The organism is Amycolatopsis sp. NPDC048633 (assembly GCF_040650695.1).
Taxonomy (GTDB): domain Bacteria; phylum Actinomycetota; class Actinomycetes; order Mycobacteriales; family Pseudonocardiaceae; genus Amycolatopsis.
In genome coordinates, this window is the sequence record NZ_JBEZHS010000011.1 from 1 (window position 1) to 57,671 (window position 57,671).

49 protein-coding genes, 4 tRNA genes and 1 pseudogene (1 of these 54 running past the window's edge) are annotated in these 57,671 nt (G+C 69.3%); 35 read left to right on the top strand and 19 right to left on the bottom strand.

Translation table 11 applies throughout. The features are described from left to right. Positions 1-96 precede the first annotated feature (96 nt). Entirely contained in the window at positions 97-978 is an 882-nt protein-coding gene (gene rfbA, locus AB0C38_RS20845; protein WP_360675651.1) for a glucose-1-phosphate thymidylyltransferase RfbA, read from the bottom strand. Between the two features lie 72 nt (positions 979-1,050). Beyond that, positions 1,051-2,187, bottom strand: coding sequence for a sialidase family protein (locus AB0C38_RS20850; RefSeq protein WP_360675654.1), 1,137 nt, complete (start codon positions 2,185-2,187; stop codon positions 1,051-1,053). 198 nt (positions 2,188-2,385) lie between these two features. On the opposite strand from AB0C38_RS20850, the gene AB0C38_RS20855 reads away from it, so the two are divergent. Next, entirely contained in the window at positions 2,386-3,048 is a 663-nt protein-coding gene (locus AB0C38_RS20855; protein WP_360675657.1) for a hypothetical protein, read from the top strand. A gap of 36 nt (positions 3,049-3,084) precedes the next feature. Here AB0C38_RS20855 and AB0C38_RS20860 read toward each other — a convergent pair whose 3' ends face one another. After that, positions 3,085-3,576 carry a YajQ family cyclic di-GMP-binding protein gene (locus AB0C38_RS20860; protein ID WP_284747809.1) on the bottom strand — a complete coding sequence of 164 codons (492 nt, stop codon included), beginning with the start codon at positions 3,574-3,576 and terminating at the stop codon, positions 3,085-3,087. Positions 3,577-3,694: 118 nt separating this feature from the next. Here AB0C38_RS20860 and AB0C38_RS20865 point away from each other — a divergent pair. Beyond that, positions 3,695-3,777: transfer RNA gene (locus tag AB0C38_RS20865), tRNA-Tyr, on the top strand. A 56-nt stretch (positions 3,778-3,833) separates the two neighbouring features. Here AB0C38_RS20865 and AB0C38_RS20870 read toward each other — a convergent pair. From AB0C38_RS20870 to AB0C38_RS20890, 5 genes are read right to left on the bottom strand one after another with little or no spacing between them, the layout of a single operon-like run. After that, on the bottom strand, positions 3,834-6,689 hold the full coding sequence (locus tag AB0C38_RS20870) for a carbohydrate-binding protein (RefSeq protein WP_360675660.1): 2,856 nt from the start codon (positions 6,687-6,689) through the stop codon (positions 3,834-3,836). A 22-nt stretch (positions 6,690-6,711) separates the two neighbouring features. Next, on the bottom strand, positions 6,712-7,572 hold the full coding sequence (locus AB0C38_RS20875; protein WP_360675663.1) for a carbohydrate ABC transporter permease: 861 nt from the start codon (positions 7,570-7,572) through the stop codon (positions 6,712-6,714). Further along, complete coding sequence (locus AB0C38_RS20880) at positions 7,569-8,525, bottom strand: sugar ABC transporter permease (protein WP_360675666.1); 957 nt, start codon at positions 8,523-8,525, stop codon at positions 7,569-7,571. Before AB0C38_RS20880 ends, AB0C38_RS20875 begins: the two co-directional genes overlap by 4 nt. After that, a complete protein-coding gene (locus AB0C38_RS20885; protein ID WP_360675669.1) occupies positions 8,522-9,877 on the bottom strand; it encodes an extracellular solute-binding protein in 1,356 nt (451 codons plus the stop codon). The genes AB0C38_RS20880 and AB0C38_RS20885 overlap by 4 nt, the downstream gene beginning before the upstream one ends. Before the next feature lie 18 nt (positions 9,878-9,895). Then, positions 9,896-11,542, bottom strand: coding sequence for a glycoside hydrolase family 13 protein (locus tag AB0C38_RS20890; RefSeq protein ID WP_360675672.1), 1,647 nt, complete (start codon positions 11,540-11,542; stop codon positions 9,896-9,898). Between the two features lie 172 nt (positions 11,543-11,714). Here AB0C38_RS20890 and AB0C38_RS20895 point away from each other — a divergent pair, with 172 nt between their 5' ends. Continuing rightward, complete coding sequence (locus tag AB0C38_RS20895) at positions 11,715-12,734, top strand: LacI family DNA-binding transcriptional regulator (RefSeq protein ID WP_360675676.1); 1,020 nt, start codon at positions 11,715-11,717, stop codon at positions 12,732-12,734. Positions 12,735-12,794: 60 nt separating this feature from the next. Here AB0C38_RS20895 and lon read toward each other — a convergent pair whose 3' ends face one another. From lon to AB0C38_RS20915, 4 genes are all read right to left on the bottom strand, one after another. Further along, positions 12,795-15,200, bottom strand: a complete 2,406-nt coding sequence (gene lon / locus AB0C38_RS20900; RefSeq protein ID WP_360675679.1) for an endopeptidase La — start codon at positions 15,198-15,200, stop codon at positions 12,795-12,797. 100 nt (positions 15,201-15,300) lie between these two features. Next, positions 15,301-16,149 carry an SAM-dependent methyltransferase gene (locus AB0C38_RS20905; RefSeq protein WP_360675681.1) on the bottom strand — a complete coding sequence of 283 codons (849 nt, stop codon included), beginning with the start codon at positions 16,147-16,149 and terminating at the stop codon, positions 15,301-15,303. Next, positions 16,146-17,000, bottom strand: a complete 855-nt coding sequence (locus tag AB0C38_RS20910; protein ID WP_360675684.1) for an SAM-dependent methyltransferase — start codon at positions 16,998-17,000, stop codon at positions 16,146-16,148. Before AB0C38_RS20910 ends, AB0C38_RS20905 begins: the two co-directional genes overlap by 4 nt. Positions 17,001-17,070: 70 nt before the next feature. Further along, on the bottom strand, positions 17,071-18,009 hold the full coding sequence (locus AB0C38_RS20915) for a GNAT family N-acetyltransferase (protein WP_360675686.1): 939 nt from the start codon (positions 18,007-18,009) through the stop codon (positions 17,071-17,073). 237 nt (positions 18,010-18,246) lie between these two features. Here AB0C38_RS20915 and AB0C38_RS20920 point away from each other — a divergent pair. From AB0C38_RS20920 to AB0C38_RS20945, 6 genes and pseudogenes are all read left to right on the top strand, one after another. Next, positions 18,247-20,891, top strand: a pseudogene (locus AB0C38_RS20920) (EAL domain-containing protein). Positions 20,892-20,971: 80 nt separating this feature from the next. Continuing rightward, a tRNA-Thr gene (locus AB0C38_RS20925) sits at positions 20,972-21,044 on the top strand. Between the two features lie 49 nt (positions 21,045-21,093). Further along, positions 21,094-21,166 (top strand) — tRNA-Met (locus tag AB0C38_RS20930). A gap of 51 nt (positions 21,167-21,217) precedes the next feature. Continuing rightward, positions 21,218-21,382, top strand: coding sequence for a 50S ribosomal protein L33 (gene rpmG / locus AB0C38_RS20935; protein WP_005152047.1), 165 nt, complete (start codon positions 21,218-21,220; stop codon positions 21,380-21,382). An 89-nt stretch (positions 21,383-21,471) separates the two neighbouring features. Then, complete coding sequence (locus tag AB0C38_RS20940) at positions 21,472-21,921, top strand: MaoC family dehydratase N-terminal domain-containing protein (protein WP_360675688.1); 450 nt, start codon at positions 21,472-21,474, stop codon at positions 21,919-21,921. Beyond that, on the top strand, positions 21,918-22,316 hold the full coding sequence (locus AB0C38_RS20945) for a MaoC family dehydratase (RefSeq protein WP_360675690.1): 399 nt from the start codon (positions 21,918-21,920) through the stop codon (positions 22,314-22,316). Before AB0C38_RS20940 ends, AB0C38_RS20945 begins: the two co-directional genes overlap by 4 nt. Before the next feature lie 188 nt (positions 22,317-22,504). On the opposite strand, the gene AB0C38_RS20950 is transcribed toward AB0C38_RS20945, so the two are convergent. From AB0C38_RS20950 to AB0C38_RS20960, 3 genes are read right to left on the bottom strand one after another with little or no spacing between them, the layout of a single operon-like run. Then, on the bottom strand, positions 22,505-23,407 hold the full coding sequence (locus tag AB0C38_RS20950; RefSeq protein ID WP_360675692.1) for an SGNH/GDSL hydrolase family protein: 903 nt from the start codon (positions 23,405-23,407) through the stop codon (positions 22,505-22,507). Positions 23,408-23,441: 34 nt separating this feature from the next. Beyond that, positions 23,442-24,398, bottom strand: a complete 957-nt coding sequence (locus AB0C38_RS20955) for a hypothetical protein (protein ID WP_360675694.1) — start codon at positions 24,396-24,398, stop codon at positions 23,442-23,444. Further along, positions 24,395-24,745, bottom strand: coding sequence for a GntR family transcriptional regulator (locus AB0C38_RS20960; RefSeq protein ID WP_284747825.1), 351 nt, complete (start codon positions 24,743-24,745; stop codon positions 24,395-24,397). Before AB0C38_RS20960 ends, AB0C38_RS20955 begins: the two co-directional genes overlap by 4 nt. A 135-nt stretch (positions 24,746-24,880) precedes the next feature. Here AB0C38_RS20960 and AB0C38_RS20965 point away from each other — a divergent pair, with 135 nt between their 5' ends. Continuing rightward, a complete protein-coding gene (locus AB0C38_RS20965; protein WP_285482293.1) occupies positions 24,881-25,096 on the top strand; it encodes a hypothetical protein in 216 nt (71 codons plus the stop codon). Positions 25,097-25,100: 4 nt separating this feature from the next. Here the strand turns inward: AB0C38_RS20965 and AB0C38_RS20970 are convergent, their stop codons facing one another. Beyond that, entirely contained in the window at positions 25,101-25,982 is an 882-nt protein-coding gene (locus AB0C38_RS20970) for a TIGR03619 family F420-dependent LLM class oxidoreductase (RefSeq protein ID WP_360676181.1), read from the bottom strand. 334 nt (positions 25,983-26,316) lie between these two features. Between AB0C38_RS20970 and AB0C38_RS20975 the strand changes: the two genes are divergently transcribed. The 6 genes from AB0C38_RS20975 to AB0C38_RS21000 all read left to right on the top strand — a co-directional run bounded on the left by AB0C38_RS20975 (position 26,317) and on the right by AB0C38_RS21000 (position 29,916). After that, positions 26,317-26,389, top strand: a tRNA-Trp gene (locus AB0C38_RS20975). Between the two features lie 26 nt (positions 26,390-26,415). After that, positions 26,416-26,856, top strand: a complete 441-nt coding sequence (gene secE, locus AB0C38_RS20980; RefSeq protein WP_360675697.1) for a preprotein translocase subunit SecE — start codon at positions 26,416-26,418, stop codon at positions 26,854-26,856. A 73-nt stretch (positions 26,857-26,929) separates the two neighbouring features. Next, on the top strand, positions 26,930-27,757 hold the full coding sequence (gene nusG / locus AB0C38_RS20985; RefSeq protein ID WP_360675700.1) for a transcription termination/antitermination protein NusG: 828 nt from the start codon (positions 26,930-26,932) through the stop codon (positions 27,755-27,757). A gap of 73 nt (positions 27,758-27,830) precedes the next feature. After that, entirely contained in the window at positions 27,831-28,268 is a 438-nt protein-coding gene (rplK, locus tag AB0C38_RS20990) for a 50S ribosomal protein L11 (RefSeq protein ID WP_003079266.1), read from the top strand. Between the two features lie 84 nt (positions 28,269-28,352). Beyond that, on the top strand, positions 28,353-29,072 hold the full coding sequence (rplA, locus tag AB0C38_RS20995; protein WP_284747830.1) for a 50S ribosomal protein L1: 720 nt from the start codon (positions 28,353-28,355) through the stop codon (positions 29,070-29,072). A 70-nt stretch (positions 29,073-29,142) separates the two neighbouring features. Next, positions 29,143-29,916, top strand: a complete 774-nt coding sequence (locus AB0C38_RS21000) for an alpha/beta fold hydrolase (RefSeq protein ID WP_360675703.1) — start codon at positions 29,143-29,145, stop codon at positions 29,914-29,916. Between the two features lie 29 nt (positions 29,917-29,945). Here the strand turns inward: AB0C38_RS21000 and AB0C38_RS21005 are convergent, their stop codons facing one another. Then, positions 29,946-30,848 (bottom strand): hypothetical protein, encoded by a 903-nt coding sequence (locus tag AB0C38_RS21005; RefSeq protein ID WP_360675706.1) that lies wholly within the window; start codon positions 30,846-30,848, stop codon positions 29,946-29,948. A gap of 276 nt (positions 30,849-31,124) precedes the next feature. On the opposite strand from AB0C38_RS21005, the gene rplJ reads away from it, so the two are divergent. From rplJ to AB0C38_RS21095, 18 genes are all read left to right on the top strand, one after another. Continuing rightward, on the top strand, positions 31,125-31,679 hold the full coding sequence (gene rplJ, locus AB0C38_RS21010) for a 50S ribosomal protein L10 (protein ID WP_360675708.1): 555 nt from the start codon (positions 31,125-31,127) through the stop codon (positions 31,677-31,679). A 49-nt stretch (positions 31,680-31,728) separates the two neighbouring features. Then, entirely contained in the window at positions 31,729-32,112 is a 384-nt protein-coding gene (rplL, locus tag AB0C38_RS21015) for a 50S ribosomal protein L7/L12 (protein ID WP_284747833.1), read from the top strand. Between the two features lie 122 nt (positions 32,113-32,234). Further along, positions 32,235-32,372, top strand: coding sequence for a hypothetical protein (locus tag AB0C38_RS21020; protein ID WP_360675710.1), 138 nt, complete (start codon positions 32,235-32,237; stop codon positions 32,370-32,372). Positions 32,373-32,647: 275 nt separating this feature from the next. Then, positions 32,648-33,844: an ABC transporter ATP-binding protein gene (locus AB0C38_RS21025; protein ID WP_360675713.1), complete on the top strand. Its 1,197-nt coding sequence runs from the start codon at positions 32,648-32,650 to the stop codon at positions 33,842-33,844. Between the two features lie 38 nt (positions 33,845-33,882). Then, the gene (locus AB0C38_RS21030) at positions 33,883-34,635 is read left to right on the top strand and encodes an ABC transporter permease (protein WP_360676183.1); all 753 of its coding nucleotides are present in this window, start codon (positions 33,883-33,885) and stop codon (positions 34,633-34,635) included. Positions 34,636-34,639: 4 nt separating this feature from the next. Further along, positions 34,640-35,476 (top strand): ABC transporter permease, encoded by an 837-nt coding sequence (locus AB0C38_RS21035; RefSeq protein WP_284747835.1) that lies wholly within the window; start codon positions 34,640-34,642, stop codon positions 35,474-35,476. Then, positions 35,473-36,798, top strand: coding sequence for an MCE family protein (locus tag AB0C38_RS21040; protein WP_360675717.1), 1,326 nt, complete (start codon positions 35,473-35,475; stop codon positions 36,796-36,798). The genes AB0C38_RS21035 and AB0C38_RS21040 overlap by 4 nt, the downstream gene beginning before the upstream one ends. Continuing rightward, positions 36,795-37,823: an MCE family protein gene (locus AB0C38_RS21045; protein ID WP_360675719.1), complete on the top strand. Its 1,029-nt coding sequence runs from the start codon at positions 36,795-36,797 to the stop codon at positions 37,821-37,823. Before AB0C38_RS21040 ends, AB0C38_RS21045 begins: the two co-directional genes overlap by 4 nt. Further along, positions 37,820-38,806, top strand: coding sequence for an MlaD family protein (locus tag AB0C38_RS21050; RefSeq protein ID WP_360675722.1), 987 nt, complete (start codon positions 37,820-37,822; stop codon positions 38,804-38,806). Before AB0C38_RS21045 ends, AB0C38_RS21050 begins: the two co-directional genes overlap by 4 nt. Further along, a complete protein-coding gene (locus tag AB0C38_RS21055; protein ID WP_360675726.1) occupies positions 38,803-39,984 on the top strand; it encodes an MCE family protein in 1,182 nt (393 codons plus the stop codon). The genes AB0C38_RS21050 and AB0C38_RS21055 overlap by 4 nt, the downstream gene beginning before the upstream one ends. Beyond that, the gene (locus AB0C38_RS21060) at positions 39,981-41,159 is read left to right on the top strand and encodes an MCE family protein (protein WP_360675729.1); all 1,179 of its coding nucleotides are present in this window, start codon (positions 39,981-39,983) and stop codon (positions 41,157-41,159) included. Before AB0C38_RS21055 ends, AB0C38_RS21060 begins: the two co-directional genes overlap by 4 nt. Next, positions 41,159-42,424 carry an MlaD family protein gene (locus AB0C38_RS21065; RefSeq protein WP_360675732.1) on the top strand — a complete coding sequence of 422 codons (1,266 nt, stop codon included), beginning with the start codon at positions 41,159-41,161 and terminating at the stop codon, positions 42,422-42,424. Before AB0C38_RS21060 ends, AB0C38_RS21065 begins: the two co-directional genes overlap by 1 nt. A gap of 36 nt (positions 42,425-42,460) precedes the next feature. Continuing rightward, positions 42,461-43,054 (top strand): hypothetical protein, encoded by a 594-nt coding sequence (locus tag AB0C38_RS21070; protein WP_360675735.1) that lies wholly within the window; start codon positions 42,461-42,463, stop codon positions 43,052-43,054. Positions 43,055-43,139: 85 nt separating this feature from the next. Continuing rightward, positions 43,140-44,138 carry a hypothetical protein gene (locus tag AB0C38_RS21075; RefSeq protein ID WP_360676186.1) on the top strand — a complete coding sequence of 333 codons (999 nt, stop codon included), beginning with the start codon at positions 43,140-43,142 and terminating at the stop codon, positions 44,136-44,138. Positions 44,139-44,233: 95 nt separating this feature from the next. Beyond that, the gene (locus AB0C38_RS21080) at positions 44,234-45,091 is read left to right on the top strand and encodes an ADP-ribosylglycohydrolase family protein (RefSeq protein ID WP_360675738.1); all 858 of its coding nucleotides are present in this window, start codon (positions 44,234-44,236) and stop codon (positions 45,089-45,091) included. A 638-nt stretch (positions 45,092-45,729) separates the two neighbouring features. After that, complete coding sequence (locus tag AB0C38_RS21085) at positions 45,730-49,233, top strand: DNA-directed RNA polymerase subunit beta (protein ID WP_360675741.1); 3,504 nt, start codon at positions 45,730-45,732, stop codon at positions 49,231-49,233. A gap of 87 nt (positions 49,234-49,320) precedes the next feature. Next, on the top strand, positions 49,321-53,232 hold the full coding sequence (locus AB0C38_RS21090) for a DNA-directed RNA polymerase subunit beta' (RefSeq protein ID WP_360675744.1): 3,912 nt from the start codon (positions 49,321-49,323) through the stop codon (positions 53,230-53,232). Positions 53,233-53,413: 181 nt separating this feature from the next. Next, complete coding sequence (locus AB0C38_RS21095) at positions 53,414-55,141, top strand: hypothetical protein (protein WP_360675746.1); 1,728 nt, start codon at positions 53,414-53,416, stop codon at positions 55,139-55,141. 51 nt (positions 55,142-55,192) lie between these two features. Here AB0C38_RS21095 and AB0C38_RS21100 read toward each other — a convergent pair whose 3' ends face one another. Then, entirely contained in the window at positions 55,193-55,978 is a 786-nt protein-coding gene (locus AB0C38_RS21100; RefSeq protein ID WP_360675748.1) for a M15 family metallopeptidase, read from the bottom strand. Positions 55,979-56,020: 42 nt separating this feature from the next. Beyond that, complete coding sequence (locus tag AB0C38_RS21105) at positions 56,021-56,527, bottom strand: Lrp/AsnC family transcriptional regulator (protein WP_360675750.1); 507 nt, start codon at positions 56,525-56,527, stop codon at positions 56,021-56,023. A 95-nt stretch (positions 56,528-56,622) separates the two neighbouring features. Between AB0C38_RS21105 and AB0C38_RS21110 the strand changes: the two genes are divergently transcribed. Then, positions 56,623-57,671, top strand: partial view of an MFS transporter gene (locus AB0C38_RS21110; protein WP_360675753.1) — the 5' portion only. The gene runs 130 nt beyond the window's last position; 1,049 of the gene's 1,179 nt are visible here — the first part of the coding sequence; its start codon is at positions 56,623-56,625; the stop codon falls past the right edge of the window.

A 57,671-nucleotide genomic window follows, 5' to 3' on the forward strand; every position in this document is an offset into this window, starting at 1 on the left:
AGACAGCTCCACTTCACATCCGGAGGCCTTCACCTGTCTGTACGACAGGCCGCCGCTGGTCACCTCAACTCGGGACAACGTCCCTGGACATCACATCTAGGCCGAAGCCCCCGCGGCCGTGGCGACTGCCTTCACGTAGTCGCCGTAGCCGGACTTCGCCAGCTTCTCGCCCAGCGCGTAGCACTCGTCGGCGTCGATGAAGCCCATCCGCAGCGCGATCTCCTCGAGGCACGCGATGCGCACGCCGGTGCGGTGCTCCAGCACCTGCACGAACTGGCCGGCTTCGAGCAGCGAGTCGTGCGTGCCGGTGTCGAGCCAGGCGAAGCCGCGGCCGAGGTCGACCAGCGACGCCCGGTCCTGGCGCACGTACGTGAGGTTGACGTCCGTGATCTCGAGCTCGCCGCGCGCCGACGGCTTCAGCGCGCGGGCGATCTCGACGACCTGGTTGTCGTAGATGTACAGCCCGGTGATCGCCTTGTTCGAGCGGGGCTTCGCGGGCTTCTCCTCGATGGACACCAGCTTGCCGCCCGCGTCGACCTCGCCGACGCCGTAGCGCTCGGGGTCCTTCACCGGGTAGCCGAACAGGACGCAGCCGTCGAGCTCGCGCACGGCCGTCTCCAGGCGGCCGGAGAAGCCCTGGCCGTAGAAGATGTTGTCGCCGAGCACGAGCGCCACGTCGTCGTCTCCGATGAAGTCCGCGCCGATGACGAAGGCCTCCGCCAGGCCGTTCGGGCTGGGCTGCTCGGCGTAGGAGAACGAGACGCCGAACTTGTCGCCGTTGCCGAGCAGCTTGCGGAACATCGGCAGGTCGGCGGGGGTGGAGATGATGAGGATCTCGCGGATCCCGGCCAGCATCAGCACCGAGATCGGGTAGTAGACCATCGGTTTGTCGTAGACCGGCAGCAGCTGCTTCGACACCGCCTGGGTGATCGGGTGCAGGCGTGTCCCGCTGCCTCCGGCCAGCACGATGCCCTTCATGAACTGCCTCCCTCTCCGCGGTCGGAACTCGACCACCCTACGGGTAGGCTCCCCGGGCCCGGTGGGGAAGCGCTAGAAGGCCGGTCCTTTGCCGAAGTAGGCCTTGCAGCCGGAGTTGTACTCGGTGGCGATCTCGAGCACGTTCTTGCCGCCGTCGACCGGCAGCAGCGTCGAGGAGTAGTTCGGGCAGAAGTTGTTGTAGATGCCGGTGATGTGCACCGGGGCGGGCAGCTCGTACCAGTTGCCGCTGCCGAAGTTGTCGTTCGCCAGCAGCACCTGGCCGTTCTTCGGCTGCGGCTGGCCCTTCGCGTTGGTGTAGATCTGCCCGACCATGACGATCCGCACGCCGTTCGGGCCGCCGGGGAAGAGCGTGATCGTCTGCGCGTGCTGGAAGTAGTTGCCGTTCGCGGTGTCGACGCGCGTGCCGGGGTCGGTGGGGCTGCCCCAGTTGGCGCCGTCGGGGGAGATCTTGAAGTACGGGTCGCAGTAGCGGTCGCGGAAATTGCAGATCTCGTAGGCGAAGTAGTAGCGGCCGTCGGGCAGCCTGCGGATGATCGGCATGCCGGGCCGGACCCGGTCCGGCGGGATGGCCAGGGTGAGCTGCTTGGTGCCCCAGTTCACGCCGTCGGTGGAGGCGACGCGGTTGAGGACCTGCGCGTACTTCGGTGCCTGCGTCTCGTCGGCGAAGTGGAGCCAGAGCGTGCCGCCGGCGTCGACGGTGAACTCGGGCTCCCAGATGCCGTCGATGTTGTGCGAGCGGGCGGCCTCGGACAGGAAGCCCCACGAGCGGCCGCCGTCCTTGCTGGCCCACACCTTGATCCCGAGGCGCCGCTGCGCCCCGGCGTCCTGCCGGTAGGAGGCGGCCCAGAGCAGGGTGCCCGCGCGCAGGCGCCCGACCCGCTGCGGCAGCTCGTAGAGGGTGCCGCAGCACATGCCGTACCGGCCGTCGGGGTCGCGGATGGCGCCGATCTGGTGGAACGTGGCGCCCTCGTCGGTGCTCTCCATGACGGGCGTGAACTTGCCGCTGGCGTCTTCGCTGGTCAGTGCGGCGATGATGTGCCCGCGACCGAAGATCGAGTAGTCGAGCCGGACCAGGCGCGCATAGGAGCCGAGGCCGGGCAGGAGCTGCTTGCGCTCGGCGGCGCTCGCGGGGGTCAGTGTCGCGCCGATCACGGTTAGTGACAGCACGAAGGCGAGCAAGCGGCGCATCTTGACCCTCTCCACGCGGTGACCGCGCGATTACAGCACGCGGCGAGGGTCCTTCGTGGACAGTCACACGGGGCATTCGCGCGTTCGAGCGGTTTGCTGTGCGCTTTCGGGTGACCGGTGACGCACGGCGACGGTAACGCTCCGGCAAAGAACGCCGAAAGATCACCGGGGGCCGGTTGGTGGCCCCGAGGGGGAACGATGAAACTCCGGCTGGCTTGCCTGCTGGTCTTGGTCCTGGCTTCCGCGTGCGCGCCGGCGACGGGGTTCGGCACGATCGTCGGGGCACCGACGTCGTCCTCGGCTCCGGCGCCTACTACTTCGGCGGCCCCGGTGCCGCGTGACGTGCCGACGGAGACGCACACGGGCAAGGGCCAGGGCGAGTTCGCGACGACGTGGCCGCCGGACCAGCTGGGCTTCTTCACGTTCGACTGCCCGAAGTGCTCGGGCAACGTGATCATCAGCACCGACGGCGGCGAGTTCGGCCTGGTCAACGCGATCGGCGCGTACCAGGGCACGACGTGGCTGAACACGGACCCGGACCGCCCGACGACGAAGGTGACGGTCCTCGCGAACGCGCCCTGGACGGCGACGATCGCGGACTACCGAAGCGTGCCATCGGCCTCGCCGGGCGCGCCGACATCGGGCAAGGGTGACGCGGTGTTGCGCGTGCCGGCGGGGATCGCGCACGTCAAGTTCACGGCGAAGACCCGCGGCAACATCGGGCTGTGGGTGCTCTCCGAGGAGGACCACGACCTGCTGATCAACGAGATCGGCGACGTCGATGTCGATCGGGAGGTCCGCGGTCCGGCTTATCTGCGGGTGGACGGATATGAGGCGAGCTGGACGCTCACGCCGTCCTGAGCGGGCACCCAATGGGGCCGGGTGCCCGCGGCGGCGTCACCGGTAGTTGGTGAACTGCAGCGCGATCTCGAAGTCCTTGCCCTTCAGCAAGGCGATCACGTCCTGCAGCTGGTCCTTCTTCTTGCCCGAGACCCGCAGCTGGTCGCCCTGGATCTGGGCCTGCACACCCTTGGGGCCTTCGTCGCGGATGAACTTGGCGATCTGCTTCGCCTTGTCCGACGCGATGCCCTGGATGATCTTGCCGCTGAGCTTGTAGATCTTGCCCGAGAGGGCCGGCTCGTCCGCTTCGAAGGCCTTCAACGAGATGCTGCGCTTGATCAGCTTCTCCTTGAACACCTCGACCGCGGCCAGCGCGCGCTCCTCCGTCTCGGACTCGATCGCGATCGCCTCCTCGCCGGACCAGTTGATCGTCGTGCCGGTGCCGCGGAAGTCGAAGCGCGTGCCCAGCTCCTTGCTCGCCTGGTTGAGCGCGTTGTCCACCTCCTGGCGGTCGACCTTGCTCACGACGTCGAAAGAGGGATCCGCCACGTGTCCTCACACCTCGTACTCGCTTGTCAGGGGCCACCCACCCTAGTCCCGGGTATCCCGGTTGACCCCCGCCGGGAGTGCTTGGGTAAGCTTCTTCCCGGCCGGTACGACCGGCTTGGGCGGGTTACCCGAGTGGCCAAAGGGGACTGGCTGTAAACCAGTTGGCTTACGCCTACGGGGGTTCGAATCCCTCACCCGCCACCCACGAAGAAGCCCGGTGACCGACGAGGTCACCGGGCTTTTCCGCATCCAAAAGCCTAGAAGCCGGAGTTCCCGGCTCCCCGCACCAGCGTGTAGCCGCCGTCGTTGAGCAAGCCGCCTGATGTGGCGCCGGTCACCGACGTGTGGGCGATCGACGCGCTGCCCGTCGCGTTCGTCTCGAGGCCGTACGTGCCCGCTCCGGCGATCGTCATGCGGTCGAAGCTCAGCTGCGTGATCGACTTCTGGAAGCTCAGCAGCACACCCTGGTACGTGCTGTCGGTCAGTGTCAGGTCCTCGACGACGATCGGGGCCGCGATGGGCGCCGAATCCGCGTAGATCCAGAGGCCGCCGATCGCCGAGTTCCAGTTGTGCTCGAAGCTGCCCGTCCGCACGAGTGTGTTGCGCCGGATCGACGTCGTGCCGGACAGCGGCACCGGGTTGAACCGCGTGCCCACCGTGATGCCCGAGCCCGCCTCGACGTTGTCCGAGACGACGTTGTCCTCGATCCGGTTGCCGGCGCCGCCGAAGACGCCGATGCCGTTCGCCAGGGCGGGCGACTGGACCGTGTTGAACGTGTACGCGCTCCCGGCCACCGTGTTGCCTTCGGAGAACATCGCCAGCCCGTCGTCGCCCGTGTTGCGGACCATCGACTGGTCCACCCGCACGTTGCTCGTGCCGGCGTCCTTGGCGTGGATGTTGACGCCGTCCGCGAACGTGTCGCGGATCCGCGTGCCGACCACGTACAGCCCGTTCGTGCCCGAGTCGGCCCACAGCCCGACCTTGGTGTGCTCGATCCACAGGTTCTGGATCAGCGAGCCAGTGCCGAAGTTGCCGTCCAGCGCGCCGTCCGAGCCGTTGTCGTCGCGGACCCGGACGTCACCGAAGATCGCGAAGTCGGCCAGCGTCACGTTGCTGCCCGTCCCGAAGAAGCCGCCGCGCGGACCGGTGCCCTGGATCACCGAGGACCACGGGCCCGCGCCGAAAACGCGCACGTTCGCGACGTTGATCTTCGACGTGATCCGGAACGTCCCCGCCGGGATCCACACCGGCTTGTTCTGCGACGCGCCCGCGGCGATCGCGGCATTGATCGCCGACGTCGCGTCCGAGCCGTTGTCCGGGACCGCGCCGTACGACGTGATGGACAACGCACCCGCGGGGGCGGTCGCCGCGGCCGGGGCCTGCTCGGCGTCCAGCAGGTCGACGTCGTAGTACGCGGCCGTGCTCGACGCGTCCTTCTGCAGCTTCAGGACCGTGCCCGCGGGCCAGTCGCCGATCGAAGCGCGCGTCTCGTCGTAGTACCGGTGCGGGCTGCCCTGCGACGGCACGTTCGTGTACGGGTACGCGCCGTAGACCCAGCTGTAGTTCGACGTCAGCGACAGGTCGCGGACCTTCGTACCGTTCGCGTACAGCGCCAGCGGCGCGGTCTGGCCGGCGCCGTCCGCGGTGTCCGGGATCGAGAACCGCAGGGTGACGGCGTTCGCGGGCTTCGTCAGCGTGAAGCTCACCGACTGCCCGGTGGAGCCCAGCCGCACCGCGCGGCGGCCGCTCGACTCGGCCTGGACCGTGTGGAACGTCCGGTCCGCGGCGAGCACGGTCCCGGTGGTCGTCCCGGCTTCGGCCTCGTACTCGGTGTACGGCGTCGTCGCGCCCCGCGCGGCCAGCGCCGTCTCGTTCGCGACGACCACGCTGTCGACCTGCACGTCGCTGCCGGTGCCGGCCAGTTGCAGGGTGTTGACGCCGGCGCGGACCGGCACCGAGACCGTGGCCGTCCGCCAGCCGGTGCCCGACGGCAGAGTCGCGGTCCCGGCGTCACGGCCGTTCGCCGACACCGCGAGGGTGCCCGCGTTGGCGAAGCGGATCGTGGCGGTCGCGGTGCCCGCCGAGGCCATCGCGAACGTACGCACCAGACGCGCGCCCGCCGTCGCGAAGCCCGTCACGTAGCCCGGCCCGGTGTAGCCCGCGGTCGTGGCACCGATCGTCGCGCCGCCGGAGAGGAATGCGGCTTCAGCCTCGCCAGGACCGGCGGGCACCGAAGCAGTCACGGTCAGGCTGTCGAGGTTCACGTTGCCGGAATCGGTGCTGTCGAAAGCGTACGCCACGGTGTGGTCGCCCGCGGTCAGGGTCACGGACTCGGTCGCCGACGTCCAGGTGTCCCAGTTCGCCGACGCCGGCAGCGACACCTGCCGTTGCCGGACACTGTCGACATAGAGGGAAAGCGTCATGGCGGTACCGGTGCCGTTCGCGTACCGGAGGGCAAGGGACTGCGGCCCGGCGGTCGTCACCTTGACCGCGAACGACGTCCGGGCGTTGCCCTTGTTGCTGTCGGTGTACCCACCGACGAACCCGCTTCCGCTGTAGCCCGGGTGATCGGTCGCGACTACCGCGCCGCCCGAGAGCGTCGCGTTCTCGGCCTCGAACAACGGACCCGCCTGCCCGGTCGCGGAGGGCGTGACGTCAAGGCGGTCGAGGTTGACGTTCCCGCTGTCGCCTGATCCGAAGGTGTAGGACACGCTGTGCGCGCCCGCGCCGAGTGAGACGGCGACGCTCGCCGAGCCCCAGCTGTCCCAGGAAGCCGTAGCGGGCAACGAAACCTGCTGTGCCAGGGAATCCACGGTCAGGGTGAGGGTTCGGGAAGAGCCGGTGCCGTTGGCGTAGCCGAGCGCGAGGGTGTACGAACCGGCCGACGCGGCAGAGACGGCGAAGGTCGTCCGCGCGGTGCCGCGGTGGCCGTCGGTGAAACCGCCGACGAAGCCGGAACCGCTGTAGCCGGGATGGTCGGTTTCGACCACAGCGCCGCCCGAAAGGGCAGCGGATTCAGCCTCGAGACGGGTGGTCGCGGCATGAGCCGGGACAGTGCCCAAGAGAGCGGTGAAAGTGAGCACCGCGACGGCCAGAACAGGGGATCTGCGCATCTGTTTTCTCCCAACAAGAGAGTCAGCCCTTGACGGCTCCGCTCAAGGCGTTGCCGCGCAGGAACATCCGCTGGAACACGAGGAACAGCACGACGGGAATGACCGTCGAAATAGCCAGAGCGGCGAGGAAGACGTCCAGCTCGACGAACTTCTGCAACGCCGGAAGCCGGACCGAGAGCGGCTGGACTGCCGGGTCGGGCAGCACCAGCATCGGCCAGAGGAAGTCTTTCCAGGCCGCGACGATCGCGAACACCGAGACGACGCCCAGGATCGGGCGGGACATCGGCAGCACGACCGACCAGAACAGCCGCAGCGGCCCGGCGCCGTCAACGCGAGCGGCTTCGAACACCTCACGCGGGAGGTTGTCGAAGAACCGTTGCACCAGAAGGATGTTGAACGCGCTGGCGCCCGAGGGCAGCCAGACCGCCCAGAACGAGTTGATCAGCGAGAAGTCGACCATCGACAGGTACAGCGGAACCAGCAGCACGACGGCCGGCACGAACAACGTCGTCAGGACGACGCCGGTGAGCACGCGCCGGTAACGCGGCCGCAGCACCGACAGCGCGAACCCGGCCGTCGTCGCGACGATCAGCTGCACCAGCCACGACCCGGCGGCGACCCACACGGTGTTGAGGAAGTACTTGTCGATCTGGACGCGCGTCCACGCCGTCGAGAGGTTGGCGAGATCGATCCCGTGCGGCCACAGGGCCAGGGGGTCGCGCAACGTGTCCTGCGTCGGTGTGACCGCCGCCTTCGCCAGCCACAGCATCGGCCCCAGCCCGGCCAGGAACAACGCCGCGAGCAACAAAGCGTGCAGCGTGCGGGTGGTGCGGCGGACGGCGGGCCGCCGCCAGTCCGACGGCGAGAGCAGAGCGCGCGTCATGACTTGCTCCAGGAGCGGGTGAGGCGGAAGTACACGGCGGAGAACAGGCCCAGCACCACGGCGAGCAGCACACTCAACGCGGTCGCCGCGCCGTAGTCGCCGCCGAGGCTGTCGGCGAAGGCGTAGTTGTAGACGAGCAGCAGGATCGTGGTCGTCGACCGCGCCGGGCCGCCGCCGGTGAACAGGAACGGCTCGAGGAACACCTGGGCCGTGCCGACGATCTGCAGGATGAACGTGATCAGCAGGACCCCGCGCAGGTGCGGCAGCGTGACGTGCCAGACCTTGCCCCAGACCGACGCGCCGTCGATCTCGGCCGCCTCGTACTGCTCGGGCGGGACGCTGGTCAGCGCGGCGAGGTAGATGATGATCGTGGCGCCGGCTGCGGCCCACGTCGCCTCCGCGACCAGCGAGAACATCGCCGTCGACGCCGACTGCAGCCACGGCGCCGGGCTGATCCCGACCGCACCCAGCACCGTGTTGAACACGCCGTTCGGGCTCGCGTCGTAGAAGAATTTCCACAGGAGCACGGCCACCACCGGCGGGATCACCACCGGCAGGTAGGCCAGCGCGCTGTAGAGGCCCTTCGCCCGGCGGACCTCGCTCATCAGCACCGCGGCGACCAGCGGGATCGGGTAGCCGAGCAGCAGCGCGAGCACCGCGAACCACAGCGTGTTGCCGACGGCGTTCCACAGCTGCGGATCGCTGAGCACCGCGCGATAGTTGTCCAGCCCGACGAACACCGGGTCCGAGACGAGGTTCGTCTGCTGGAAGCTCATCACGACGGCCTGGCCGATCGGCCGCCACGAAAACAGCCCGAACACCGCCAGCATCGGCAGCAGGAACAGCACCGTGCCGAGGCCGCCGCCGCGCACCCACGTCATCGGGGTGCGCCGGCGGCGGGCCCGGGCCGGCGGGCGGGTGGTGACCGCCGGCCGGGCCGCCGTGAGCGTCACGGCTTGTCCAGCAACGCCTGGGCCTGCGTCTGCGCGTCGGCCAGCAGGGCGGGGATGTCCGCGCCGCGGTCGGTCAGGACCTTCTGCGCCACCGGGTCGAGCAGGCCGTAGACCTGCTGCGTGGAGCGTGTCGGCTCCGGGATCAGCGGCTGGCCGAACATCTTGTCCGTGTAGGGCGTCATCTGCTTCACCGGCACGTTGACGTACTGCGCGATCCAGCCCAGCCGCTGGTCGAAGGTCGCCTTGTCGAACACCGGCAGCTCGGGCGAGCCGACGGCCTCACCGGAGTCCGCGGTCGCCTTCGCGTCGGCCACCGCCGCGGCCTGGTCGGCCTGCTTGCTCAGGTAGTAGAAGTCGATCCACTTCACGGCCGCGGCCTTGACGGCGTCGTTCGCCTTGGCGTTGACGCCGGCGAGCGTGCCGCCGCCGAGGACACCGGCGTTCGGGCCGTCCAGCGGGAGGGCTGTGACGCCGTAGTCGTCCGCCTTGATCGCGTTCTGCGCCTTGAGCGAGCCGTAGTTGCCGCCGCCGGAGACGTACATCCCGATCCGGCCGGCGGCGAAGTCCTGGTTGATGCCGTTCCAGTCGTAGAGGAAGTTGGCGCCCATGCTGTTGTCGTCCCAGCGCATGGTGTGGATCGTCTGCAGCGCGCGCGCCATCTGCGGGGTGTTCAGGGTCGCCGTCGCCTTGTCACCGGCCAGCTGTTCGGTGCGGCCGCCGAAGGCGTAGTCGAGCGTGGCGAGGATCCAGCCGCCGGTGTTGTCCGTGGTCAGCTGGGCGTACCCGGCCACGCCGGTCTTCTGCGCGATCTGCTTGGCGTCCGTACGAATCTCGTCCCAAGTGGACGGTGGCTTGTCCGGGTCGAGGCCGGCCTGCTTGAAGAGCGTCCGGTTGTAGTGCAACGCTTGGCCGTGTGCGGCGATCGGGACGGCCCACATCTTGCCGTCGTCGGCCGAGCCCGCCTTCGCGACTTCGGGGTTGAACTTCTTCGCGTACGGCAGCTGGTCGACCAAGCCGCTGATGTCGGCGAGCTGACGGCGTTCGATCAGGCCGCGGCCGTCGGTGAACGGCATGGTCAGGACGTCGGGGAGGGTGCCGCCCGCCAGTTGCGCGGTGAACGTCGTCGCGTCCCACTTGAACTCCTGCGGGACCAGGTCGATCTTCGGGTTCGCGGTTTCGAACTGCGTGACGCGGGTGTTGAACGCGGCGACCGCACCCTGGTCGAGGCCCGGTTCGATGGACACCTTGACGACGGTCTTGCCGTCGGCGGTCGTGGTTTCGTCGGTGCCGGAACAGGCGGTCAGCACGACGGCGGCGCACAGGCACACCGCGGTGATCTTCGAGGACTTCATCGTCACTCCTGGCGGGTTTCAGACTCGCAGCCAGACGGCTGTGTCGGTGGGCAACTGGGAGTCGGCCAGCTCTTCGCTGGCGAGCAGGACTTCGAGGTGGGACGGCAGTTCGATCGGGGTTTCACCGAAGTTGACCAGGCAGAGCAGGTCGTCGCCACGGCGGAAGGCGAGGACGTCGTCGGTGCCGTCGGCCCAGGCGAAGTTCTCGCCACGCAGCCCGGGTTCGGACCGGCGCAGCGCGATCATGGTGCGGTAGAGCGTCAGCATCGACCGGGGATCCCCGTCCTGCCGCTCGACCGAGTAGTCACCCCAGTTCGCCGGCTGGGGCAGCCACGGGGTTCCGGCGCCGAAGCCGAACGCGCTGTCGGCGTCGGACGTCCAGGGCAGCGGGACGCGGCAGCCGTCGCGGCCGGGGTCGGTGCCGCCGGAGCGGAAGTGCATCGGGTCCTGCAGCACGTCCAGGGGCAGGTTTTCGACCTCGGGCAGGCCCAGCTCGTCACCCTGGTAGACGTACAGCGAGCCGGGCAACGCCGCCGACAGCAGCGCGGCCGCGCGGGCCCTTCGCTGCGCCTTCTCCAGGTCAGTGGGGATGCCGAAGGCCCGGCCCACGAAGCCGAACGAGCTGTCCTCACGGCCGTAACGGGTGGCCGCGCGGGTGACGTCGTGATTGGAGAGCACCCACGTCGGCGGCGCGCCGACCGGGCCGTGGGCGTCCAAAGTGGACACGATGGCGGTGCGGAGCTCGCCGGCGTCCCACGGGCGCATCATGAAGTCGAAGTTGAACGCCGTGTGCATCTCGTCCGGCCGCAGGTAGCGGGCGAAGCGGTGCGGGTCGGCCAGCCAGACCTCGCCGACCAGCACCCGGGGCTCGGCGTAGGAGTCGGCGACGGCCCGCCAGGCGCGGTAGATGTCGTGGATCTCGTCGCGGTCGACGAACGGATGCGCGTCCGGCGTCACCTCGTTGGGCAGCGCAGGGTCCTTGACCGGCATCGTTGCGGAGTCGATGCGGATGCCCGCGACGCCCCGGTCGAACCAGAACCGCAGCACCCGCTCGTGCTCGGCGCGGACGTCCGGGTGGTTCCAGTTGAGGTCCGGCTGCTCGGGCGCGAACAGGTGCAGGTACCAGTCGCCGGGGGTGCCGTCCGGGTTCGTGGTGCGCGTCCAGGTGCCGCCGGAGAAGCTGGATTCCCAGTCCGTCGGCGGCAGCTCACCGTGTTCGCCACGACCCGGGCGGAACCAGAACCGTTGGCGCTCAGGCGATCCCGGCCCGGCGGCCAGTGCGGCTTGGAACCACTCGTGCTGGTCCGAGACGTGGTTGGGGACGATGTCCACAATGGTCTTGATGCCCAGCCCGGCGGCTTCGGCGATCAGCTGCTCCGCCTCGTCGAGGGTGCCGAAAGCCGGGTCGATGACGCGGTAGTCGGCGACGTCGTAACCGCCGTCGGCCAGCGGTGACGAGTACCAGGGCGTGAACCAGAGGGCGTCCACGCCGAGGCTTTTGAGGTGGGGCAGGCGGGCGCGGACGCCGGCGAGGTCACCGGTGCCGTCGCCGTTGCCGTCGGCGAAACTGCGGGGATAGATCTGGTAGATGACCGCACCGCGCCACCACGGCGCCGCCTGCTCGGCGGGTGCGGTCAGCGGGTCGGTCGAGATGTCTGTGGTCACAGGACTCCCGTTCTGGCTCAACGGTTTCCGGAGCGCGGCGAAGGGTGCGGACCGGCGTCCGCATGGATTAGGTTTAGCGCTATACCTCGATAGACGGTAATGTCGTCCCCGGCCGCTTGTCAACGGCCGGTCCCGTAACCTCGGGGCCTGGGTGACCGAGAGGAGTCCGAGGGTGCGCGTCACGCTGCGGGAGGTCGCCGAGCAGGCGGGCGTGAGCATGATGACCGTGTCGAACGTGATGAACGGCAACCGCGCGCGGGTCTCGCCCGGCACCATCGAGAAGGTCCAGCGCATCGCGGACGAGCTGGGTTACGTCCCGAGCGCGTCGGCCCGCAGCCTCGCGACGAAGGCGTCCCGGCTGGTCGGCCTGCTGGTGCCGGCCGCCGACGAGGACAGCCTGATGATCAGCCCGCACACCATGGCGATCGTCGGCCTGATCGAGCGCGAGCTGCGCAAGTACGGCTACCACCTGCTGCTGCGCGGCGTCGCCCACCCGGACGAGGTCGCCGAGGCACTGCGCTCGTGGAGCCTCGACGGCGCGATCCTGCTCGGCTTCCTCGACGAAGAGGTCGGCAAGCTGACCAAGAAGACCATCGGCGCGGTCCACGTCGTCGCGATCGACAGCTACTCGGCGAACCGCCTGACGACGGGCACGCGTTCCGACGACTTCGCGGGCGCCCGGCTCGCGGCGAAGCACCTCCTGGACCTCGGCCACCGCCAAATCCTGTTCGCCGGTCCCGCGTTCAGCGGCGTCGGCGTGGTCCACGAACGCTTCGAGGGCTTCAGCCAGGCTTTCGCGGACGCGGGCGTCGAGCGGCCTGACTTGGTGGAGACGGTCAACACGACGTACGCCGAAGGCCGGGAACTCGGGCTCACGCTGGCCGGCCGCCACCCGGGTATGACGGCCCTGTTCGCGACGGCGGACATCCTCGCGGTCGGCATCGTCCACGGCCTGACCGAGGCGGGCATCCGAGTGCCGGAAGACGTTTCGGTGGTCGGCTTCGACGACCTCGACCTCTGCAACTACGTGACGCCGAAGCTGACGACGGTGTCGCAGGACATCGCGCGCAAGGCGTCGACGGCCGTGTCGATCCTGATGGACTCGATCGAGAAGGGTGAGCGCCCGAAGCGCCCGGTGACGATCGACGTCTCGCTCGTCGAGCGCGAGTCGACCGCACCCGTCCGAGCATAAGGAAACGGCCGGTTTCCCTGGGGGAGAGGGAAACCGGCCGTTCTTTGGCGGCGTTCGGGGTTACGCCGCCTGGGGAACCGGCGTCGAAGCCGGGGTCAGGGCGAGGTCGAGGACCTCGCGGACGTTGGCCACCGCGTGGACGTCCAGCTGGGACAGCACCTCGGCCGGGACGTCGTCCAGGTCCGGCTCGTTGCGCTGGGGGATGATCACCGTCTTCATCCCGGCCCGGTGGGCCGCCAGCAGCTTCTGCTTCACGCCGCCGATCGGGAGGACGCGCCCGGTCAGGGACACCTCACCCGTCATCGCGACGTCGGGGCGGACCACCCGGCCCGAGAGCAGCGAGGCCAGCGCCGTCGTCATCGTGACGCCCGCGGACGGCCCGTCCTTCGGGACCGCGCCCGCCGGGACGTGGACGTGGATGCCGCGCTCGCGCAGGTCGCCCACCGGGAGCTCCAGCTCCGCGCCGTGCGACCGCAGGTAGGACAGCGCGATCTGGACGGACTCCTTCATCACGTCGCCGAGCTGGCCGGTCAGCTGCAGCCCGGACGCGCCGGACTCCTGGTCCGCCAGCGACGCCTCGATGTACAGGACGTCACCGCCGGCCCCGGTCACCGCCAGGCCCGTCGCCACGCCCGGGGTCGCGGTCCGCTGGGTCGACGCGGGCAGCGACGACTCCGGCACGTGCCGCGGGCGGCCGAGGTAGGTCTCGAGATCCGGGGCATCGATGGTGAGCGGCAAGGACACCTCGTCCAGCGCCACCTTCGTCGCGATCTTCCGCAGCACCTTCGCGATCGTGCGGTTCGCGTCGCGCACGCCCGCTTCACGGGTGTACTCGGCGGCGATCCGGCTGAACGCGGCGTCGGTCAGGCTGACGTCGGCCGTGCCCAGACCCGCGCGCTCCAGCTCGCGGGGGAGCAGGTGGTCGCGGGCGATGGTGACCTTCTCGTGCTCGGTGTAGCCGTCCAGCGTGACGAGCTCCATGCGGTCCAGCAGCGGGCCGGGGATCGTCTCGAGCGCGTTGGCCGTCGCCAGGAACACGACGTCGGACAGGTCCAGCTCGACCTCGAGGTAGTGGTCGCGGAACGTGTGGTTCTGCTCCGGGTCCAGCACTTCGAGCAGCGCCGCGGTCGGGTCGCCGCGGTAGTCGGCGCCGACCTTGTCGATCTCGTCGAGCAGCACGACCGGGTTCATCGAGCCGGCTTCCTTGATGGCGCGGACGATCCGGCCGGGCAGCGCGCCGACGTAGGTGCGGCGGTGGCCGCGGATCTCCGCCTCGTCGCGGATGCCGCCGAGGGCGACGCGGACGAACTTGCGGCCCATGGCCTTCGCGACGGACTCACCCAGCGACGTCTTGCCGACCCCGGGAGGGCCCGCGAGGGCGAGCACCGCGCCGGAACGACGTCCACCGACCGGGCCGAGACCCGATTCGGCACGGCGCTTGCGCACGGCCAAGTACTCGATGATGCGTTCCTTGACGTCGTCGAGACCGGCGTGGTCGGCGTCCAAGACAGCCCGCGCGGCGGCGATGTCGTAAATGTCCTCGGTGCGCTCGTTCCAGGGCAGCTCCAGGACGGTGTCCAGCCAGGTGCGGATCCAGCCGCCCTCGGGGGACTGCTCGGACGTGCGGTCCAGCTTGTCCACCTCGGCCAGTGCGGCCTTCTTCACGGCGTCGGGCAGCTCGGCGCCTTCGACGCGGGCGCGGTAGTCCGTGTCGTCGGTCGAACCGTCGAGCTCACCCAGCTCCTTGCGGATGGCCTCGAGTTGGCGGCGCAGCAGGAACTCCTTCTGCTGCTTCTCCATGCCCTCGGCGACGTCCTTGCGGATCGTGTCGGTCACCTCGAGCTCGGCGAGGTGCTCCTTGCTCCACTCGAGCGCCTTCTCCAGGCGTGCGCTGACGTCGAGCGTGGTCAGCAGCTCGAGCTTCTGCTCGGTGTCGAGGTACGGCGCGTTGCCGGACAGGTCGGCGATCGCGGAAGCGTCCTCGACCTGCTGGACGGCGTCGATCAGCTGCCAGCCGCCGCGCTGCTGGAGGATCGACATGACGACGGCCTTGTACTCGGCCGCCAGCTTGGTGGTCTGGTCGTTCGTGGTCTCGGGGGCGTCCTCGGCGTGCACCCAGCGGGCCGCGCCGGGGCCGTCGGCCATCCGGCCGACGAGCGCGCGGGCGGTACCGCGCAGCAGGACGGCGGCCTTGCCACCGGGCACGCGCCCGATGCGCTCGACCGTCGCCACGGTGCCGTACTCGGCGTACTCACCGTGGACGCGCGGCACGATCAGGACCTCGGCCTTGGTGGCGCCGGCGGTCGACCGGATGCCGGGGAAGGAAGCCTGGCTCGGCGTGTTGGCCTGGGCGGACTCCACCGCGGCCCGCGTCTCGGTGTCGGTGAGGTCGAGCGGGACGACCATGCCCGGCAGCACGACGTCGTCATCGAGCGGGAGCACGGGCAGGAGGCGGGTGTCGGACATGTGCACTCCTCGGGTAGTTGAGTCTGCCTAGCTCAACTCTCCGATGGGTGTGTTTGTTTCCGATGGTGCGTTCGCCCACAGCGATCAGGGAAAGTGCAGGTCAGAGGCTTGGCCGGCGCGCGACCGCGCACCAGGCGAAGGGCCGGGTCTCCAGGTCGATCACGTTCGGAGGCTCCTCGGGGCGCCAGTCCGGCAACGATGTCATCCCCGGCGGGAGCAGCGGCCAGCCGCCGAACCAGGGGAGCAGGTCCTCGGCCGAGCGCAGCCACGCGGGGTTCGACGTGTCGCGGTAGGCGTCGATGAACCGCTTCACCTCCGCGGCGCGCACCGGCGGCGCGTCGTCGCGGCACGTGCCGTGCGTAAGCGCCAGCCAGCTGCCCGGTGCGAGCTTCGAGCGGTACGTCGCCATCAACCCCGAAGGATCGTCGGACGGCCCGGCGAAGTGCATCACCGTGATCATCAGCTGGCACACCGGCCGTGACCAGTCGATCAGCTCACGGGTCACGTCGTCCGCGAAGATCTCCTTCGGCCGCCGGATGTCCCGCTCGACCAGGCCCGCCCAGTCCGTCGCGCCCTCGCGTTCCAGGATCAGCCGCGAATGCGCGGCCGCGACCGGCTCGTAGTCGACGTAGACGACGGACGCCCGTTCACCGTCGGGCAGCAGCTCCCGGACGATCTCGTGCACGTTGCCCGCGGTCGGCACGCCGGAACCGAGGTCGACGAACTGGCGGACGCCGGCGTCCATCGCCGCCGAGACCACCCGGTTCATGAACGCCCGGTTCTGCCGCGAGATCGGCCGGATCAGCGGCCACACCTTCTCCACGCGCCGGCCGAACTCGCGGTCGACCGCCCAGTGGTGGTCGCCGCCGAGGTACCAGTCGTAGACGCGGGCCGCGGACGGCTTGTCGGTGTCGACCCCGGCCGGGGCGATCGGCGCTCCTTCGCTCATGCGCCGGGCTTCTCCGCGATGCCGCACCACGCGAACGGGCGGGCCTCCGCCTCCAGCGCGTTGAGCTTCCGGTCGGGCCGCCAGTCCGGCAGGTGCACGATGCCCGGTTCCATGATCGGCCAGTCGCCGAACAGCGGCTCGATCTCGTCGCGGTCGCGCAGCCACACCGGGTTGCTGGTCTTCCGGTACTGCTCGACGAACCAGCGCAGCCCTTCGAGGGTCTTGCCGGCCCCGTCGCCCTCGCTCATCTGCGAGATCGCCAGCCAGCTGCCCGGCGCGAGCTTGTCCCGGTACGCCTTCAGGAGGCCGATGGGGTCGTCGTCGGGCCCGACGAAGTGCAGCACCGCCATCATCATCAGGCAGACCGGCTTCGAGAAGTCGATGAGCCGCTTCGTCTCTTCGGCGCGCAGCACGGCCTTCGCGTCCCGCATGTCGGCCTGGACGATGCCCGCCCAGTCCGTCGCCGCCTCCTCTTCGAGGATCAGCGTCGCGTGCGCGACCGCGACCGGCTCGTAGTCGACGTACACGACCGTCGCGTCGTGGTCCTCGGGCAGCTCGGCTTCGACGACCTCGTGCACGTTCCCGGCCGTCGGGACCCCGGAGCCGAGGTCGACGAACTGCCGGATCCCGGCCCGCAGCGCCGCCCGCACCGCGCGGTTCATGAACTCGCGGTTCTGCTTCGACCCGGGGCGCACCAGCGGCCACTGCTGCTCCATGCGCCGGCCGAACTCGCGGTCCACGGCCCAGTTCTGCGTGCCGCCCAGGTACCAGTCGTAGATCCGGGCCGCGGACGGCTTCTCGGTGTCGACGCCCTCGGGTGCTCTCGGCGCGGAATCCCGCTGATCGGTCACGTCCGGCTCCCCTCGCTGCTCCGGGAGCCAGCCTATAAGCACTGAAGAGCAGGGGTAATCCGCCAGTCGTTCACCGAACGGCTGGTCGACGCTGCCAGTACGTCCACAGCGGGCGGTACCCCTGCGCGTACCAGAACGGCGTCGACAGCGGGTTCGCCGCCGCGTGGTGCAGGAGGACGACGTCGGCGCCCTCCTCGTCGAGGACGTGGTGGGCGTGGGTGGCCAGCGCGGTGCCGACACCGGACGACCGCGCCTCCTTGGCGACGGCCAGCGACGACAGGTAGCCGACGCGGTCCGCCGAGACGCGGTCGCTGATCCACCCGGTCTCGCCCGGGTGCTGGACGTTCACCATGCCGAGCGGACGGCCGTACAGCTCGGCGATCCACAGGGGCGGTTCCGGGCGGTCCAGCTGTTCGGCCAGGTCCTTGGCCATGATGTCTTCGATGCCTTTGCGCAGGTTGACCGTGCCGTACTGCGCGTCGAAGGAGTGCAGCTCGAGTCCCAGCGAGACGACGGTTTCGAGGTCGCCGGGCTCGGCGCGGCGGATCTTGACGCCGGGGGTGCCGCGCGGGCCCACCGGGACCATCCGCTCGGCCGGGCGGACCGCGATCACGCGCAGCGGCGCGAAACCGTGGTGCAGCATCTCCCGCGTGCCGGCGGCGTCCCGGCTGGCGCGCGGGACGATCGCGGCGGTCTCGGTGTCGCCGCGCTCGGCGACCGCGCGCAGATGTTCATCCCATTGGGTGAGGAGGGCATCGAGGGCGGCCGCGGGCTGCGGGCCGGTCAGCTGGAGGTCGAGGCGGTGCTCGGTCAGCGCCCGCCACGGCGCGTTCGGGGCGTCCTGGTCGACCTGGATGCGCGAGGCGAGGCCGGACGCGGCCGAGCCGGCCGTCGCCACCTCCAGCACCACGGCGCTTTCGGCCGCTTCGAAGGGGGAAGAACCGGGGAGCAGGGAATCCACCGCCGCGAGCCGGGCCGCGTGTTCGGTGGCAATCACGTCGCTGTGCATGAGCACATTGAAGCGCTACTCGGACTGGCGTGCGTACGGAACCACCCCAGGTTCCCAACCCGGATGTTTCACCCCTTGGTCCACGCAGGTCAGCGCCATCGAGGCATTGTTAACCCTGGGGTGATCTCCTAATGTCTCGAAAGGGACGCGGGTACGCCCTACGGGGTACGGTATGGCCCTTGTCCGCACCCGAAGTCACGGATCAGCACCGGTGGACAAGCCGGGAGGGAAGGTCGGATGCCGGACAGCAACGCCCACGGCGACGCCGTCGCACAGGCGCAGCCCGGGCCGGGAGCCGCTTCCGGGGCACCACCCGTCTCGGTCGAGGCTCGCACCGACGAGCGCCGGTTCCGCGCGTACACCTTCGCCGTCCTGAGCATCGGGATCATCGCCGCGTTCGCCGTCGGGTCCTGGCTGCCGTTCCACTGGGACAGCCGGCTGCTGTGGATCGGGCCGGTGCTCGCGGTCGCGTTCCTGCTCGCCGAACAGCTCGGCATCAACGTCGACGTCCGCAGCGGCATCTCGTGGACCATCTCCTTCACCGAGATCCCGCTCGTCATCGGGTTCTTCGTCGCGCCGTTCGAAGTCGTGCTGGCCGCGCACCTGGTCGCCGGCATCGGCACGCTGCTCGCGCGCAAGGTCGCCGGCCGCGTCCTCTACAACGCGGGCGCGTTCCTGCTCGAGATCACCGGCGCCTTCGCGGTCGCCGGGCTGGTCAAGTACGCCGTCGGGGCGGGGGTCGGCGACAAGATCCCGTGGGTCGCCGCGCTGGCCGGCACGCTGACCGCGCCGCTCGTGAGCACGCTCCTGGCGCTGGCCGCGGTCCGCGTCCTGCGGCGCCGGATGCGGGTCAGCACCGCGGTCCGGCTCACCGCGCGGATCCTGGTCGTCGGGTTCGTCAACGCGTCCGTCGGCCTGTCCGGCTACCTCGTCATCTCCAACACGCCCAAGGCGTGGCCGCTGGTGCTCGCCGTCTTCCTCGGCCTCACCGCGCTGTATTGGGCCTACTCCGACCTGCTGCGCGAGCAGCGGGACATGGAGGCGCTCTCCGACGTCAGCCTGATGGTGGCCCGCTCCGGGCAGCAGGCGGCGGCGCGCCCGGCCAGCCGGGCCGACGAGCTCGTCGGCGGCGTCGACGTCCGCGAATGGGCCACGATCGCCGAGCGCATCAAGGACCAGCTCGCCGCGGGCCGCGTCGTGCTGAGACTCCGGCTCGAACCGAAGGACACCATGCGCGTCGTCGTCGCCGGCGACGACCTGCCGCCCGCCGACCCGGCCGCCGACGACCCGCTGCTGCGCCTGCCCGGCGCGCACGTCCGGCACTTCCGGATCACCGAAGCCAACCCCGACGTCCGCGCGGCGCTGCTCGACCGCGGCGCGCAGGAGGCGCTCGTCGTCCCGCTGCGCAGCGCGAACCAGCTGCTCGGCGTCGTCGAGGCGCACGACCGGCTGTCCCGCTGGCGCGGCTTCGGCAAGTACGACGTCCAGCTGCTCGGCACGATGGCCAGCCACCTCGCGACGTCGCTGGACAACCGGCGGCTGCTCGCGACCCTGCGCCACGACGCCTACCACGACCCGCTCACCGGGCACCTCAACCGGCCGGGCTTCCGGCAGGTGGCGAAGGAACCGTTGCGGGACTTCGCGAACGCCGTGGTGCTGCGGATCGACCTCGACGTCTTTTCGACGGTCAGCGACGCGCTGGGCTACGCCTGGGCCGACCGGATGGTGATCGCCGCCGGCCGCCGCATCCGCGACGCGCTCGGCCCCGACGTCCCGCTCGCCCGCCTCGAAGGCGCGTCGTTCGCGGCGCTGCTCGTCGGCTGCCCTCCCGAGGACGCCCACGCCGCGGCCGAACGGCTGCGCGAAGAGCTTTCCGCCCCGTATCCGGTGGACCGGCTGTCGGTCGAGGCCAACGCGATGATCGGGTACGCCACGACGACGCCTGAGGAGTCCGGCGACGTCGTCGACATCGAAGGCCTGCTCCAGCGGGCCGACGTGGCTGTTCGCGCTACCAAGGGCGGCGAAGAGGTCCGCGGCTACGTGCCGAGCATGGGCCAGATCTTCCTGCGCCGCTTCCAGATGGTCACGCAGTTCCGGCAGTCCCTCGAAGACGGCCAGGTCAGCGTCCACTACCAGCCGAAGATCACCTGCCGAACCGGCAGGTGGCGGGCGTCGAGGCGCTGGTCCGCTGGGTGCACCCGGAGTTCGGGCGGCTCGGCCCGGACGAGTTCGTCCCGGCCATCGAGGCGGCCGGCCTGATCGGCGTCCTGACGTCGTTCGTGCTCGGCGAGGCGCTCAAGCGCTGCCGCAAGTGGCTCGACGAGGGCCTGCGGATCTCGGTGGCGGTCAACCTGTCGGTGCGCAACCTGGCCGACGAGGACTTCCCGAACAAGGTGGCCCGCGAGCTCGAGCGCGTCGGCATCCCGCCGGAGCTGCTGACGTTCGAGCTGACCGAGTCCGGGGTGATGTCGGACCCGCAGAAGGCGCTGCCGATCCTGCGCGAGCTGCACTCGCTGGGCATCACGCTCGCGGTGGACGACTTCGGCACCGGCTACTCGTCGCTGGCCTACCTGCGGCAGCTGCCGGTCGACCAGGTCAAGATCGACAAGAGCTTCGTCCTCGGCATGGGCACCGACCTCGGCGACCTCGCGGTGGTGCGGTCGATCGTCGAGCTGGGGCACTCGCTCGGGCTGACGGTGGTCGCCGAAGGTGTCGAGGAGGACGTCGCTCGCGACCAGCTCGAGGCGATGGGTTGTGACGTCGCGCAGGGCTACCTGATTTCGCGCCCGCTGCCGGAGGACCGCTTGGAGGCGTGGCTGCAGGCCCGCACGGCGCGCTCCCCGGGGCGTCACTCGGAGACCGTGCTTACCCTGCTGACCTGAGGTTTTGCTCTTTCGGGACCCCGGTTGCACGACGGGGTGACGGGGGTTGGTAATCTTTCGAAGTCCTCGCGAGAGGCCAGGCCCCTTTAGCTCAGTCGGCAGAGCGTCTCCATGGTAAGGAGAAGGTCTACGGTTCGATTCCGTAAAGGGGCTCACGACCTCAGCCGCGTCACGCCTGCGTGTCGCGGCTTGGGTCATGTAGGGCGGTGTAGCTCAGCTGGCAGAGCAAGCGGCTCATAATCGCTGTGTCGCCGGTTCAAGTCCGGCCACCGCTACGCGGTAACGACTGGGGCTAGCCCCCGGGACCTGAGAGAGAAGGAAACGCTGTGGCTGCCACCGACGTGCGACCCAAGATCACGCTGGCGTGCGAAGAGTGCAAGCACCGCAACTACATCACCAAGAAGAACCGGCGCAACAACCCGGATCGCCTGGAGATGAAGAAGTTCTGCCCGAACTGCGGTACGCACCGGACGCACAAGGAAACCCGCTGACCGCGTAGCGCGTTCGCACCAGCTTTCGAGAAGCCGCCCTGGACCACCAGGGCGGCTTCTTGCTGTCGGCGGCCCGGTAGCCTCTCGGGGTGCCCTTGGACGAGTCGTTCACCGGACGGGTTTACCCGCCGCAGACCAGCTACGAAGTGAGCCGGGAGAAGATCCGCGAGTTCGCCGACGCGATCGGCGACGCGAATCCGCTCTACCGGGATCCCGAAGCCGCGAAGGCGGCCGGCTACCCGGACGTGATCGCGCCCCCGACGTTCCTCACGATCATCAACCTGACGTCGATCAACGCGATCGTCACCGACCCCGAGCTGGGCCTCGACTACTCGCGCATGGTCCACGGCGACCAGCAGTTCACGTACAGCCGCCCGGCCCACGCGGGTGACACACTGCTGCTGACGACGCACATCGACCGGATCATGGCCCGGGCAGGCAACGACTTCATCAACCTGCGCGCCGAGATCACCGACGGCGACGGTGCGCACATCGCCACCACGAAGGCCCAGCTCGTGGTGCGGGGGGAGGACGCGTGAACACCGGAGACGAACTGCCCGCCCTCGAGGTCCGCATCACCCGCGACCAGCTGGTCCGCTACGCGGGCGCGGCCCTGGACTTCAACCCGATCCACTGGAACGAGACGTTCGCGAAGGAGGTCGGCCTCCCCGACGTGATCGCGCACGGCATGCTCACAATGGCGGTCGCCGGCCGGGTAGTGACGGACTGGCTGGGCGACCCAGGCCGCCTGATCGACTTCAGCGCCCGCTTCACCCGCCCGGTAGTGGTCCCGAACACGGCGGAGGGCGCCCTGGTGGAGATCACAGGCAAGGTCGCCGTGGTGAACGACGACGGCACAGCGCGAGTGGACCTGGTGGTCAAGTTCGACGACAAGACGGTCCTGGGCAAGCCCCAAGCGCTGGTCCGCGTTTAGAGCGCGGGTTCAGCGCACGCAAGACGGCATCGAAAGCCGGGGCAACGCGAACCCAGGCCGCCCCCCGCACCCCGATCCGAAGCCAGAACACGGCCGACGCCACCGGGTCAAGGCATCTTTCCCGCCTTGACGCGGTGCCGCCGGCCGTAGTCACAATCAGGCTGCGGGGTGCCGTCAGCCAAAACGGTCTAAAACAGCTTCAGAACACCAAGAACAGCATCAGCCATCCCCTGCTCCCCCCGAGCATTGGGATGCAACGGCGTGCCGTGCAGCGTAGGAAGAACCCCCTCAACCCACCGAGTATCCGAAGCGGTACAGACGTCATGCCCCTTACCCGGCGTAGCGGTATCGGCATACCCGGCGGAATGCGCATCAGCCTGGTCCTCGAGCATCTTGTTCAGCTTCCCCAACGCCCCGCGGAAGTAAGCAACATCCCCAGCCCCGATAGGCAGCACAGGCCAACACCCATCCCCATCGGGAAGCACGGACGGATACCCGACAACGACGACCTTCGCCTTGGGCGCCTGCTTGTGAATCCGATCCAGCACGGCCCCCACCTTCGGCGCGGTGGCATCGATCCGCTCAGCCAACTGGTCGTGCCCACCAGCGGTCATCCGGTCCTTGCACGGCGACGCGGACCGATGCGCCGTCGCACAGGACGAAGCGAGCGACAAGAACCCGATGTCGTTACCCCCGATACCGAGGGTAACCAGCGTCGTCTTGGCGGTCACCGCGTCCAACTGCGGAGGGTTGGAACCGTTCCCCGTCTTCTGCGCCCCGGTCAAATTGGCGGTCGTGGCGCCGCTGCAGCTGACGTCGTCGAACTCGGCCGGCTTCAGGTCCGCCGAGACAAGCCGCGGGTAGTTGTCGTCGGAGCGATCACACCCAGGCGGAGTACCGACGTTCTTCCCAGTACGCGGCGAGGCGGTATAGGAGTCACCGAGAGCGACATAGCGGCCGGAGCCGTCCCCGGTGGCCGCACCCGCCGGCGGCGCGGACGACGAGCCGTGGTCCCACTTGTAGTACCCGAAAGCCAGAAGCCCGACCACGACCACCACGACGAGGCAGCCGCCCCCGCTGTTCTTCGCCACACTTCGTTTCTACCGAACCAGGACTGGCGGGTACCTAGTCAATCCGGGTGGTTCGCTGCGCGAGGAGGTCGTTCACCAAGCCCGCGCCGGTCTCCGGGTCGTCCACGCTGACCAGCACCGTCCGGCCGCTTTCGAGGGCCAGCGCCATGGCCGGGCCGCCGCGCACCTTGTACGCCGTCGTGCCGGTCACCGGGTTGAAGCGCAGGCCGAGGCCGGTGTCACCGAACGTCGACAGCTCGCGCGCGGTGGCTTCGCGGATGCTGCTCAGCCCGACGTGCCGCCACGGGAAGCCGAAAAGACCGAAGCGGATCGTCACGCCCTTGGCGTCCACGGTCGCCTTCAGGCGGTACGTCACCGCCGTGACGAACGTGCCGACCAGCGCGATCCAGACGGCCATCGGCCAGGAAAGCCCGGCGGGCAGCAAGGCGATCGCGACCGGGACCAGCGCGAGGGCCCAGAGCATCGCCGGGTTCGCCGCCCGGCCCGACCAGTAGGCGCGCTGCCCCGGCCGGAGCCCGACGCTCGGGCGGTCGGCGCTGTGTTCGGCGACGGGGGACGGCAGGCCGCCGACGAACCCCGCCACGACCCCGAGCGCGGTCGCGCCCACCAGGAACAGCACGACGACGGAGCCGCCGCGCGCCGCGTGCCAGTCCGGCACGTCCAAGTTGGGGACGAGCACCGAAATCAGGGTGGCCGGTGCCAGGGCGGCGAACCCGGCGCCGACGCCGGCGGTCACGCGCGGCACCGGCCGCCCGCGGCGCAGCGCGGCGACCGCCGTCACCGCGAGGATCGCCGTCGCGACCGCGCCGAGCGCCAGGCACACGGTGACGAACACCCCGGCCGGGGTGGAGCCGTCCGGCGCGCCGTTCCAGTGCGTCGCGATGGGGTCGGGCAGCCGGTCGGCCCAGGCGCTCGCGAGGAGCCCGGCGGTGACCAGCACCGCGCCCGGCAGGACGGCCGTCGCGGTCAGGACCCGGATCAGCTTGGTCATGAGTACTTCTCCTTCAGGATTCCGGTGAGCTCCTCGAAGCCGATGCCCGCGCGCTTGGCCTCGCCGGCCAGTTCGCCGGCCAGCTCGGTCAGGCGGGCCCGGGCCGAAGCGCCGCCGATCACGACGGCGCCCCGGCGTCGTCGCAGGTCGATGAGGCCTTCGTCGCGAAGCGCCGCGTACGCCCGCAGCACCGTGTGGACGTTGATTTCCAGCGACGCCGCCAGTTCGCGGGCGGGCGGCAGCTGTTCGCCGGGGGCGGGGCTGCCGTCCGCGAGGGCGCGTCGCAGCGACGCCGCCACCTGTTCGAACAACGGGACGGTCGAAGCCGGGTCGATCCGTACGAGCATAGTTCTAACTGTACTAGAACAAACCGACTTTGGGGTGGGCGACCCTGTGTGGGGGACCCGGCGGTTGCGGCGGACGCGGATCGCGGCGAGGGTGGGCCGCGTTCCGCAGTCGAACCGAGAAAGGCAGGAAGTGCCATGGGCCTGAACCTGAACAAGCTCGTCGACAAGGCATACGAGGACAAGTCCATCAAGGAGCTGCTCGACGCCCCGCCGTCGGCGTTGGAGGGGCTCACGCCGAAGCACGACGAGCTGCTGGCCGAGCTGAAGATCAAGACGATCCGCGACCTCGCGAACTGGAAGTACGCCGCGAAGGCGCGGGCGCTCGCCACCCTCGCCGACAGCGAGAGCTGACTCCTCAGACGAGCTCGGCGGCCAGCTCCAGGGCGTGGTCGACGTCCTTGGCGACGAAGTGCAGGTCGACCAGCACCTCGGTGATGCCCTCCTCGCGGGCCACATCCAGGCACGGCGGCACGTCCGCGACCGTCTCGACCCCGGTACCCGCGCGCGGGTTGATCCGCAGCACGCGCCGCAGGGTGCCGGGGTCGCGCCCGGCCTTCTCCGCCGCTTCGAGCGCGACCGACCAGAGGCCGTTCAGGTACTGCTTCGGCATCCAGCCCGCGAGCCAGCCGTCGGCCCGGCGGCCCACCCGGGCCAGCGCCGGCGGCGAGAACCCGCCCAGCAGCACCGGCGGCCGCGGTTCCTGCGCCGGGCGCAGGCCGACCGTCGACGGCGCGATCCGCCACTGCGGGCCGTTGTGCTCCACCGGGTCGCCGGTCCAGATCGCTTCGAGCGCGTCGAGCACCGCGTCGAGGCGCTCGCCCCGGTGCTCCCACGGCACGCCGGTCGCGAAGTACTCCTCGCGCAGCCAGCCGAGGCCGAGGCCGACGTCCAGCCGGCCGCCGCTGGCGAGGTCGAGCGAGGTCAGTGCCCTGGCGAGCAGCACCGGGGAATAGACCGGGCCGGTCAGGGCGCTCATCCCGAGCCGGGCCGTGCGGGTCACGGCGGCCGCGGTCGCGAGCGTCGTGAACGGGTCCGCGAAGGTTTCGAACTCCTTGGGGTACGGGTGCTCCGGCGTCCCGCCACCCGGGTACAGGTCGGACGGCTCCCGCGGCGTCAGGATCCGGTCGCCGACCCACAGCGAGCCGAAGCCGAGGTTCTCCGCGGCGGTCGCGAAGCGCGCCACGGCGGCGGGATCGGCGAGGGTGCCGTACTGGGGGAGTGCCAGGCCGAGCCGCATCCCGCTCACCGGTCCACGACGGACGGACGTTGCGGGGGCGCCGCAGGGCCCGCTTGTCGGGGGTCCGGGTGGCGAAGCCCCCGGCCCGGGGCGAAGCCCCGGTTGTCCCAGCCCGGGATGCTCGTCATGGCGGACATCCTGGCATGATCGTGCGGTCGGCGGGAGGTTTTCCGCAGGCCGACCGGGGTTCGGTGGTCGATCGGGGGGCGCGGTTGCGGGCTCTTCCGGGGGTTGCCGTAGACTTCGGGACTTGGAACGCACTACGGTCATCCCCGCCTGGATGGTGGGGATGATGGAATGCGTCCTCGGGGGCTCCGAGCGATCGGGGCTCCACAGGGGTGTAGCTCAATTGGCAGAGCAGCGGTCTCCAAAACCGCAGGTTGCAGGTTCAAGTCCTGTCACCCCTGCGTAACGGAACTGGTGGAGCAGAGGAGTGGTCGTGAGCGACAGCGACGCCAGCGGCGGCGAGCAGGAGCAGGACGGCACCGGGCGGAAGCCTGAGAGCCCGTCCCGTCCCGTCACAGCCGCTGCCCGGCGTGAGCGACGTGCGACCGCTCGTCCGGCGGGGAAGTCCGCGGCACGTGCGGACGACAAGTCCCGGCCGGCCGGGAAGTCGGGCGAGAAGTCCGCCGCCGACGCGAAGGGCGCTCCGACCCCGAAGCGGGACAAGAAGCCGAAGAAGGCTTCTGTGTTCGCTCGGCTGATCCGCTTCATCCGCGAGGTGTGGGCGGAGCTGCGCAAGGTCATCTGGCCGAACCGCAAGCAGATGGTCACCTACACCGCGGTCGTGCTGGTCTTCGTGGTGTTCATGGTGGCCCTGGTCAGCGTGCTCGATCTGGCATTCAAGTGGGGCATCGGCAAGATCTTCGGCTGACGCGCCTCGGCGCGCGCCGATGGGGCTCAGGTCCCGGCCTGACCCCGGCAATGATCAACTGAGAGGACGGAACGTGACCTCCGACAACGGCACATCAGCCGGTCACGAGCTGACCGAGCTTTCCGACGAGCAGGTGCACGCGGCACTCGGTGACGAGGAGTCCGCGCACCTGGAGCCCGTCGAGGTGTCCGACGAGGTCGACGAAGCCGCTTCAATTGACGAGGCCGGCGACGACGTGGCCGTGGCCGAAGAAGAGGCCGCCGAGCCCGAGGCGGACGACGAGGACCCGGTCGCGAAGCTGCGCGCCGAGCTGGTCGCCGCGCCCGGTGAGTGGTACGTCGTGCACTCGTACGCCGGGTACGAGAACAAGGTGAAGACCAACCTCGAGACCCGGACCACGACGCTGGACGTCGAGGACTACATCTTCCAGATCGAGGTCCCGACCGAAGAGGTCACCGAGATCAAGAACGGCCAGCGCAAGCAGGTGCAGCGCAAGGTGCTGCCCGGCTACATCCTGGTCCGGATGGACCTGAACGACGCCTCGTGGAGCGCGGTGCGCAACACGCCGGGCGTCACCGGGTTCGTCGGCGCCACCTCGCGGCCGTCGCCGCTGACCGTGGACGAGGTGCTGAAGTTCCTCGCCCCGAAGGTCGAGAACGAAGCCCCGGCCAAGGGCGGCAAGGGCGAGTCCTCCGCGACCGCAGCCCCGCTCGGTGGTCCGGCCGTCGAGGTCGACTTCGAGATCGGCGAGTCGGTCACGGTCATGGACGGCCCGTTCGCCACGCTGCCGGCGACGATCTCCGAGGTCAACGTCGACGGGCAGAAGCTGAAGGTCCTGGTGTCGATCTTCGGCCGGGAGACCCCGGTCGAGCTGTCGTTCACCCAGGTCTCCAAGATCTGACGGCCGCCGCGCGGCCGCAGTCCCCACGTCCACGGCAGGTACGCGGGGAACGTAGTACAGGACAGGAAAAGAAATGCCACCCAAGAAGAAGAAGCTTGCGGCGATCATCAAGCTGCAGATCAAGGCGGGCGCGGCCAACCCCGCGCCCCCGGTCGGCCCGGCTCTGGGTCAGCACGGCGTCAACATCATGGAGTTCTGCAAGGCCTACAACGCCGCGACCGAGTCGCAGCGTGGGGACGTCGTCCCGGTCGAGATCTCCGTGTACGAGGACCGGTCGTTCGACTTCAAGCTGAAGACGCCGCCGGCCGCGCGCCTGCTGCTCAAGGCCGCTGGTGTCGAGAAGGGCTCCGGCGAGCCGCACAAGACCAAGGTCGCCAAGGTCACCTGGGACCAGGTCCGCGAGATCGCCAAGACCAAGGAGACCGACCTCAACGCGCACGACATCGACCAGGCGGCGAAGATCATCGCCGGCACCGCCCGCTCCATGGGCATCACGGTCGTCGACGCCTGACGTCTGCAGCACCAGCAGTACGTGGGAGAGCCCGGTGCGGCTCGTCACCACACTGATCCGTTTTGAGAAGTTAAGGACAGAAGCATGACCAAGCACAGCAAGGCTTACCGCCAGGCTGCGGAGCTGATCGACAAGGCGCGGCTGTACGCGCCTCTCGACGCCGCGAAGCTGGCGAAGGAAACCTCCAAGACCAAGATGGACGCGACCGTCGAGGTCGCGATGCGTCTCGGTGTGGACCCGCGCAAGGCCGACCAGATGGTCCGCGGCACCGTGAACCTGCCGCACGGCACCGGTAAGACCGCCCGCGTCATCGTCTTCGCCGTCGGCGACAAGGCCGCCGAGGCCGAAGCCGCCGGTGCGGACGCGGTCGGCACCGACGAGCTGATCGAGCGCATCCAGGGTGGCTGGCTCGACTTCGACGCCGCGATCGCGACGCCGGACCAGATGGCCAAGGTGGGCCGCATCGCCCGCATCCTCGGCCCGCGTGGCCTGATGCCGAACCCGAAGACCGGCACGGTGACCCCCGCGGTCGAGAAGGCCGTGAAGGACATCAAGGGCGGTAAGATCAACTTCCGCGTCGACAAGCAGGCCAACCTGCACCTGGTGATCGGCAAGGCTTCCTTCGACACGGAGAAGCTGGTCGAGAACTACGCGGCCGCGCTGGACGAGATCCTCCGCGCCAAGCCGTCGTCGGCGAAGGGCCGCTACCTGAAGAAGGTCACCTTCACCACGACGATGGGCCCGGGCATCCCGGTCGACCCGCTGCGGACCCGCAACCTCCTTTCCGAGGACGCGAACGTCTGAGTCGGACATCACCGGAAAGGGCGCTCCCGCTTGCTGCGGGGGCGCCCTTTCTTCGTGTCTCATGGAGGTCATGCCGACTTTCGCGTCGTTCGACGGCCTCCGGTTGAACTACACCGTGTGGGAGGGCGACGGCGCCCACCGCCCGGTGCTGCTGCAACACGGCTTCGCGGCCGACACGAACGCGAACTGGATCTCCACCGGCGTGGTCGCGGCGCTGCGCAAGGCCGGCCTGACGGTGCTCTCCCTGGACGCCCGCGGCCACGGCCGTTCGGAGAAGCCCCACGACGAGTGCCGCTACACGGGCGACACCATGGCCCGCGACATTTCGGCACTGCTCGACGAGCTGGGCCTGGACGAGGTATCCCTGGTCGGCTACTCGATGGGCGCGATCATCGCCCTGGCGGCCACGGCGGCGGACAAGCGCATCCGCTGCCTGGCAACGGGCGGAGTGGGCTCAGGCATCGTCGACTTCGGCGGCGTCGACCTGCGGGTGGTGAAGCCGGCGGAGATCGCGTCGGCGCTATTGGCGGAGGATCCCACTACGGTCCCGCCGTCCGGGGTGCCGTTCCGCCTGCTGGCCGACGCGGTCGGCGGCGATCGCCAAGCGTTGGCGGCGGTGGCGCTGGCGTCGCAGGAGGGAAGCGTGAACCTCTCGGCGATCGGCGTCCCGACACTGGTCTTGGCGGGCGACCAGGACTCGCTGGCGGCGGAGCCGGAGCGCCTGGCGGCGGCCATCGCGGGTGCGCGGCTGGTCCGCATCCCGGGCGACCACATGACGGCGGTGATGTCACCGGCGTTCTCGGAGGCGCTGGTGGCGTTCTTGACTGCCCCGCGCCCCCGCTGAGTCAAAGCCGAAGCCGAACCGGGTTCAGCTCAGCCGGTCGGTGACGTGGTGGTGGCGGGCACTCCGCTGCACTTCGCCGGGCCGATGGCGTGGCCGGTGATGAGCCATTGGCCCTTCTCCACCTTCGACACCGTGAAGACACCCAGTGCCGGGCCGCCGCTGATGGCGAAGGTGCAGGAATCGATCGTCACGGTGTCACCGGGCAACGGGTCGGAAACGCTCGACGGCAGGGATTCCGCGTAGTCGTTCTTGTTCGTCACCTGGGTCGCGAGGAACTCGATGGCCTTCTTGCAGTCGGTCTGGGCGGTGTTCTGGCGGAACGTCTGCGCGATGTCCTGCGCGAACTGGGTCTGGATATCGCGCTGACCCTCGTTCTGGAAGCGGCCGCAGGCGTCGGCGACCCGGCCCTGGGCGACGTTGTGGTACACGAACCGCACCGCCTCGTACGGGTTCGTCGAGAACACATGGTTGGTGTGGTAGGTCCCGCCGCCCTCCTCGGCCAGCTGGGCCGACGACTTGCCCGCGTCGTTCGGGAAGAAGTGGTTGTACAGCCACGTCCCCGCCAAGCCCAGGATCACGATCGCCAGCACCCAGGCGATGACCTTCTTGCCCAGCCAGCTCAGCCAGCGAGGCGCCCGGCGGCGCTCGGTCGGGACCAGCTCGTAGCCCGGGGGAATGACCGGTGGCTGGCCCGCGCCGGAGTTCTGCGTGGCCGGCTGCGACGGCGGGGCTTGGACCACTCCCGCGTCCGGCGGGGGCGCCGGCTGGTTGCCCTGCTGGGACTGGGTGAACTTCAAGTAGTCCTGGAACTGCTGGAACTGCCTGAACTCCGCCAGCTGGGCCGGATCCACCGGTGGCTGTGAAGCGGGCGTCGAAGAGCCCGCCGGTTCGATTTCCGAGCCCGGCTTTCCGTCATCGCGCTGCTCCGCCACGTGACCATGATGCCCCACGCCGCCGCAAAGGTGGGGGTGGGAGAAGGCTTGCCGACTTGACAAGGTATTCTTCTCGATAGTTCTACCGAAGACCGCTGGTTTTCCCCGTCCCCACGGGGAACGAAGGTCCCGCACTCGCCGGGCGGCCCGCGCAGGAGGAACGAGGCCCCGGCATTGTGCCGGGATGACGCCCCGCGCCTGCTTGCGCGAGGGCGTTTTGTCGTTTCGGGGGCTCCTTCGGGCCAGTGGAAACACTAGCCAAGAGAGGAGGCGACCATGGCGAAGCCCGACAAGGTGGCGGCCGTCGCCGAGATCGCGGAGAGCTTCCGCACCAGCTCGGCCACCGTCGTTACCCAGTACACCGGCCTCTCCGTGTCCCAGCTGTCCCAGCTGCGCCGCGCTCTCGGCACCAGTGCCAAGTACCGGGTCGCGAAGAACACCCTCGTCAAGCGTGCCGCCGAAGACGCGGGCGTCACGGGGCTCGAGGGCCTGTTCGTCGGTGCGACCGCCATCGCCTTCGTCGAGGGTGAGGCGGTCGACGCCGCCAAGGCGCTTCGCGACTTCGCGAAGGACAACAACGCGCTTGTGATCAAGGGCGGCTACATGGACGGCAAAGCGCTGTCCGTGGACGAGATCAACCGGATCGCCGATCTCGACAGCCGTGAGGTCCTGCTCGCCAAGGCGGCGGGCGCGTTCAAGGCGAAGCTGTCCCAGGCCGCCGCGCTGTTCCAGGCGCCGGCGTCCCAGGTCGCCCGCCTGGCTGCCGCGCTGGAGGAGAAGCAGCGCAACGCCACCGGTACCGAAGCAGCCGAAGCACCCGCCGAGAGCTGAAACACCCCCACCCCGAACGTCTAGTTCGTATTTCTGAGAGGAAGCCATCATGGCGAAGCTGAGCACCGCCGAGCTGATCGACGCCTTCAAGGAGCTGACCCTCCTCGAGCTGTCCGAGTTCGTGAAGGAGTTCGAAGAGGTCTTCGACGTGACCGCCGCCGCGCCGGTCGCCGTCGCCGCCGGCCCGGCCGCCGCCGCTGCCGCCCCGGTCGAGGAGCAGGACGAGTTCGACGTCATCCTCGAGGGCGCGGGCGACAAGAAGATCCAGGTCATCAAGGTCGTCCGCGAGGTCGTCTCCGGTCTGGGCCTGAAGGAGGCCAAGGAGCTGGTCGAGGCCGCTCCCAAGGCCCTCCTGGAGAAGGTCGACAAGGAGGCCGCCGAGGCCGCCAAGGAGAAGCTCGAGGCCGCGGGCGCCAAGATCTCCATCAAGTGATCTCGGGCGCGAAAGCGCCTGCGCACCACCTCGTGCAGGGGCGGGCATCCACACGGATGCCCGCCCCTGCCGTTTTGCGGGGACAGTGTTGCGCGGACGCTCCCCGCAGCGACCAGAGGGACATGACCGATCCCGAGCACCTTGAGCTCCTCGCGCAGCAGCTGACCGACCGCAGGCCCTTGCTCACGCTCTCCCTGACGGCCGTGGTCACGCCCGTCGTGTTCTTGCTGGTCGTCGCCGCTTTCACCTTGATCCCCTAGGAGCGGTGTCCGAATAGCCCCGGGTCCCTAAATCGAGGGTTCGGGGCAGCGGAGATCTGCGTCGTTGCCCCGAATGGACTACCGTGCCTCCCGTTGCCGATCACGGCGGGGTGACGAAGGAACCAGGGCTGGCCAGAAAAGAAAACTGGTGAGTAACCTGTTCGCACTCAGCTCGTTGCACCTGGTTGACGCGGGTTCTCGGGGTGCCACAGCCCGCACCCGCCGACAGGGTGTGGCAGCGGGCGCAAAGACGCGGAACAGCTCCTGGAGGTGCGATGGGTGCCGAGGTGGTCATCGAAGGTCTGACCAAGTCCTTCGGTAAGCAGGCCATCTGGCGGGACGTCACGCTGACGCTGCCTCCGGGCGAAGTGTCGGCGATGCTCGGACCGTCCGGAACCGGCAAGTCGGTGTTCCTCAAGTCGATGATCGGGCTGCTCAAGCCCGACCGCGGCCGCTGTGTGATCAACGGGGTGGACATCGTCACCTGCTCCGAGCACAAGCTGTACGAGATCCGGAAGCTCTTCGGCGTCCTCTTCCAGGACGGCGCGCTGTTCGGCTCGATGAACCTCTACGACAACGTCGCCTTCCCGCTGCGCGAGCACACGAAGAAGTCCGAGACGGAAATCCGCCGGATCGTCCTCGAGAAGCTCGACATGACCGGTCTGAACGGCGCCGACAAGAAGCTGCCCGGCGAGATCTCCGGCGGTATGCGCAAGCGCGCCGGCCTCGCCCGCGCCCTCGTGCTGGACCCGGAGATCATCCTGGTCGACGAGCCGGACTCGGGCCTCGACCCGGTCCGCACCACCTACATCTCGCAGCTGTTCCTCGACGTCAACGCGCAGATCGACGCGACGTTCCTGATCGTCACGCACAACATCAACCTGGCCCGCACGGTGCCGGACAACCTGGGCATGCTCTTCCGCAAGGAGCTGGTCATGTTCGGCCCGCGCGAGGTGCTGCTGACCAGCGAGGAGCCGGTCGTCAAGCAGTTCCTCAACGGCAAGATGCAGGGCCCGATCGGCATGTCCGAGGAGAAGGACCACGCCCAGATGGCCGCCGAGCAGGCGATGTTCGACGCCGGGCACCACGCGGGCGGGGTCGAGGACGTCACCGGGGTGCCGCCGCAGATGCAGACGACGCCCGGCGTGCCGACCCGGATGGGCGGGGTCCGCCGCAAGGACCGCGTCATGGAGATCATGCACCGGCTGCCGGACGCCGCCCAGCAGAGCATCATCGCCTCGCTGAGCCCGGAGGAGCAGCGCCACTACGGCGTCAGCCCGCGGCAGGTCGCCCACGCCCAGCAGCAGCAACAGCAGCAGGTCCCGGCGGGCGCCCGTGACGGCGTCCCGAACCAGCACCACGGCCAGCTGCCCGCCGACCAGGTCGCGCGCATCCCGGGCGGCGGCCAGCCGCCGAGACCCGGTGGACGCCGGATGCCGCCACCGCCGAACAACGGGCCAGGTGGCCGGTGAGCTCTCCCGCAACACAAGCGAAGATCCCCGGCATCGGCATGCTGCGCGAGACCGGGAACCTGTTCGCTCTCGGCCTCGACATCATCCGTGGCCTGTTCCAGCGCCCGTTCCAGCTGCGGGAGTTCATCCAGCAGTCGTGGTTCATCGCGAGCGTGACCATCCTGCCGACGGCCCTCGTGGCGATCCCGTTCGGCGCGGTCATCTCGCTGCAGTTCGGTTCGCTCGCCCGCCAGCTGGGTGCGCAGTCCTACACCGGCGCGGGCTCCGTGCTCGCCACCGTGCAGCAGGCCAGCCCGCTGGTCACCGCGCTGCTGGTGGCGGGCGCGGGCGGCTCCGCCGTCTGCGCCGACATCGGCGCGCGGACCATCCGCGAGGAGATCGCCGCGATGGAGGTGCTCGGCGTCTCCGCGGTGCAGCGGCTGATCGTGCCGCGCACCCTCGCGATGATGCTGGTCGCGTTGCTGCTCAACGGCATGGTCAGCGTCATCGGCGTGCTGGGCGGCTACTTCTTCAACGTCGTGCTGCAGGGCGGGACGCCCGGGGCGTACCTGGCGAGCTTCTCCGCCCTCGCGCAGCTGCCCGACCTCTGGGTCGGTGAGTTCAAGGCGCTGATCTTCGGGTTCATCGCCGCCGTCGTCGCGTCCTACCGGGGTCTCAACCCCTCCGGCGGCCCGAAGGGCGTCGGGGACGCGGTGAACCAGTCGGTGGTCATCACGTTCCTCATGCTGTTCGTCGTGAACTTCGTGATCACCCTGATCTACCTGCAGATCGTGCCCGGAAAGCTGGACTAGCGCCATGACGTTCCTCCAGGGCGCGAAACGCGTCGCCAACCGACCCCTCCAGACGCTGGACACCCTCGGTGACCAGATGTCGTTCTACGGCCGCGCGCTGCTGTGGACGCCGCGGACGCTGCGCCGCTACACCAAAGAGGTGCTGCGGCTGCTGGCCGAAGTGAGCTTCGGTTCCGGCTCGCTCGCGGTCATCGGCGGCACAGTCGGCGTGATGGTCGGCCTGACGCTGTTCACCGGTGTCCTCGTCGGCCTCCAGGGCTACTCGGCGCTGAACTCGATCGGGACGTCGGCCTTCACCGGCTTCCTGACCGCGTTCTTCAACACGCGTGAGATCGCGCCGCTGGTCGCGGGCCTCGCCTTGAGCGCCACCGTCGGCGCCGGGTTCACCGCGCAGCTGGGCGCGATGCGGATCTCCGAGGAGATCGACGCGCTGGAAGTCATGGGCGTGCCGAGCCTGCCGTACCTGGTGACGACGCGGATCATCGCCGGGTTCGTCGCGGTCATCCCGCTCTACATCATCGGCCTGCTGAGCTCGTACCTCGCGTCGAGACTGGTCGTCATCTACATCTACAACCAGTCGGCCGGTACCTACGACCACTACTTCGACCTGTTCTTACCACCGCAGGACGTGCTCTATTCGTTCATCAAGGTGCTGATCTTCAGTGTCTTGATCATCCTGTCGCACTGCTACTTCGGGTACCGGGCGACGGGCGGCCCGGCCGGCGTCGGCGTCGCGGTCGGCAAGGCCGTGCGCCTGTCCATCGTCACGGTGTCGATCATGAACTTCTTCATCGGTTTCGCCATCTGGGGAACCGACGTCACGGTAAGGATCGCGGGATGAGGACGCTCCGACGCAGGCTGCTCGGCCTGCTGCTCGTCGCCGTGATGGTCGGCGGGGTGGCGCTGTCCATCGCGCTCTACGACAAGGCGTTCACGCCCGTCGTCACGGTCAAGCTGCAGGCCGACAAGATCGGCAACCAGCTCATCAAGCAGTCCGACGTCAAGGTCCGCGGGCTGATCGTCGGCTCCGTCGAGGACATCGTCGCCACCGACCACGGCGCCGAGCTGACCCTCGCGCTCAAGCCCGAGTCGGCGAAGCTGATCCCGGAGAACGTCTCGGCGCGGTTCCTGCCGAAGACGCTCTTCGGCGAGCGGTTCGTCTCGCTGGAGATCCCGAAGGACCCGTCGGCCAAGACGCTGGCCAGCGGCGACGTCATCCCGCAGGATCGCACGTCGAGCGCGATCGAGCTGGACCAGGCGTTCGAGCACCTGATGCCGGTGCTGCAGGCGGTGCAGCCGCAGAAGCTGTCGGCGACGCTCACCGCGATCTCGACCGCGCTGCAGGGCCGCGGCGACCAGCTCGGCGACACGCTGACGCAGCTGGGCACCTACATCGGCGAGCTGAACCCGCACGAGCCGGAGCTGCAGCACAACCTGAAGGCGCTCGCGGAGTTCTCCGACCACCTGAAGGACTCGGCGCCGGACCTGGTGCAGAGCCTGGACAACCTGAGCACCACGACCCGCACCGTGGTCGACGAGCGGCAGAACCTGTCGAACCTCTACGGCAGCCTGACCCAGGCCTCGGTGGACCTGCAGACGTTCCTGCAGAACAACAAGGAGAACATCATCTCCCTCGCCGACACCGCCCGGCCGACGGCCGAGCTGCTGGCGAAGTACGCCCCGGAGTACCCCTGCGTGATCTCCCAGATGGCCAAGAACGTCCCCCTGATCGACCAGGCCCTCGGCAAGGGCACCGACCAGCCCGGCCTGCACGCGACGATCGAGATCATCGTCCCGCGCGGGCCGTACCAGGCGGGCAAGGAGGAGCCGCGGTTCGACGACAAGCGCGGCCCCCGGTGCTACGACGCGGACAAGCTGCCGAACCCGTTCCCCTCGGAGCCGCCGGACGGCGCCTTCCAGGACGGCACGAAGCACCAGACCGCACCGAAGACCGTGGGCGAAGGCCTCAACCCGGCCAACTTCAAGGCCGACGCGGCCGGCGGCAACGGCAGCGGTGGTGACCTGGCCTACTCGACCGCGGAGCAGGGCTTCCTGGCCGATCTGCTGGGCCCGCAGCTGGGCATGAACGCCGCGGACGTCCCGGGCTGGAGCTCGCTGCTCGTCGGACCGCTCTACCGCGGGGCGGAGGTGACGGTGAAGTGAGGGGCCTGCTCGCACCGCTGATCAAGCTCTGCGTCTTCGTGGTCGTCACCGTGGTGCTCACGACGATCCTCGGGATCAGCATCGCCAACATCAACACGACCAGCACCAACGCCTACAAGGCGCGCTTCACCGACGCGACCCTGCTGCTGCCCAACGACGACGTCCGCATCGCCGGCGTCCGCGTCGGGCAGGTCAAGGACGTCAAGATCGTCGACAAGCGCCAGGCCGAGGTCGAGTTCGAGGTCGACGCCGGGCGGACACTGCCGGCCGGGGTGACCGCGCAGATCAAGTTCCGCAACCTGGTCGGCCAGCGCTACGTCTCGCTCGGGGAAGGCGACGACAGCACCGGCAAGACCCTGCAGCCCGGCGGCACCATCCCGCTGGACCGCACGATCCCGGCGCTGGACCTGACCGAGCTGTTCAACGGCTTCAAGCCGCTGTTCACCGCGCTCAACCCGGACGACGTCAACAAGCTGTCCTACGAGGTCATCCAGGTCCTGCAGGGCGAGGGCGGCACCGTGGAGAGCCTGCTTTCGCACACCGCGTCGCTGGCCACCACGATCGCGAGCAAGGACCAGGTGATCGGCCAGGTCATCGACAACCTCAACTCGGTGCTCGACACGGTCAACGCGCACACCCCGCAGCTCAACGACCTGATCGTCAAGCTGCAGCAGCTGGTGTCCGGGCTGGCCGCGGACCGCAAGCCGATCGGGGACGCGATCGAGAGCCTCGGCAACCTGGCCGAGACGACGTCCGGCCTGCTGGGTGACGTCCGGGAGCCGCTGAAGAACGACATCAGCGCCCTCGGGAACCTCACGAACCAGCTGAACAAGAACGAGCCGGAGCTGGAGCACTTCATCCAGTTCCTGCCGACCAAGGTGAGCACGCTGACCCGCACCGCGGACTACGGCTCCTGGTTCAACTTCTACGCCTGCGAGTTCTCCGGGAGCGTCAGCTTGCCCCCACTGATCAACGACGTGCCGATCCCGCTGGTGCCTCTCAACCGGGAGAGGTGCAAGGGATGAAGTCCTTCCAGAAGCGCAACCCCGTCCCGATCGCGCTGGTCGGCATCGCCGTCCTGGCGCTGGGCTTCATCGCCGCGCTGAACTCCGAGGACCTGCCGGTCATCGGCGGCGGCACGACCTACACCGCCGAGTTCAGCGAGGCCTCCGGGCTGCAGAAGGACAACGACGTCCGGGTCGCCGGCGTCAAGGTCGGCAAGGTCAGCGACATCGAGCTCGACGGCGCGTCGGTCAAGGTGTCGTTCAAGGTCAAGGACGCCTGGCTCGGTGACCGGACCAGCGCCGCGATCAAGATCAAGACGCTGCTCGGCCAGAAGTACCTGTCGCTGGACCCGCAGGGCGAGGGCTCGCTGAACCCGGGCACCGGGATCCCGCGGGACCGCACGATGGCCCCCTACGACGTGCTCGACGCGTTCCGCGGCCTGTCGCAGACCGTCGACAACATCGACACCCAGCAGCTGGCGAAGAGCTTCGACACCATCTCGGGGACGTTCGCGAACACGCCGGAAGACGTGAAGGGCGCGCTGTCCGGGCTGTCGAAGCTGTCGGACACGATCGCCTCGCGCGACACGCAGCTGTCCAACCTGCTGGCCAACACCCGTGAGGTGTCGCAGACCCTGGTCGACCGCGACGCCGAGGTGCAGAAGCTGCTCGACGACGGCAACCAGCTGCTCGCCGAGCTCTCGAAGCGCGAAGACGCGATCACGTCGCTGCTGAACGGCTCCCGCGAGCTGGCGACGCAGCTGCAGGGCCTGATCGACGACAACGGCAAGCAGCTGGACCCGGTGCTCACCTCGCTGGACCAGCTGACGTCGATGCTGCAGCGCAACCAGGACTCGCTGGCCCAGGGCATCGCGAAGTTCGCGCCGTTCATCCGCGTCTTCACCAACACCATCGGCAACGGCCACTGGTTCGACAACTACATCTGCGGCCTGGTCCTGCCTTCGTTCGGCCCGATCAACGAAGAGGGGTGCTACACGAAATGAGTGACACCCGCTTCGGAATGGCCCTGACCCGGGGCTTCACCATCGCGATCGTGCTCGCGCTCGTCGTCGCCGGCGGGATCTGGTGGACCCTCAAGGACGCCGGCCGCAACCACCTGACCGCGTACTTCGCCGGCGCCGTCGGCCTGTACGAGGGCAACAGCGTGCGGATGCTCGGCGTCGACATGGGCACGGTCACCAAGATCCAGCCCATGGGCAACCAGGTGAAGGTCGAGTTCGAGTACGACCGCGCGGTCGCCGTCCCGGCCGACGCCAAGGCGCTCATCGTGGCGCCGTCGCTGGTGTCGGACCGCTACGTCCAGCTCGCCCCGGCCTACACCGGCGGCCCGCGGATCTCCGACGGCGCGGTCATCGGCCTCGACCGCACCGAGGTACCCCTCGAGGTCGACCAGCTCGCGGCCAGCCTGGCCCGGGTCAGCGAGACCCTCGGCCCGAACGGCGCCAACAAGAACGGGTCGCTGTCGAACCTGCTGACCACCGCGGCGGCCAACGTCGACGGCAACGGCCAGGCCCTGCACGACACGATCACCAAGCTCGGCCAGGCGGCCGGCACGCTGGCCGGCAACAAGGACGACCTGTTCTCCACCGTGGAGAACCTCGGCAAGTTCTCGCAGACGCTGGCCGACAGCGACAAGCAGGTCCGCAGCTTCGAGAGCCAGCTCGCCGACGTCAGCGGCTACCTGGCGTCCGAAAAGGACAACCTGGCCGCGACCGTGCAGCAGCTGGGCACCACGCTCACCTCGGTGCAGGCGTTCATCGACCAGAACCACGACCGGCTCAAGTCCAACGTGGACAAGCTGGCCGGCATCACCAAGGTGCTCGTCGACCAGCGCAGCTCGCTCGCCGAGATCCTCGACGTCGCGCCGGTCGGCCTGAGCAACCTGGTCAACACCTACAACGGCTCGGCGGGCACGCTGGACGCCCGGCCGAACCTCAACGAGCTGACCCAGCCGCCGCTGGTGATGATCTGCCGGCTGCTCAAGCAGGCCGGCAAGGGCATCCCGGACGTGCTCGGCGACGCCTGCGAGGGCATCGCCGGCGTGGTCGACGGGATCGTCCCGCTGCCGTCGCTGGCGCAGACGGTCCAGGCGCTCCAGGCGGGCCAGCTGCCGCCGCTGCCGCTGCCCATCGCCGGGCAGCTCTACGGAGGTGGCCAGTGAGGAAGCTCCTGAGCGTCGGGGCACTCGCCACCGTGTCCGCGCTGACCCTGTCCGGCTGTGCGTTCAACGGCATCTACGACCTGCCGCTGCCCGGCGGCGCCGACCTCGGCGACCACCCGTACACGGTGAACGTCGAGTTCCGCGACGTGCTCGACCTGACCCCGCAGGCCGGGGTGAAGGTCAACGAGGTGCCGATCGGCCGGGTCGAGAACGTCGGGCTCACCAAGGACGGCTGGCACGCGCTGGTGACGCTGAAGGTCAACGGCGACGTCAAGCTGCCGGCCAACGCGCTGGCCAACGTGAAGCAGTCGAGCCTGCTCGGCGAGAAGTACGTCGAGCTGGCCTCGCCCGGCGACGACCAGGCCCAGGGCAAGCTCGCCGACAACGCGACCATCCCGCTGGCCCGGACGAACCGCAGCGTCGAGGTCGAAGAGCTGCTCGGCGCGCTGTCGCTGCTGCTCAACGGAGGTGGTGTCGACCAGCTCAACACCATCACCAAGGAGCTCAACAACGCCACGTCCGGCCGCGAGCCGGACATCAAGGCGCTGCTGGACAACGCGAACCAGCTGGTGACGAACCTCGACCAGCAGTCGCGCAACATCACCCGGGCGATCGACGGGCTGAACCGGCTGTCCTCGACCCTGAACGACCAGAAGGACAAGCTGGTCGGCGCGGTCGACAACCTCGGGCCCGGGCTCGGCGTGCTCGAACAGCAGCGCGGCCAGCTGGTCACGATGCTGCAGGCGCTGGACAACCTCTCCGGGGTCGCCACCGACACGGTGAACCGGTCGCAGAAGGACCTCGTCGCCGACCTGAAGGCGCTGACGCCGACGCTGCAGAAGCTCGGCGAGGCGGGCAACGACCTGCCGAAGGCCCTGCAGATCCTGCTGACGTTCCCGTTCAGCGACCAGGCCGTCAACGACGTCAAGGGCGACTACTTCAACCTGTTCGCGAAGGTGGACCTGAACCTGAAGACCGTCGTCGAGAACCTGGGCAGCAGCCGCCAGAACATCCTGTCCGGGCAGCTGCCGCTGGCCGGCCTGACCGGCGGCACCGAGGGCGCGTCGGGCAACCCGCCGCTACCCATCCCCGGGGAGAGCGGCCAGCCGCAGTCCGGGCAGTCGAAGCCGGGGCTCGGCAACCTCTTCGGGCTCCTCTCGGGAGGTGCGGGCTGATGCTGGTGCGCCGGACGAAGATCCAGCTGATCGCGTTCGCGGTCATTTCGATCGTCGCGATCGTGTACGCGCTGATCCGGTTCGCCGGGCTCGGCACCGTGTTCGGCAACGACGGCTACACGGTGAAGCTGCAGCTCAACGAGTCGGGCGGCATCTTCACCAACGCCGAGGTCACCTACCGCGGCTACAACATCGGCCGGGTCGGGGAGATGCGGCTGACCCAGTCCGGGCTCGAGGCCGACCTGAACATCGACCCGTCGGCGCCGCAGGTGCCGGCGGACCTCGACGCGGTCGTCGCCAACCGCTCGGCGGTCGGCGAGCAGTACGTCGACCTGAAGCCCAAGGCCGACAAGGGCCCGTACCTGGCGGCCGGCTCGGTCATCCCCGCGTCGAAGACGACCACCCCGGTCAGCACCGACCGGCTGATCGGCGACCTCGACTCGCTGGCCGCGTCGGTCCCGGTCGACTCGCTGCGCACGGTCGTCGACGAGTCCTACGACGCCTTCCGCGGCACCGGCGGCGACCTGCAGAAGCTGCTCGACACCGCGCGCAGCTTCACCACGACCGCGCAGGAGTACCTGCCGCAGACGATCCAGCTGCTCGAACAGGGCGGCAAGGTCCTGGACACGCAGAACGACCAGGCGGCGAACTTCGCGTCGTTCAGCAAGAGCCTCAACGAGCTCACCGGCACCCTGAAGAACTCCGACGCCGACCTGCGCAAGCTCATCGGCATCACGCCGCAGGTGGCGACGCAGATCAGCCAGGTGCTGCAGGAGTCCGGCCCGGGCCTCGGCGCGCTGACGGCGAACCTGCTCACCACGGCCAACCTGACCGTGACGCGGCTCGACGGCATCGAGCAGGGCCTGGTCACCTACCCGGCGCTGGCCGGCGCGGCGAGCAGCGTGGCGCCCGGTGACGGCACCGCGCACCTGGGCCTGGTGCTCAACCTCTTCAACCCGCCGGCGTGTACCAAGGGGTACCTGCCGTACTCGCAGTACCGCACCGGAGCCGACACTTCGCCGAAGGCGGCGAAGGAGGACGCGTACTGTGCCGAACCGAAGGGCAGCCCGATCAACGTGCGGGGCGCGCAGAACGCGCCGTACGGCGGGGTGCCGGTCGCGCCGTCCGAGAGCGACGTTTCGGCCAACGCGAACCGGCCGGCCGAGGAGCTCGCGGAGGAACGCGACACCCGCGGTGTCCCGGGCATCGTCGGCAGCCCCGGCGTCAGCCTGAACAGCCTGGGTTCGCTGCTCGGGCTGGCCTGACGTGGATTTGATGACCGTTACCTACCCTGGAGTGCTATGAGTTCGGACGAGCCGGCCGCCGTCGCGGTGGCGGAGGCCGAGACCGAGGAGCCGGCCCCCGAGACGCCGTCGAAGGAGCCCTCCACGCGGATCCTGGTGCTCGGCGCCGCGGCGCTGGCCCTGGCCGCGCTGATCGCGGCGGCGATCTTCGGCGTCCAGTGGTGGGTGGCCGCGAACGACGACAACGCCGCCCTGGCCGCGTCGCGCGACGCCGTGGTCGATGCGGGCACGAAGGCGCTGAGGGCGTACACCGAGGTCGACTACAACGACCTGGACGGCTTCTTCGCCCGGCAGAAGTCCGTGTCGGACGACAAGATGTCGCAGCAGATCGACCAGTCGGCGCCGACGTTCCGCAAGGCGCTCGCCGACGCGAAGACGAAGGTCACCACGGACGTCCAGGACATCGCCGTCGAGGAGCTGGACGACCACGAAGGCAAGGCCAGCTTCCTCGCCGCCATCGCCACGACCGTCACCCAGGGGGACAAGAGCAGCGCGAAGCCGCTGCGCCTCGAGGTGTCGATGACCCGCGTGGGCGACGACTGGAAGCTGTCCGGCATCGACAGCGTCCCGCTCGTCGCGGCCGGCCAGTAGCTTTACGCAGAAGGAGCTCGCAGTGCCCCCCTCCCGCCGCCAGCCGCCTCGCAGCAGCAGCACCCCGCCCTCGCGCCGGCCGCGCGTGGCCGGTCTGCGCAAGCCCCCGGCGGACGAGTCCGCCGCCGAGCGGACCGGCCAGCTCCCCGCGGTGCCGCCCGCCGCGGCTGAGCCGCGCAAGCCGCGGCCCCGGCCCGCACCGCGCCCGGCGCCGAAGCCGGCCGCCGAGCCCGCGGAGTCGTTCGAGGCCGCGAGCGGGCGGCTCGACACGGACCCCGCGCCGACCGCCGAGGACACGGCGGTGTTCGCGGCGGTCGACACCGAGGACGAGCCGAAGGTCGACGCCCTCACCGGCGAGCCCGAGGCGGCGGAAGAGGCTCCTTCGCGGCCGGCCCCGCGGCGGAAGAAGCGCGACACGGGGATCGCGAAGCCGACCGACGTCGCCGAGGCCGAGACCGCCGCTTCGGTGGACGACGAGCCGTCGAAGCCCGCGGGCTCGAACGTGCAGCGGCCGTACGTGGTCGCGGGCGCGCTGGTGCTCGTCGCGCTGATCCTGGGCGGGCTCGCGTACTGGTTCAAGTCCGAGGAGGTCGCGGTGTCGGACGCGACCAGCAACACCGCACTGCTGGACGTTGCGAAGACGGCCCAGGCCAAGGACGCCGTGTCGAAGGCCGCCGAGGCGCTGTTCTCCTACGACTTCAACAACATCAAGAAGACCGAGGACGCGGCGAACGACCTGCTCGCCAACGACGACGTCAAGAACAAGTACAACTCGCTGATGGGCGAGGTGAAGCGGCTCGCGCCGGCGCAGAAGATGATCGTCACGTGCAAGGTGACGCGCGCCGCGGTGATCATGCTCAACGACGACCTGGCGAAGGTGATGGTCTTCGTCGACCAGACCTCGACCCGCACGGACACGAAGAAGACGACCGCGGGCACCGCCCAGCTCCACCTGAACGCCCAGCTCCAGGGCGACAAGTGGAAGATCACGGACATGGACACCTACAACGCGCCCAAGGTCCCGGCGGCCACCCAGGCACCGGCGTCCTCGGCGCCGCCGGCGTCCCCTTCGCCGACGAAGTGAGCCCGGCGGCCGCCGGGCGACGGGCGCTGCCGCTCGTCGATTCCGGGGCGCCGGCGGTGGTCAACAGCCGGTAGGCCCGCCGCTACGGTAGGCCGATGGGATTCGAACAGGCGTACGCCAGTCTCGTCGGCTTGGCCGTCGGTGACGCTTTCGGCGCGCAGATCCTCCTGCCCGGAGACCACCCGGACGTCGCGAGCCGGGTGCTGCCGGCCGCGCCGTGGAGCTGGACCGACGACACCGAAATGGCCTGCTCGGTCGTCGACGTCCTGCGCCACCACGGCCACATCGACCAGGACGTCCTCGCCGGCTCGTTCGCCGAGCACCTCGACCCCGACCGGGGCTACGGCCCCGGCGCGGAGTGGCGCCTGAACCAGATCCGGGCCGGGCGGACGTGGCCGGAGGTCACCGAACAGAACGGCCGCGGCTCCTGGGGCAACGGCGCCGCCATGCGGGTGGCGCCGCTGGGCGCGTGGTTCTGCGACAACCTGCCGCAGGCGCTGCGCCAGGCCGAGCTGTCCGCCGTCATCACGCATTCGCACCTCGAAGGCGTCGCGGGCGCGGTGGCCGTCGCGGCGGCGGCCGCGCTGCGGGCCGCGTCCCCCGGGCTGGCCGGCGCCGACCTGCTGGACGGCGTGATCCCGCTCGTCCCGCCCGGCCGGGTCCGCGACGGGCTCACGCTTGCCTTGAAGTTCTCCGGCGCGCGCGAAGCCGCCGCCAAGCTCGGCACGGGCCGCGAGCTGGCCGCGCACGACACGGTCCCGCTGGCCCTCTGGATCGCCGCCCGCTTCGGGGACAGCTTCGTCGACGCCCTCTGGACGGTGGCCCAGGTGGCCGAGGACGTCGACACGGTGGGCGCCATCGTGGGCGGCGTGCTCGCGGCGGACGGCACGCCGGTCCCGGAAAGCTGGCGCGCGGCTTGCGAGCCTCTTCCCGGCTGGCTCGCCGCGTCCTGAGCGGCCGCGGCGGCGCGGGCGTCCACAACCGGTCCGGGAGCCACCCCGAACACCCTCAAGCCGCTGTGGCGAGCGGGGCGCATGAGGCGGCTGGGACGACGCCCTCACGGGCTCCAAACCGGTCACTCGAACCACCGCGACACGCCGCAGCCGGCGGAACCGGTGTCGCTCCGAAGTGGTCTGAAACACAAGCCGGACGGGTCTCGAATGCGGGAAACACCCAGGTCCAGCCGGTGCCACTGGCGCTACCCGCCGGTAACTGGGATGATATTCGGCCGCTCACGCTCCGCTGACCTACTTCCACGCTGCGCCAACCGGCGGGACCCCCGTGTGGCATCTTGACTCTCGGGCCCGGTGGGTTCACGCTTACTCCCGAACGGCGAAACCGGGAGCCCTTGCGGGAGGGACAACCGGCTCGCCTGGAGGCATACCTGAAGACGACGCGAGGCAGGCTGGGCCCCATCGGGAGCGCCCCCTGGACAGACCGCGCCGTTCGGGCTAGACTGCTTCTTTGCGCTGCCCTCTTTCAGGCTGCCCGGAGCCGGTAGTTAGGATAGTGGGCACACGGCACCCTTGACAGTCGCTCATAGCTGTTGCTATGGCGGCCGTCACCGCTCATGTCCCCGGAAGGACGCATCTTGGCAGTCTCTCCCGCGAACCAGGCCACTGCTGCGACCACCTCGGCTGAATCTCGCTCGGAGTCCACGGGAATCCCCGGCGCGCCCAAGCGGGTTTCCTTCGCAAAGATTCGCGAACCGCTCAACACCCCCAATCTGCTCGACGTCCAGATCCAGTCGTTCCAGTGGTTCACCGGGGACGAAGCGTGGTTCGAACGCCGTGTCGAAGAAGGTGAAGAAAACCCGGTCGGCGGCCTCGAAGAGGTCCTCAACGAGATCTCCCCGATCGAGGACTTCTCCGGCTCGATGTCCCTGTCCTTCTCCGCTCCGCGCTTCGACGAGGTCAAGGCCTCGATCGAGGAGTGCAAGGACAAGGACATGACGTACGCCGCGCCGCTGTTCGTCACGGCCGAGTTCGTCAACAACAACACGGGCGAGATCAAGAGCCAGACGGTCTTCCTGGGCGACTTCCCGGTCATGACCGACAAGGGCACGTTCATCATCAACGGCACCGAGCGTGTCGTCGTGTCCCAGCTGGTCCGCTCGCCGGGCGTCTACTACTCGAAGGACGTCGACAAGACGACCGACAAGGACGTCTTCAGCGTCCGCGTGATCCCGAGCCGCGGCGCGTGGCTCGAGTTCGACGTCGACAAGCGCGACACCGTCGGCGTCCGCATCGACCGCAAGCGCCGCCAGCCGGTCACCGTCCTGCTGAAGGCCCTGGGCTGGACCACCGAGGCGATCCGCGAGCGCTTCTCCTTCTCGGAGACGCTGCTGGCGACCCTCGAGAAGGACCACACCGCGGGCACCGACGAGGCGCTGCTCGACATCTACCGCAAGCTGCGCCCGGGCGAGCCGCCCACGAAGGAGAGCGCGCAGACCCTGCTGGAGAACCTGTTCTTCAAGGCGAAGCGCTACGACCTGGCGAAGGTCGGCCGGTACAAGGTCAACAAGAAGCTGGGCCTCGACACGCCGTACGACACCGGGACGCTGACCGAAGAGGACATCGTCACCACCATCGAGTACCTGGTCCGGCTGCACGCCGGCGAGGACAAGGTGGTCGCGGCGAACGGCACCGAGATCCCGGTCGAGACCGACGACATCGACCACTTCGGCAACCGGCGCCTGCGCACGGTCGGCGAGCTGATCCAGAACCAGATCCGGGTCGGCCTCTCCCGCACCGAGCGAGTCGTGCGTGAGCGCATGACCACGCAGGACGTCGAGGCGATCACCCCGCAGACCCTGATCAACATCCGCCCGATCGGCGCGGCGATCAAGGAGTTCTTCGGCACCTCGCAGCTGTCGCAGTTCATGGACCAGAACAACCCGCTGTCGGGCCTGACGCACAAGCGTCGTCTGTCGGCCCTCGGCCCGGGTGGTCTGTCCCGTGAGCGCGCCGGCATGGAGGTCCGGGACGTCCACCCGTCGCACTACGGCCGGATGTGCCCGATCGAGACGCCGGAAGGCCCGAACATCGGCCTGATCGGCTCGCTCTGCTCCTACGCGCGGGTCAACCCGTTCGGCTTCATCGAGACGCCGTACCGCAAGGTCGTCGAGGGCCGGGTCACCGACCAGGTCGACTACCTGACCGCGGACGAAGAGGACCGGTACGTCAAGGCCCAGGCCAACGCGCCGATCTCGGACGACGGCACCTTCGTCGAAGACCGGGTCATGGCCCGCCGCAAGGGTGGCGAGGTCGAGCTGATCGACCCGCTCGACATCGACTACATGGACGTCTCGCCGCGGCAGATGGTCTCGGTCGCGACGGCGATGATCCCGTTCCTCGAGCACGACGACGCGAACCGCGCCCTGATGGGTGCGAACATGCAGCGCCAGGCCGTGCCGCTGCTGCGCAACCAGGCCCCGTACGTGGGCACGGGTGTGGAGCTGCGTGCCGCGGTCGACGCCGGTGACGTGCTCGTCGCCGAGCAGTCCGGTGTCGTCGAGGAGCTCTCGGCGGACCTGATCACGATCATGCACGACGACGGCACGCGGAAGAGCTACGGACTGTACAAGTTCCGCCGCTCCAACCACGGCACCTGCTTCAACCACCGCCCGATCGTCAACGAGGGCGACCGGGTCGAGCAGGGTCAGGTCATCGCCGACGGCCCGTCCACCGAGAACGGTGAGATGGCGCTCGGCAAGAACCTGCTCGTCGCGGTCATGCCGTGGGAGGGCCACAACTACGAGGACGCGATCATCCTCTCGGAGCGCCTGGTGCAGGACGACGTCTTGACGTCGATCCACATCGAGGAGCACGAGATCGACGCCCGCGACACCAAGCTGGGCGCCGAGGAGATCACCCGGGACATCCCGAACGTCTCCGAGGAGGTCCTGGCCGACCTCGACGAGCGCGGCATCATCCGCATCGGCGCCGAGGTCCGTGACGGCGACATCCTGGTCGGCAAGGTCACGCCGAAGGGCGAGACCGAGCTGACGCCGGAAGAGCGCCTGCTGCGCGCGATCTTCGGCGAGAAGGCCCGCGAAGTCCGCGACACCTCGCTGAAGGTGCCGCACGGCGAGACCGGCAAGGTCATCGGCATCCGCGTGTTCTCGCGCGAGGACGACGACGAGCTGCCCCCGGGCGTCAACGAGCTGGTCCGCGTCTACGTGGCCCAGAAGCGCAAGATCCAGCCGGGCGACAAGCTCGCCGGCCGGCACGGGAACAAGGGTGTCATCGGCAAGATCCTGCCGGTCGAGGACATGCCGTTCATGGAGGACGGCACTCCGGTCGACATCATCCTGAACACGCACGGTGTGCCGCGACGGATGAACATCGGCCAGATCCTCGAGCTGCACCTGGGCTGGCTGGCCTCGCAGGGCTGGACGATCGAGGGCGAGCCGGACTGGGCGAAGAACCTCAACGAGGAGCTCTACGACGTCGCGCCCGGCACGAACACCGCGACCCCGGTGTTCGACGGCGCGAAGGAAGAGGAGCTCACCGGGCTGCTCGGGGCGACCAAGCCGAACCGCGACGGCGAGCGCATGGTCAAGGAGAACGGCAAGGCGACCCTGCTGGACGGCCGCTCCGGCGAGCCGTACCCGTACCCGGTCGCGGTGGGCTACATGTACATCCTGAAGCTCCACCACCTGGTCGACGACAAGATCCACGCCCGCTCCACCGGCCCGTACTCGATGATCACGCAGCAGCCGCTGGGTGGTAAGGCGCAGTTCGGTGGCCAGCGCTTCGGTGAGATGGAGTGCTGGGCGATGCAGGCGTACGGCGCTGCCTACACGCTGCAGGAGCTGCTGACGATCAAGTCGGACGACGTGGTCGGCCGCGTCAAGGTGTACGAGGCCATCGTCAAGGGGGAGAACATCCCCGAGCCGGGCATCCCGGAGTCGTTCAAGGTGCTCCTCAAGGAGCTCCAGTCGCTGTGCCTCAACGTCGAGGTGCTCTCCAGCGACGGCGCGGCGATCGAGATGCGCGACTCCGACGACGAGGACCTCGAGCGCGCTGCCGCGAACCTCGGCATCAACCTGTCCCGCAACGAGTCGCCCTCGGTGGACGACGTCGTGCACTGATCGCGAGCTGAGGCGGGCCCTACCTCCCGCAGGGCCCGCCTCGCCCGCCCCCCTCTCTAGCCGAAACAACCCCAAGGGGATCTAGACGTGCTGGACGTCAACTTTTTCGATGAGCTCCGGATCGGTCTCGCCACCGCCGACGACATTCGTCAGTGGTCCTACGGCGAGGTCAAGAAGCCGGAGACCATCAACTACCGGACGCTCAAGCCCGAGAAGGACGGCCTCTTCTGCGAGAAGATCTTCGGTCCGACCCGGGACTGGGAGTGCTACTGCGGCAAGTACAAGCGCGTTCGCTTCAAGGGCATCATCTGTGAGCGCTGCGGCGTCGAGGTGACCCGTGCGAAGGTGCGCCGCGAGCGGATGGGCCACATCGAGCTGGCCGCCCCGGTCACCCACATCTGGTACTTCAAGGGTGTTCCCTCGCGCCTCGGCTACCTGCTGGACCTGGCGCCGAAGGACCTCGAGAAGATCATCTACTTCGCTGCTTACGTCATCACGGGCGTGAACACGGAGCTGCGCCACAACGACCTGCCGACCCTCGAGAACGAGATCGGCGTCGAGCGCAAGAACCTCGAGACCAAGCGTGACGCGGACATCGAGTCCCGCGCCCAGAAGCTGGAAGCCGACCTGGCCGAGCTGGAGGCCGAGGGCGCCAAGTCCGACGTCCGCCGCAAGGTCAAGGAGGGCGGCGAGCGCGAGATGCGCCAGCTGCGTGACCGCGCCGGTCGCGAGCTGGACCGTCTCGAGGAGGTCTGGACGACCTTCACGAAGCTCGACACCCGCCAGCTGATCGCCGACGAGCTGCTCTACCGCGAGCTCGTCGACCGCTACGGCGAGTACTTCACCGGCGGCATGGGCGCGGAGGCCATCCAGAAGCTGGCCGCCGAGTTCGACGTCGCGGCCGAGGCCGACAACCTGCGCGACACGATCCGCAACGGCAAGGGGCAGAAGAAGCTCCGCGCGCTGAAGCGGCTCAAGGTCGTCGCGGCGTTCCAGGCCACCGGCAACGACCCGCGCGGCATGGTGCTGGACGCCGTCCCGGTCATCCCGCCAGACCTGCGCCCGATGGTGCAGCTCGACGGTGGCCGGTTCGCGACGTCGGACCTGAACGACCTGTACCGCCGCGTGATCAACCGCAACAACCGCCTCAAGCGGCTGATCGACCTCGGCGCGCCCGAGATCATCGTCAACAACGAGAAGCGGATGCTGCAGGAGGCCGTCGACGCGCTGTTCGACAACGGCCGCCGCGGGCGTCCGGTCACCGGCCCGGGCAACCGGCCGCTGAAGTCGCTGTCCGACCTCCTCAAGGGCAAGCAGGGCCGGTTCCGCCAGAACCTGCTCGGCAAGCGCGTCGACTACTCGGGCCGTTCGGTCATCATCGTCGGCCCGCAGCTGAAGCTGCACCAGTGCGGCCTGCCGAAGGACATGGCGCTCGAGCTGTTCAAGCCGTTCGTCATGAAGCGGCTGGTCGACCTGAACCACGCGCAGAACATCAAGTCCGCCAAGCGGATGGTGGAGCGCTCGCGGCCGCAGGTGTGGGACGTGCTCGAAGAGGTCATCACCGGTCACCCGGTGATGCTGAACCGTGCGCCGACCCTGCACCGCCTCGGCATCCAGGCCTTCGAGCCGCAGCTGGTCGAGGGCAAGGCCATCCAGCTGCACCCGCTGGTCTGCGAGGCGTTCAACGCGGACTTCGACGGTGACCAGATGGCGGTGCACCTGCCGCTGTCGGCCGAGGCGCAGGCCGAGGCCCGGATCCTGATGCTGTCGGCGAACAACATCCTGTCGCCGGCGTCGGGCCGTCCGCTCGCCATGCCGCGACTGGACATGGTGACGGGTCTGTTCCACCTGACCCGCCTCAGCGAAAAGGCCGAGGGCGCGGGCAACGCGTACTCGTCGACGGCCGAGGCCATCATGGCCTACGACCGCAAGGCGCTGAGCCTGCACGCGCCGGTCAAGATCCGCGTCACCGACCGTCAGCCGGCGAAGGCCGACGAGGCGCGGCTCGCGGAAAAGGGCTGGGAGCCGGGCAAGACCTGGCTGGCCGAGACGACCCTGGGCCGCGTGCTGTTCAACGAGCTGCTGCCGGCGGACTACCCGTTCATCAACGAGCCGATGCCGAAGAAGCGTCAGGCCGCGATCGTGAACGACCTCGCCGAGCGGTACTCGATGACCCAGGTCGCGCAGACCCTGGACCGGCTGAAGGACGCCGGTTTCTACTGGGCGACCCGGTCGGGTGTCACCATCGCCATCTCCGACGTGCTCACCCCGGTGGGCAAGGCGGCCATCCTCGACGAGTACGAGGGCAAGGCCTCCCAGGTGGAGAAGCGCTACCAGCGTGGTCAGCTGTCGCACACCGAGCGCAACAACGAGCTCGTCAAGGTGTGGACGCAGGCCACCGAAGAGGTCCACAAGATCATGGAGACGGCGCTTCCGGACGACAACCCGATCGCCGTGATCGTGAAGTCGGGCGCGGCGGGCAACATGACGCAGGTCCGGTCGCTGGCCGGCATGCGTGGCCTGGTGTCGAACCCGAAGGGCGAGTACATCCCGCGTCCGATCAAGGCCAACTTCCGTGAAGGCCTGTCGGTGGCGGAGTACTTCATCGCGACGCACGGTGCCCGGAAGGGCCTGGCGGACACGGCGCTGCGGACCGCCGACTCGGGTTACCTGACCCGGCGTCTGGTGGACGTCTCGCAGGACGTCATCGTCCGCGAGACCGACTGCGGCACCACCCGCGGCATCATGATGCCGATCGGCGAGGACATCGGCGACGGCAAGGTGCTGCGCGACCAGCACGTCGAGACCAGCGTGTACGCGCGGAACCTCGCGACGGACGCGGTGGACGCCAAGGGCAACGTCGTGCTGAACGCCGGCGACGACATCGGCGACCCGGCCATCGACAAGCTGATCTCCAGCGGCATCGCGAAGGTCAAGGTCCGCTCGGTGCTGACCTGCGAGTCGGCCGTAGGCATCTGCGCGACCTGCTACGGCCGCTCGATGGCGACCGGTCAGCTCGTCGACGTCGGCGAGGCCGTGGGTATCGTCGCGGCCCAGTCGATCGGTGAGCCGGGTACGCAGCTGACGATGCGTACGTTCCACCAGGGTGGTGTCGCCGGTGACGACATCACGACCGGTCTGCCCCGTGTGCAGGAGCTGTTCGAGGCTCGTGTCCCGAAGGGCAAGGCACCGATCGCCGACGTCGATGGCCGCGTGCGCATCGAGGAGAGCGAGCGGTTCTGGAAGATCACGCTGATCCCGGACGACGGCGGCGAAGAGATCGTCTTCGACAAGCTGTCCAAGCGTCAGCGGCTCGCGAACACCCCGAACGGCCCGCTGGGCGACGGCGACCACGTCAACGTCGGTCAGCAGCTGCTCGAGGGCACGCCGGACCCGCACGAGGTCCTGCGGGTCATGGGGCCGCGCGAGGCGCAGATGCACCTGACGGACGAGGTCCAGAAGGTGTACCGGGCGCAGGGTGTGTCGATCCACGACAAGCACATCGAGGTCATCGTCCGGCAGATGCTGCGCCGGGTGACGGTCATCGACTCGGGTGGCACGGACTTCCTGCCGGGCGAGCTGCCCGAGCGGACCAAGTTCGAGGCGCGCAACCGTTCGACGGTGTCCGAAGGCGGCGAGCCGGCTTCGGGTCGTCCGGTGCTGATGGGCATCACGAAGGCGTCGCTCACCACGGACTCGTGGCTGTCGGCGGCGTCGTTCCAGGAGACCACGCGCGTCCTGACCGACGCGGCCATCAACGGCCGCTCGGACCGGCTCGTGGGCCTCAAGGAGAACGTGATCATCGGTAAGCTGATCCCGGCCGGTACGGGCATCAACAAGTACCGCAACATCCAGGTGCAGCCGACGGAAGAGGCCCGGGTCGCGGCGTACGCGATCCCGTCCTACGACGACGGTTACTACACCCCGGACGTGTTCGGTACGGGTACCGGTGCTGCGGTTCCGTTGGACGACTACGACTTCGGCCGCGATTTCCGCTGACGAAGCTGATCCACGAGAAAGGCCCTCGCCGGGTTTTCGGCGGGGGCCTTTCCCGTTTCCCAAATGTCACCTCCACCCTTCCGAATTTCGCTACAGTGACCCGGTTCACGCGGTTCGGGGGCTTTGCGCGTTTCCAACGGGTATTCAGGGGTGACTGTTCGTGAACAGAGTGAGTTCTGTCGTGCGAAGAACGGCGATCTACGTCGCCGCACTCGCCACCGCGTCGGCGTTGACCGGCGCGTTCGCCGCACCGGCGGGAGCCGAGGAGCCGGATCCGGCGACGACTTCCGCCGCGCCGTCCACATCGGAGGCACCGCCGAGCAGTTCCACCGTGCCGGGGTCCACCGCGCCGAGTTCCACGCCGGTCGAGACCAAGCCCGAAGCGCCCGCGGTGAAAGCCGAGCGCGCGCAGGTCGCGGTCTCCCTCGTCTTCGACAAGGACTCCTACACGACCGACGAAGAAGTCCGCTTCACGTTCAAGGTGACCAACGTCGGCCAGGTCCGTGCGGCCGGGCTCACGGTCTACCAGCAGATCACCGAAGCGACCGACCTGAACGTCCCGTACGACGGCTGGGGCAAGCTCCGGGCGGAGCCTGGCGTGACGCTCGAGCCCGGTGAGTCGTTCGAGCTGGCGGTTTCCGGGACGGTCCGGGACGTCGAGAAGGACACCACGGTCGTGCGCGGCGTCATGTTCGACGAAACGCACTTCGGGGTCAGCCCGTCGTTCGAGTTCAGCCGGCCGATCACGAAAGCGGCCGGTCACGCCGAGGGCCTCGTCTACGGGGACAAGAACGGCAACGGCAAGTACGACGCCGGTGAGGCGCTGAGCGGCGCCAAGCTCACCTTGCGGTACCGCCACGGCAGCGGCACCTACACCGCGACGAGCGGACCCGACGGGAAGATCACCTTCGACGTCCCGGGCGCGGAGTACTTCCTCGGCGGCGAGGTGGTCGACGGCTGGCTGATCCCGTTCCGCGTCGTCCGGATCGGCGCGGACACGCAGCTGACCGTCCGCGGCGCACCGCCGTTGAACGGCGCGCTCAAGGCGACGATGGCCTTCACCCAGGACAGCTACAAGGTCGGGGAGCTCGCCCACGTCACCGTGACGCTGGCCAACTCCGGCCCGATCCCGCTCACCGGCATCACGGCCGCCTGCAACCGCATCGGGGATCCGCACCACCTGACCGGGCGCACCCCGGGCTGGGGTGACCTCGCGGGGGACGGCGTGACGATCGCACCCGGTGAGACGCGCACGTTCGACGTGTCCGAGGCCGTGCCGGAGGCTTCGTTCAACCGCGGTTACGTCGTGGTCGCCTGCGACTTCGGGTACGACGAGGTCGACAGCGAGAACCACGCGAACGCCAGTGACCAAGCGGCCGTGCCGGGTGGCAAGGCCACCGTCGAGGGCGCCATCGGCGTCTTCGACAACCAGGGCAACGTGGCGAAGGGCGTGGCCGGCGCCAAGGTCGTGCTCGTCTCCGACCAGCACTGCCCGGTCGTCGGCGAGCGGACGACCGACGCGCAGGGGCACTTCGAGTTCCTGGACGTGGTGCCCGGGCCGGAGTACCACCTGTACGTCCTGCCGCCGAAGGGCTGGAAGGTCCTGAACGAGAATCCGATGTCGATCAACGTCTCCGGCCCGCCGGAGAACCACTACCTGTGGCGGATCAGCGCCGAAGAGGGCGACGCGCCGTTGCCGGCCGTGCCGGTGAACCCAGCGGACTGCGGCAAGCCCGGGACGCCGACCTCGACGACCGCCCCGGCCGGGTCCGGTGGCGGCGAGAGCGGCGGCAGCGGACTGGCCAGCACCGGCGTCGACGTCCTCGGCATCGGCGCGCTCGCGCTGGTGGCTCTGGTGCTCGGCGGCGGCCTGGTGATCAGCACCCGCCGGCGCCGGAACGGCGCCTGACGTCGGACGAAAGCGCCCCCGGTCCACAGTGGACCGGGGGCGCTCTTCGTTTCAGCGGACGCTGCGGTGGGACACCGGGAAGTCGAAGTAGGTGTCCGGGAACGGCTCGTCGTCGAGCGTGTAGTGCCACCACTCCTCGGGCAGGTTGTGGAAGCCGGCGGCGATCAGGGTGTTCCGCAGCAGGTCGCGGTTCTGCCGCGCGACACCGATGATCGCCGGGTTGTCGGTGTGGGCGAGCGGGTCGAAGCAGTCGTAGCCGGTGCCCATGTCGACCATGTTGTCGGGGAAGCGCTGGTTCCGCGGCGCGAAGCACGGCTCGAGCGGCTCGCCGGGGAAGTAGGGGCGCTGGAACCGCGGCGGGAGCTTCACGAGGGTGAGGTCCATGGTGCTGCCGCGGCTGTGCCCGGACTTCTCGGCGATGTACCCGTCTTCGAACAACCGGTCCTTGGCGACGTTCGGGTAGAACTCCGCCTTCATCTTCTCGTCGGCGAGGTCCTTCGCCCACCGCACGAAGTGGTCGACCGCCCGCTGCGGTCGGTAGCAGTCGTAGACCTTGAGGGTGTAGCCCTGCTTCCGCAGCCGGGACTGGGCCTGCCGCAGGCCTTCCGCGGCCTGCCGGGTGAGGATGCAGGTGGGCTCGAGGTAGCCGTCGATCCGCCGGCCGACGAAGTCGTGGCGGGTGGCGTAGCGGATGTCCTGCAGGATCGACGGCGCGACGTCGGACAGCGCGACGAACGAGCGGGTCGTGGTGGTGGCCTGGGCCGGTGCGGGGACGGCGAAGGCGGTCAGGGCGGCGAGGGTGACGGCGAAGGTGCGTATCCGGGTGGAAATCGGCATACCGCACGTCTAGCAGGAAATCGTCTCGCGATCAGCCGCCGCTCAGGGTGAAACCCAGCCTTCCGACGTCGTCGCGCGCAGGAAGTCGTCCGAGGGCGGCTGCACCGGCCGTCCCTCGAACTGCGTCGACAGGACCACCGACGACCGCAGCTCGCCGTGCTTGCCGAGCCGCTCCAGCAGGCCTTCGAAGTGCTCGAGCGAGGCCGCCCGGATCTTCAGCATCGTGCAGTGGTCGCCGGACAGCCGGTGGATCTCGACGACCTCCGGGTAGTCCTCGGACTTCGACGTCTTCAGCAGGCAGCTGCTCAGCGCGCACCGCATCTCGACGAACGCCTGCAGCGGCTGGCCCGCGCGCCGCGCGTCGACCTGCGCACGGTAGCCGGTGATCACGCCGGTCTCCTCCAGCCGCCGCACCCGCTCGGACACCGCCGGCGACGAGAGGTTGATCCGCCGGCCCAGCTCCTTGAACGACAGCCGCCCGTCGGTCTGCAGCAGGTCCAGCAGCCGCCAGTCGACGTCGTCCAGGGGCTTTTCCGAACGGAAGGTCATGGGCCCCATCTTCCTTCCGAATCGCGGTCGTGGCGACGGGTTTGCCGTCGATCATCCCTTCGGAAGACCGCCGGAAGTTCGTAAAGTTGCTGGTCATGGGGACTTTGACGGTGGCCGGGCGGACCCGGTCGATGGGCGCGCTGTTCGCCGGCGTCGCGTTGCTCAACACGGCGACGGTCGGGCTGAGCACCGCGGCGACGCTGATCGTCGCCGCGGGCAGCGGGCCGGGCTGGAGCGGGTTGCCGAGTGTCGCGAGCGTGCTCGGCACGGCCGCCGGTGCGTTCGGGGCGGGCCTGCTGCTGCCGGTCCACGGCCGCCGCCGGGTGCTGGCCGCCGGCTACGGCGTCGCCGCGGCCGGTGCGCTGATCGCGTTCGCCGGCGCGCTGGCGACGTCGCTGGTCCCGCTGCTGCTGGGCATCCTGCTGGTCGGCCTCGGCAACGGCGGCGCGCAGCTGTCGCGCTACCTGGCCGCGGACCTCTACCCGGAGGAGCGCCGGGGCCGCGCGCTCTCGAACGTCGTGTGGGCCGGGACGGTCGGCGCGCTCGCCGGGCCGGCGCTGATGGCCCCGGCGGCGGACGTCGCCACCGGCTTCGGCTGGCCGCCGCTGTCCGGGCCGGTCGCGGTCGCGGTGCTGGCCACGGCGGGCGCGGCGCTGGCGGCCGGGTTCCTCCCGCGGCACGTCCCGCCGCCACGGGAGAAGCCGGTGACCGCGGTCGCCTCGGTGCGGGCGGCCGGCGTCACGCAGCCGCTGGTCGCGATGGTCGCCGCGCAGCTGACGATGGTCGCGGTGATGACGATGACGCCGCTGCAGCTGGAGAACCACGGGCACGGTCTCGACGTCGTCGGCTGGGTGCTGAGTGCGCACCTCTTCGGCATGTTCGCGCTGGCGCCGCTGCCCGGCCGGATCGCCGACCGCTGGGGCCCGCGCGTCACGATCAACGCGGGTCTCGGTGTCCTGGCGCTCGCGACGGCGACCGCGCTCGCCGCCCCGACCGCGCACACGTCCGGCTTGCCGGTGGCGTTGTTCCTGCTGGGGTACGGCTGGAACCTGGTGTTCGTCGGCGGCAGCGCACAGCTGAGCCGCGACCTCGCGCCGGAGACGCGGAGCCGGATGCAGGGCACCGTCGACGCGGTAGTCTGGTC

Coding starts and splice junctions, on each gene's coding strand:
- rfbA (WP_360675651.1), bottom strand. CDS start 978: ATGAAGGGCATCGTGCTGGCCGGAGGCAGCGGGACACGCCTGCACCCG.
- AB0C38_RS20850 (WP_360675654.1), bottom strand. CDS start 2,187: ATGCGCCGCTTGCTCGCCTTCGTGCTGTCACTAACCGTGATCGGCGCG.
- AB0C38_RS20855 (WP_360675657.1), top strand. CDS start 2,386: ATGAAACTCCGGCTGGCTTGCCTGCTGGTCTTGGTCCTGGCTTCCGCG.
- AB0C38_RS20870 (WP_360675660.1), bottom strand. CDS start 6,689: ATGCGCAGATCCCCTGTTCTGGCCGTCGCGGTGCTCACTTTCACCGCT.
- AB0C38_RS20875 (WP_360675663.1), bottom strand. CDS start 7,572: ATGACGCGCGCTCTGCTCTCGCCGTCGGACTGGCGGCGGCCCGCCGTC.
- AB0C38_RS20885 (WP_360675669.1), bottom strand. CDS start 9,877: ATGAAGTCCTCGAAGATCACCGCGGTGTGCCTGTGCGCCGCCGTCGTG.
- lon (WP_360675679.1), bottom strand. CDS start 15,200: ATGTCCGACACCCGCCTCCTGCCCGTGCTCCCGCTCGATGACGACGTC.
- AB0C38_RS20905 (WP_360675681.1), bottom strand. CDS start 16,149: ATGAGCGAAGGAGCGCCGATCGCCCCGGCCGGGGTCGACACCGACAAG.
- AB0C38_RS20915 (WP_360675686.1), bottom strand. CDS start 18,009: ATGCACAGCGACGTGATTGCCACCGAACACGCGGCCCGGCTCGCGGCG.
- AB0C38_RS20955 (WP_360675694.1), bottom strand. CDS start 24,398: ATGACCAAGCTGATCCGGGTCCTGACCGCGACGGCCGTCCTGCCGGGC.
- AB0C38_RS20960 (WP_284747825.1), bottom strand. CDS start 24,745: ATGCTCGTACGGATCGACCCGGCTTCGACCGTCCCGTTGTTCGAACAG.
- AB0C38_RS20965 (WP_285482293.1), top strand. CDS start 24,881: ATGGGCCTGAACCTGAACAAGCTCGTCGACAAGGCATACGAGGACAAG.
- AB0C38_RS20970 (WP_360676181.1), bottom strand. CDS start 25,982: ATGCGGCTCGGCCTGGCACTCCCCCAGTACGGCACCCTCGCCGATCCC.
- rplK (WP_003079266.1), top strand. CDS start 27,831: ATGCCACCCAAGAAGAAGAAGCTTGCGGCGATCATCAAGCTGCAGATC.
- rplA (WP_284747830.1), top strand. CDS start 28,353: ATGACCAAGCACAGCAAGGCTTACCGCCAGGCTGCGGAGCTGATCGAC.
- AB0C38_RS21000 (WP_360675703.1), top strand. CDS start 29,143: ATGCCGACTTTCGCGTCGTTCGACGGCCTCCGGTTGAACTACACCGTG.
- rplJ (WP_360675708.1), top strand. CDS start 31,125: ATGGCGAAGCCCGACAAGGTGGCGGCCGTCGCCGAGATCGCGGAGAGC.
- rplL (WP_284747833.1), top strand. CDS start 31,729: ATGGCGAAGCTGAGCACCGCCGAGCTGATCGACGCCTTCAAGGAGCTG.
- AB0C38_RS21020 (WP_360675710.1), top strand. CDS start 32,235: ATGACCGATCCCGAGCACCTTGAGCTCCTCGCGCAGCAGCTGACCGAC.
- AB0C38_RS21025 (WP_360675713.1), top strand. CDS start 32,648: ATGGGTGCCGAGGTGGTCATCGAAGGTCTGACCAAGTCCTTCGGTAAG.
- AB0C38_RS21030 (WP_360676183.1), top strand. CDS start 33,883: ATGCTGCGCGAGACCGGGAACCTGTTCGCTCTCGGCCTCGACATCATC.
- AB0C38_RS21035 (WP_284747835.1), top strand. CDS start 34,640: ATGACGTTCCTCCAGGGCGCGAAACGCGTCGCCAACCGACCCCTCCAG.
- AB0C38_RS21040 (WP_360675717.1), top strand. CDS start 35,473: ATGAGGACGCTCCGACGCAGGCTGCTCGGCCTGCTGCTCGTCGCCGTG.
- AB0C38_RS21050 (WP_360675722.1), top strand. CDS start 37,820: ATGAAGTCCTTCCAGAAGCGCAACCCCGTCCCGATCGCGCTGGTCGGC.
- AB0C38_RS21055 (WP_360675726.1), top strand. CDS start 38,803: ATGAGTGACACCCGCTTCGGAATGGCCCTGACCCGGGGCTTCACCATC.
- AB0C38_RS21065 (WP_360675732.1), top strand. CDS start 41,159: ATGCTGGTGCGCCGGACGAAGATCCAGCTGATCGCGTTCGCGGTCATT.
- AB0C38_RS21070 (WP_360675735.1), top strand. CDS start 42,461: ATGAGTTCGGACGAGCCGGCCGCCGTCGCGGTGGCGGAGGCCGAGACC.
- AB0C38_RS21080 (WP_360675738.1), top strand. CDS start 44,234: ATGGGATTCGAACAGGCGTACGCCAGTCTCGTCGGCTTGGCCGTCGGT.
- AB0C38_RS21100 (WP_360675748.1), bottom strand. CDS start 55,978: ATGCCGATTTCCACCCGGATACGCACCTTCGCCGTCACCCTCGCCGCC.
- AB0C38_RS21105 (WP_360675750.1), bottom strand. CDS start 56,527: ATGACCTTCCGTTCGGAAAAGCCCCTGGACGACGTCGACTGGCGGCTG.